Annotated in this window: 52 protein-coding genes (2 of these 52 running past the window's edge); 37 read left to right on the top strand and 15 right to left on the bottom strand. The window is 62.3% G+C overall.

From position 1 onward, the window contains the following. Positions 1–1,444, bottom strand: the 5' portion of a protein-coding gene (locus V8G57_RS20720) for a phospholipase C (protein WP_425458313.1). It extends 200 nt beyond the left edge of the window; 1,444 of the gene's 1,644 nt are visible here — the first part of the coding sequence; the start codon lies at positions 1,442–1,444; its stop codon lies beyond the left edge, outside the window. 552 nt (positions 1,445–1,996) lie between these two features. On the opposite strand from V8G57_RS20720, the gene V8G57_RS20715 reads away from it, so the two are divergent. The 31 genes from V8G57_RS20715 (at position 1,997) to V8G57_RS20565 (ending at position 37,687) form a co-directional block, all read left to right on the top strand. Then, complete coding sequence (locus tag V8G57_RS20715; protein WP_342830986.1) at positions 1,997–2,965, top strand: sulfonate ABC transporter substrate-binding protein; 969 nt, start codon at positions 1,997–1,999, stop codon at positions 2,963–2,965. Between the two features lie 614 nt (positions 2,966–3,579). Next, a complete protein-coding gene (locus V8G57_RS20710) occupies positions 3,580–3,993 on the top strand; it encodes a hypothetical protein (RefSeq protein ID WP_144737883.1) in 414 nt (137 codons plus the stop codon). Between the two features lie 90 nt (positions 3,994–4,083). Next, positions 4,084–4,461, top strand: a complete 378-nt coding sequence (locus V8G57_RS20705; protein WP_342830984.1) for a hypothetical protein — start codon at positions 4,084–4,086, stop codon at positions 4,459–4,461. 33 nt (positions 4,462–4,494) lie between these two features. Continuing rightward, the gene (locus V8G57_RS20700) at positions 4,495–5,100 is read left to right on the top strand and encodes a hypothetical protein (protein WP_342830983.1); all 606 of its coding nucleotides are present in this window, start codon (positions 4,495–4,497) and stop codon (positions 5,098–5,100) included. A 22-nt stretch (positions 5,101–5,122) separates the two neighbouring features. Further along, entirely contained in the window at positions 5,123–6,019 is an 897-nt protein-coding gene (locus tag V8G57_RS20695; protein ID WP_342830982.1) for a hypothetical protein, read from the top strand. A gap of 2 nt (positions 6,020–6,021) precedes the next feature. Continuing rightward, positions 6,022–6,633, top strand: coding sequence for a Pvc16 family protein (locus V8G57_RS20690; RefSeq protein ID WP_342830981.1), 612 nt, complete (start codon positions 6,022–6,024; stop codon positions 6,631–6,633). Continuing rightward, positions 6,630–7,205: a peptidase associated/transthyretin-like domain-containing protein gene (locus V8G57_RS20685; RefSeq protein WP_342830980.1), complete on the top strand. Its 576-nt coding sequence runs from the start codon at positions 6,630–6,632 to the stop codon at positions 7,203–7,205. The genes V8G57_RS20690 and V8G57_RS20685 overlap by 4 nt, the downstream gene beginning before the upstream one ends. 19 nt (positions 7,206–7,224) lie before the next feature. Continuing rightward, positions 7,225–8,829: a phage tail sheath family protein gene (locus V8G57_RS20680; RefSeq protein ID WP_342830979.1), complete on the top strand. Its 1,605-nt coding sequence runs from the start codon at positions 7,225–7,227 to the stop codon at positions 8,827–8,829. A 58-nt stretch (positions 8,830–8,887) separates the two neighbouring features. Further along, positions 8,888–9,334: a phage tail protein gene (locus V8G57_RS20675; protein ID WP_092392591.1), complete on the top strand. Its 447-nt coding sequence runs from the start codon at positions 8,888–8,890 to the stop codon at positions 9,332–9,334. Positions 9,335–9,349: 15 nt separating this feature from the next. Beyond that, positions 9,350–9,706 carry a hypothetical protein gene (locus V8G57_RS20670; protein WP_092392593.1) on the top strand — a complete coding sequence of 119 codons (357 nt, stop codon included), beginning with the start codon at positions 9,350–9,352 and terminating at the stop codon, positions 9,704–9,706. 11 nt (positions 9,707–9,717) lie between these two features. Further along, entirely contained in the window at positions 9,718–9,882 is a 165-nt protein-coding gene (locus tag V8G57_RS20665) for a DUF6760 family protein (RefSeq protein WP_335340328.1), read from the top strand. A 1-nt stretch (position 9,883) separates the two neighbouring features. Then, positions 9,884–10,372 carry a phage tail protein gene (locus V8G57_RS20660; protein ID WP_092392595.1) on the top strand — a complete coding sequence of 163 codons (489 nt, stop codon included), beginning with the start codon at positions 9,884–9,886 and terminating at the stop codon, positions 10,370–10,372. Positions 10,373–10,416: 44 nt separating this feature from the next. After that, positions 10,417–11,910: a hypothetical protein gene (locus V8G57_RS20655; RefSeq protein WP_342830977.1), complete on the top strand. Its 1,494-nt coding sequence runs from the start codon at positions 10,417–10,419 to the stop codon at positions 11,908–11,910. Then, positions 11,910–12,557 (top strand): CIS tube protein, encoded by a 648-nt coding sequence (locus tag V8G57_RS20650; protein ID WP_342830976.1) that lies wholly within the window; start codon positions 11,910–11,912, stop codon positions 12,555–12,557. Before V8G57_RS20655 ends, V8G57_RS20650 begins: the two co-directional genes overlap by 1 nt. Further along, the gene (locus V8G57_RS20645) at positions 12,550–13,593 is read left to right on the top strand and encodes a phage late control D family protein (RefSeq protein ID WP_342830975.1); all 1,044 of its coding nucleotides are present in this window, start codon (positions 12,550–12,552) and stop codon (positions 13,591–13,593) included. Before V8G57_RS20650 ends, V8G57_RS20645 begins: the two co-directional genes overlap by 8 nt. Beyond that, positions 13,590–14,216 (top strand): phage baseplate assembly protein V, encoded by a 627-nt coding sequence (locus tag V8G57_RS20640; protein WP_342830974.1) that lies wholly within the window; start codon positions 13,590–13,592, stop codon positions 14,214–14,216. Before V8G57_RS20645 ends, V8G57_RS20640 begins: the two co-directional genes overlap by 4 nt. A gap of 8 nt (positions 14,217–14,224) precedes the next feature. Then, positions 14,225–14,638: a PAAR domain-containing protein gene (locus V8G57_RS20635; RefSeq protein WP_092392605.1), complete on the top strand. Its 414-nt coding sequence runs from the start codon at positions 14,225–14,227 to the stop codon at positions 14,636–14,638. Further along, positions 14,635–15,030, top strand: a complete 396-nt coding sequence (locus V8G57_RS20630) for a GPW/gp25 family protein (protein ID WP_342830973.1) — start codon at positions 14,635–14,637, stop codon at positions 15,028–15,030. Before V8G57_RS20635 ends, V8G57_RS20630 begins: the two co-directional genes overlap by 4 nt. 14 nt (positions 15,031–15,044) lie before the next feature. After that, complete coding sequence (locus V8G57_RS20625; protein WP_092392609.1) at positions 15,045–15,263, top strand: hypothetical protein; 219 nt, start codon at positions 15,045–15,047, stop codon at positions 15,261–15,263. A gap of 11 nt (positions 15,264–15,274) precedes the next feature. Then, positions 15,275–18,370: a baseplate J/gp47 family protein gene (locus tag V8G57_RS20620; protein ID WP_342830972.1), complete on the top strand. Its 3,096-nt coding sequence runs from the start codon at positions 15,275–15,277 to the stop codon at positions 18,368–18,370. A 4-nt stretch (positions 18,371–18,374) separates the two neighbouring features. Continuing rightward, the gene (locus V8G57_RS20615) at positions 18,375–19,520 is read left to right on the top strand and encodes a hypothetical protein (protein ID WP_092392613.1); all 1,146 of its coding nucleotides are present in this window, start codon (positions 18,375–18,377) and stop codon (positions 19,518–19,520) included. After that, the gene (locus V8G57_RS20610) at positions 19,517–20,530 is read left to right on the top strand and encodes a phage tail protein (protein WP_342830971.1); all 1,014 of its coding nucleotides are present in this window, start codon (positions 19,517–19,519) and stop codon (positions 20,528–20,530) included. Before V8G57_RS20615 ends, V8G57_RS20610 begins: the two co-directional genes overlap by 4 nt. Next, positions 20,527–21,369 (top strand): hypothetical protein, encoded by an 843-nt coding sequence (locus V8G57_RS20605; protein ID WP_342830970.1) that lies wholly within the window; start codon positions 20,527–20,529, stop codon positions 21,367–21,369. Before V8G57_RS20610 ends, V8G57_RS20605 begins: the two co-directional genes overlap by 4 nt. Positions 21,370–21,382: 13 nt before the next feature. Next, complete coding sequence (locus V8G57_RS20600; protein WP_342830968.1) at positions 21,383–25,024, top strand: hypothetical protein; 3,642 nt, start codon at positions 21,383–21,385, stop codon at positions 25,022–25,024. Positions 25,025–25,102: 78 nt separating this feature from the next. Next, entirely contained in the window at positions 25,103–26,068 is a 966-nt protein-coding gene (locus V8G57_RS20595) for a hypothetical protein (RefSeq protein ID WP_342830967.1), read from the top strand. Between the two features lie 31 nt (positions 26,069–26,099). Next, positions 26,100–26,762, top strand: a complete 663-nt coding sequence (locus V8G57_RS20590) for a hypothetical protein (protein WP_342830966.1) — start codon at positions 26,100–26,102, stop codon at positions 26,760–26,762. A 4-nt stretch (positions 26,763–26,766) separates the two neighbouring features. Next, on the top strand, positions 26,767–27,543 hold the full coding sequence (locus V8G57_RS20585; RefSeq protein WP_342830965.1) for a hypothetical protein: 777 nt from the start codon (positions 26,767–26,769) through the stop codon (positions 27,541–27,543). A 26-nt stretch (positions 27,544–27,569) separates the two neighbouring features. Further along, on the top strand, positions 27,570–28,082 hold the full coding sequence (locus tag V8G57_RS20580; protein ID WP_342830964.1) for an aspartyl/asparaginyl beta-hydroxylase domain-containing protein: 513 nt from the start codon (positions 27,570–27,572) through the stop codon (positions 28,080–28,082). Further along, on the top strand, positions 28,069–30,297 hold the full coding sequence (locus tag V8G57_RS20575; RefSeq protein WP_342830963.1) for an ATP-binding protein: 2,229 nt from the start codon (positions 28,069–28,071) through the stop codon (positions 30,295–30,297). Before V8G57_RS20580 ends, V8G57_RS20575 begins: the two co-directional genes overlap by 14 nt. Positions 30,298–30,330: 33 nt before the next feature. Beyond that, positions 30,331–35,010, top strand: coding sequence for an eCIS core domain-containing protein (locus tag V8G57_RS20570; protein ID WP_342830962.1), 4,680 nt, complete (start codon positions 30,331–30,333; stop codon positions 35,008–35,010). Between the two features lie 103 nt (positions 35,011–35,113). After that, positions 35,114–37,687 carry an eCIS core domain-containing protein gene (locus V8G57_RS20565; RefSeq protein ID WP_342830996.1) on the top strand — a complete coding sequence of 858 codons (2,574 nt, stop codon included), beginning with the start codon at positions 35,114–35,116 and terminating at the stop codon, positions 37,685–37,687. Between the two features lie 15 nt (positions 37,688–37,702). On the opposite strand, the gene V8G57_RS20560 is transcribed toward V8G57_RS20565, so the two are convergent. Then, entirely contained in the window at positions 37,703–38,599 is an 897-nt protein-coding gene (locus tag V8G57_RS20560; protein ID WP_342830961.1) for a TauD/TfdA dioxygenase family protein, read from the bottom strand. A gap of 156 nt (positions 38,600–38,755) precedes the next feature. Next, positions 38,756–39,529 carry a VOC family protein gene (locus tag V8G57_RS20555; RefSeq protein WP_342830960.1) on the bottom strand — a complete coding sequence of 258 codons (774 nt, stop codon included), beginning with the start codon at positions 39,527–39,529 and terminating at the stop codon, positions 38,756–38,758. A 162-nt stretch (positions 39,530–39,691) separates the two neighbouring features. Here V8G57_RS20555 and V8G57_RS20550 point away from each other — a divergent pair, with 162 nt between their 5' ends. After that, positions 39,692–40,321, top strand: coding sequence for a class I SAM-dependent methyltransferase (locus V8G57_RS20550; RefSeq protein ID WP_092392633.1), 630 nt, complete (start codon positions 39,692–39,694; stop codon positions 40,319–40,321). A 195-nt stretch (positions 40,322–40,516) separates the two neighbouring features. Here V8G57_RS20550 and V8G57_RS20545 read toward each other — a convergent pair whose 3' ends face one another. After that, positions 40,517–41,125 (bottom strand): TetR/AcrR family transcriptional regulator, encoded by a 609-nt coding sequence (locus V8G57_RS20545; RefSeq protein ID WP_342830959.1) that lies wholly within the window; start codon positions 41,123–41,125, stop codon positions 40,517–40,519. Between the two features lie 58 nt (positions 41,126–41,183). Next, on the bottom strand, positions 41,184–42,185 hold the full coding sequence (locus V8G57_RS20540; protein WP_342830958.1) for a proline dehydrogenase family protein: 1,002 nt from the start codon (positions 42,183–42,185) through the stop codon (positions 41,184–41,186). 143 nt (positions 42,186–42,328) lie between these two features. Here V8G57_RS20540 and V8G57_RS20535 point away from each other — a divergent pair, with 143 nt between their 5' ends. Continuing rightward, positions 42,329–42,754, top strand: a complete 426-nt coding sequence (locus V8G57_RS20535) for a GNAT family N-acetyltransferase (protein ID WP_342830957.1) — start codon at positions 42,329–42,331, stop codon at positions 42,752–42,754. A 7-nt stretch (positions 42,755–42,761) separates the two neighbouring features. Here V8G57_RS20535 and V8G57_RS20530 read toward each other — a convergent pair whose 3' ends face one another. Beyond that, complete coding sequence (locus V8G57_RS20530; RefSeq protein WP_342830955.1) at positions 42,762–43,451, bottom strand: HD domain-containing protein; 690 nt, start codon at positions 43,449–43,451, stop codon at positions 42,762–42,764. 173 nt (positions 43,452–43,624) lie between these two features. Between V8G57_RS20530 and V8G57_RS20525 the strand changes: the two genes are divergently transcribed. Further along, a complete protein-coding gene (locus tag V8G57_RS20525) occupies positions 43,625–44,584 on the top strand; it encodes a GlxA family transcriptional regulator (RefSeq protein WP_342830953.1) in 960 nt (319 codons plus the stop codon). A 23-nt stretch (positions 44,585–44,607) separates the two neighbouring features. Here V8G57_RS20525 and V8G57_RS20520 read toward each other — a convergent pair whose 3' ends face one another. Continuing rightward, positions 44,608–46,224, bottom strand: a complete 1,617-nt coding sequence (locus tag V8G57_RS20520; RefSeq protein ID WP_342830952.1) for a rhodanese homology domain-containing protein — start codon at positions 46,222–46,224, stop codon at positions 44,608–44,610. Continuing rightward, the gene (locus tag V8G57_RS20515; protein ID WP_144737851.1) at positions 46,221–46,829 is read right to left on the bottom strand and encodes a cysteine dioxygenase; all 609 of its coding nucleotides are present in this window, start codon (positions 46,827–46,829) and stop codon (positions 46,221–46,223) included. The genes V8G57_RS20520 and V8G57_RS20515 overlap by 4 nt, the downstream gene beginning before the upstream one ends. 291 nt (positions 46,830–47,120) lie before the next feature. Here V8G57_RS20515 and V8G57_RS20510 point away from each other — a divergent pair, with 291 nt between their 5' ends. From V8G57_RS20510 to V8G57_RS20500, 3 genes are read left to right on the top strand one after another with little or no spacing between them, the layout of a single operon-like run. Then, positions 47,121–47,849, top strand: a complete 729-nt coding sequence (locus V8G57_RS20510; RefSeq protein ID WP_342830950.1) for a TonB family protein — start codon at positions 47,121–47,123, stop codon at positions 47,847–47,849. 27 nt (positions 47,850–47,876) lie between these two features. Continuing rightward, positions 47,877–48,680: a MotA/TolQ/ExbB proton channel family protein gene (locus tag V8G57_RS20505; protein ID WP_342830949.1), complete on the top strand. Its 804-nt coding sequence runs from the start codon at positions 47,877–47,879 to the stop codon at positions 48,678–48,680. Between the two features lies 1 nt (position 48,681). Next, the gene (locus V8G57_RS20500) at positions 48,682–49,107 is read left to right on the top strand and encodes an ExbD/TolR family protein (protein ID WP_342830948.1); all 426 of its coding nucleotides are present in this window, start codon (positions 48,682–48,684) and stop codon (positions 49,105–49,107) included. Between the two features lie 449 nt (positions 49,108–49,556). Here the strand turns inward: V8G57_RS20500 and V8G57_RS20495 are convergent, their stop codons facing one another. The 7 genes from V8G57_RS20495 to V8G57_RS20465 all read right to left on the bottom strand — a co-directional run. After that, a complete protein-coding gene (locus V8G57_RS20495) occupies positions 49,557–50,246 on the bottom strand; it encodes a peroxiredoxin-like family protein (protein ID WP_342830947.1) in 690 nt (229 codons plus the stop codon). 31 nt (positions 50,247–50,277) lie between these two features. After that, positions 50,278–51,609, bottom strand: a complete 1,332-nt coding sequence (locus V8G57_RS20490) for an LLM class flavin-dependent oxidoreductase (protein ID WP_342830945.1) — start codon at positions 51,607–51,609, stop codon at positions 50,278–50,280. A gap of 59 nt (positions 51,610–51,668) precedes the next feature. Next, complete coding sequence (locus tag V8G57_RS20485) at positions 51,669–52,664, bottom strand: ABC transporter substrate-binding protein (RefSeq protein WP_342830943.1); 996 nt, start codon at positions 52,662–52,664, stop codon at positions 51,669–51,671. Beyond that, positions 52,654–55,200: a TonB-dependent receptor plug domain-containing protein gene (locus V8G57_RS20480; protein WP_342830942.1), complete on the bottom strand. Its 2,547-nt coding sequence runs from the start codon at positions 55,198–55,200 to the stop codon at positions 52,654–52,656. The genes V8G57_RS20485 and V8G57_RS20480 overlap by 11 nt, the downstream gene beginning before the upstream one ends. A gap of 202 nt (positions 55,201–55,402) precedes the next feature. Then, on the bottom strand, positions 55,403–56,356 hold the full coding sequence (locus tag V8G57_RS20475; protein WP_342830941.1) for an aliphatic sulfonate ABC transporter substrate-binding protein: 954 nt from the start codon (positions 56,354–56,356) through the stop codon (positions 55,403–55,405). A gap of 47 nt (positions 56,357–56,403) precedes the next feature. Continuing rightward, a complete protein-coding gene (locus V8G57_RS20470) occupies positions 56,404–56,814 on the bottom strand; it encodes a c-type cytochrome (protein ID WP_342830940.1) in 411 nt (136 codons plus the stop codon). Positions 56,815–56,825: 11 nt separating this feature from the next. Then, positions 56,826–57,348, bottom strand: the 3' portion of a protein-coding gene (locus V8G57_RS20465) for a flavin monoamine oxidase family protein (RefSeq protein WP_342830939.1). The gene runs 1,064 nt beyond the window's last position; only the last 523 of its 1,587 coding nucleotides appear in the window; its start codon lies beyond the right edge, outside the window; it ends in the stop codon at positions 56,826–56,828.

Below are 57,348 nucleotides of genomic sequence, written 5' to 3'. Positions count from 1 at the left end.
TGGCATAAGGCGAGACCACCAGCAGCGGCAGGCGCGGACCGTAACCGCAGCGGCCTTGCACCGGCGTGCCGTTGACGCCGTTCAGCGGCACGCCGCTGCTGCAGGTGCTGGCGCCGTTCAAGGTGTCGGCAGTGGTGCTCGAGCTGTTGACTATCTTGGCGACATGGTCGTACCAGCCGTCGGAATCGTCGTAGGCCATGATCACCACGGTATTTTTCCAGTCATCCTGCTGCTGCAGGAAGTTGACAACCTTGGTGACGAACGCTTGTTCGTCCAGCGGATTCGAGTAACCTGCGTGGCCGTCCTGGTAGCCCTGGGCTTTCAGGAAACTGACCGACGGAAAGTTGCCGGCGCTGACTGCGACGAAGAAGTCGCTGGTGTCGTACTGATGGTTGGCGCCGCCGTCCTGGCTGGAGCCGATCGCCGCCACCGAGCTGGGACGCGTGTGTTTCGGATTGGCGGTGGAGGCATAGTACTGGAACGGCTGGTGATGCGGGATATAGTCGGTGGTATAGGCGCCCAGCACGGCTGAATAGGAGCTGCGGGCGCAGCCGGTGGTGCCGTTGGCGTTGGTTGCCGTGAGGTCGAAACCGCCTTCGAACCAGCCCCAGCTGATGTTCTGCGCATTCAGCAGGTCGCCGATGTTCTTGCCGCTCATGGTGGCGGTGCTGGTGGTTGACGAGCAGGTGTCGGCGGACGGGTCGATATCGCTGATCATGGTCTTGCCGCCCTGGCCGTCTGCGATCAAGGCCGAGCTGCCGCTGCCGACCACCTGGGTCACGCCGTTGGTCTGGCCGGAGATCAGGTTCAGCGCGCCTGGCGTCGACGGCCCGAACACGGTGTCGAAGGAATTGTCGTTCATGGCGAAATGCTGCGCGTAGTTCCACAGGGCGGTCACGGTATTGCCGTCGTAATAGCCCATCACCAGACCCTTGGTAAAGAACGGGCCGGTGCCGGTGCCGCTGGAAGCAGTGCCGGTATTTTTCGGGAACAGGTCCATGGCGCCGCCGTTGAAGGCGTTTTGTTCGGCGGTGTAGCCATGGTTCTGGTCGGCGGTCAGCGCTTGCGAACGGTCCAGGCGGAACGGGTTGGCGGCGCCGGTGCCGTTGGCGGTGTTGGTCGAATTCGGGTTGGCGGTCAGCAGCGCCGTCGTCAGTCCAGCCACGGCCGGCGTATTGGCGGCCGCGGTGAATGCCGGTTCGCCGCTGGGATTGGTGGCGTTAGGGTAGGTGCCGAAGTAATGGTCGAAGGAAATGTTTTCGCCAAAAATCACGACCACGTGTTTGATCGGGGTGGCGGTGGCGAGCGCATCTTGCGCACTGACGACCGGCGCCGGGGTTGTTGGCGCGGCGGTCGACGCCGGGTTGCTGCCAGAGCCGCTGCAAGCCGCCAGCCCGGCCAGCAGCAAGGCGGCGGGGATGGCTTTCATCATGTTTTTTTTCATGTCTTCCTCAGATGGACGATGCGTATTGCTACTTAACCTCGAGCGACGATAGCGCAGATATATGTCATCGCCGTGACACGGAATGGCAGCCCGGATTGCCTTCGCTTGCGATTTTGAGAGCTGTGCGATTCGAGGAAAAACCGGATTTGAATGCGAGCACTCGGCAATGCCGCGTGGCGCAATGCCGGCGTTTCCGAGGTTGCGACGGATTGTCAATCCGCTGGCCGCCGGCGGGGGATTTTCCGGCATGCCGGCGGTCACAAATTGTTACACTATTCCCGGTGGAATTTGACGAAATGAGGCGGCGCCGGGATTGCGCCGAGGTGAGGATTGGTCCAGGCAGGGAAGGGAGTGTCGAAGGCCGGCAGCTGGATAGCCACCCGGGCCAGGGTTGCCGCTATCAATGTTGATAGGCGCCAGGTTGCCGTATATATGAATTCCAACTATCTGGAGATGATTTTATTCGTTCGTTTTGTTTTGCCTTCTTATTAAGCTTGGGCTGAGCGCTGCTTGCAGCTTGACCAGGGTAATCCATTCCATCGGGAAGACAACATGAGCGACAACAATCAAAACCGGGCAAGCCGGCGCCGTCTGCTGCAGGCGAGCATGGGCATGGCAGCCGTTGCGGCCTTTACGCCGTTTGCAGTACGCGCGGCGCAACGTGAACTGCGCGTCGGCTACCAGAAAGGCCTGCTTAGCCTGCTGAAAAAGCGCGGCACGCTGGAGCAGCGTCTCGCGCCGCTGGGCGTGACGGTCAAATGGATAGAATTCAGCGCCGGGCCGGTGCAGCTGGAGGCGTTGAATGTCGGCTCCATCGATTTCGGCGACGTCGGCGAAGCGCCGCCGATTTTTGCCCAGGCCAACGGCACGCCGATTGTCTATATCGCCGCGACCGTGCCGCGGCCGGCAGTCGAAGCGGTGCTGATTCCGGCGGCATCGGCGATCAGGACGGTGGCCGACCTGAAGGGAAAAAAGATTGCCTTGAACAAGGGTTCGAACGTCCATTACTTCCTGGTCAAGCTGCTGCAGAAGAACGGCCTGAACTATAGCGACGTCAACCCGGTGTGGCTGTCGCCGGCCGACGCCCGCGCCGCCTTCGAGAAAGGCGTGGTCGATGCCTGGGTAATCTGGGAGCCGTTCCTGGCAGCCGCCGAGAAGACCTTGTCGGCGCGCATCCTGGCCGACGCCAGCGGCGTCGTCAAGAATCGCGCCTACTATTTTTCATCCAGGGATTATTCGCAAAAGAATGGCGATGTCCTGGCCATCGCTGTCGAGGAACTTAACAGGATCGATATCTGGGGCCGGGCCAACCGCAGCGACCTGGCGGCGGAACTGGCGGCGGTGTGGGGCTTGCCCAAGCCGATCGTCGATACCCTGGTTGCCCGCTCGTCCTTCGGCACCGAGCCGATCACCAGATCGATATTGGCCGAACAGCAGCTCATCGCCGACACGTTTTTCGACCTGAAGCTGATTCCCAGGCAGATCGACGTGCGCGACGCCGCGCCCGCCACGCTGGGCTGAACAGAGGGCGGCGGGCGCAGCAGTTTCTGACGGGCGCGCGATTGCTTCTCCCATGGCCGGCAAGGAAGAGTTCCTTGCCGGCTTTTCATTTGCCGAAAGCGTGCGAAAACATTTGCGCAGAAACCGGTTGCGGCAGCAGTCCGTAGCTAAAAACAACAATAGCATCGGCGCGCCACGGTTGCGCCAAAGATAAAAACGCAGGCTGCCATTTTTACAGCTTATTGAACCTTATCGGTCGCCGCGTTTCCAATTCCTGCAAAGCGCCGGCACGGATCCGTTCCGCTCTATGTGCCGCGGTTTCTTCCCAGCCGCTTCTCGCGAAATTGCATGTCCGCCGAAATCTGCGCGGTTAGCCGAATCTCCCCATCCGCAAATTTAAAAAACAAAAAAGATCAACGTACCATCAAAAATTTTGCTTAGAACCTGTCACATTTGATAGGTTGCTTTGTGGAAATAGAGTGCGTATTGTCGACAAGCAATAGAAGAAAATCCCTCACCAAAAACAGGCGCTTGCTTCGCTGGTTTGTCGTTTTTTTCCGACGGATAATCGAGGGCATGCACTTGCCCGAGGGCGGATGATGTTGACCAATTCTCTTTAGAAAGGTTTTTCAATCATGAGCGAAACTGTCTATCAACAAGTGCAACTGCAAATCACCAATGCCCAGGCTGGCCAGAATATCTGGATCGATTTGCAGAAAGTAGACCTGCCGGTGGCTTGGAGCACAGGCCCGGCTTTCGATGGTTCAGGCGGCATCAATATCACGGTGCCTGGGTCCAGCAGCGCCTTGCCGCTGAACTCCTTCATCATCACCGCCTCCTCGGTGAAAGTCTCGACTGTTTCTTCCGGTGGCGGTGGCGGCGGCGCCTTGTCCTTCAATGTCACGCTGTACCTGGTGGCGCAGGCGGGCATTCAGAATTTCAGCCTGCGCTCGCTGTCCGATCCTGGCGTGATGGTGCAGGCCCAGGTTGGCTTTGCCCAGCCGCAGATGGTCAACCAGACTTTCTCGCAATTCCCTTGGGGTAAGTAACAGCCCTGGCGTTCCCGATGGTCCGCAGCATCGCTGTGCGGCCGGATTCCGCTTGGATGCGGAGTCCGGCCGTCTTAGAGGAGATTGGCTATGGAATACACCATTGCATTCAGTTTCACCACGGAGAACGGCGCCGACACGCTGTCGGCGCAGCTCACTATCACGGACAGCAACGCGATTTCGATGGACGGCAACCAGCCGATCCAGATCGGTCCAGTATGGAGCGCCACGCCACCCTTGACGGCTGTCGGCGTCGCGCAAAAATCGCTGTCGCTGACGGCAGCGCAAAACACCACCGGCAGTCCGCAGTCGATCAAGGTCACGCTGCCGTTCAAGGCGGTGGGCACCAGCCTGTCCGGCAGGTTCGAGTCGGCCGGCATCCCTGTCAATGCCCAATACCAGTTCCTCGGCTACGCGAATTCCGGCCGCATCCCCACAGGCAATTTCACGATTCCGTTTCCAAACTGATTTCCGACCGATGTGCAACTGATGGCGGCCGCTATGGATGCTAAAGAGAAAAACAATGTCAAGGACACGGTTGCGGCGGGCGCCGGCCCGTCCAGCCCGAAGCCGGCGCCCGGGCCTGCGGTACCTGCGCCCGCGCCAGCCGTGAATGTGGCCCAGATGATCAGCAACGACCGCAAGACGCTGCCCGAGCAGGCGCGCCAGTACCTCGGCGCGCATCTGCTTGCCAATCCCAGCCATGCGCTGAATGAACAGTGCTTTCGCGACTGCCATACGTTCAGGCCGATCACACTGACCTTCACCAACCTGCGCGCCAACAGCAAGGCGTTCCTGTCGCTGCAACCGGGCCAGGACGCCATCTGGAGCGATGGCGGCGAAAGCGAAAGGCTGGTCGGCCTGAGTTTTTCCAGCCGTGTCGATCCGGTCATCTATGTCCGCAATTTCCTGATCAACGCGCGTGAAATGTATCTGCAGACATACAAGGATTGCAGTGAGATACAGGTCAACCTGTACCTGCGCACCGACCAGCACGGCGTCAAGGGCAAGGTCGACCTGCCGCCCGGCGCCAGCGTTACCCTGCAGTCGAGCAACGACCGCAGCACCGTCATTGGCCTGAGTTCCTTTGCCATCGACCTGGAATGATACTTACCTGTGAAAGGCCGTCATGATTACTGCACTGCCAGTTGAACCGATCGAGCCTGCCGCGGCCACCGTGCCCGATGCGGCAGCATCCATTCCAGAATCGCTCCCTTTGCTGCCGGTGGTATTGCAATTCCAGAATGTCGCTGCCAACTCGAACCTCAACTTCACCTTCACTACCGCCGGGGCCTACTGGTCGCTAGGCGCGATGTCGGGCGACAGCCTGGGTTTTTCGTATAACGTCACGCCGCAAAGCGCCGAAAGCGAATCGTGCATCCAGCAGATCGAATTCAACAATGCGGTGCTGTCGATACGCACCGGGGAAATAGACCAGGCCAGCAGCGGCTTTACCTTGACGCTGTTTTTGCAGGTGCGTCCGGGGGTCGACTACCTGCAAGGATATTGCACGCTCAACAACGAAGCCGTGGTCACCGCGCGGATCGGCGCCCAAAGCCCGGTGCAATGGCGTAACGGCCGCATCAGCGCGGTGCTGGTCGGTTCGGAAAACATTTACCGTAACATCAGCTTTACCGTCCGGGGCGCCTATGTCGGCAACAAGATCGATGTGATCCTGACCACCAAGAAGGGCCTGGGCAAGGTCAGCTGGTCGCTCGGGCCGCCATTTGCCGAAGCCAGCGGGGTCCAGCTGGCCAGCATGCTGGGCACGATTCCGCTGGCGTCCATGTCGTACGGCGTCAACACGCTCTCGTTCATCACCTCGATGATGGCAGACGATACAGCGAGCAGGAGCGCCGGCAATTCGCTGGAGTTTTACCTGAACGCCTATATCGTCTACGCTGCCAGCGACCTGAACTACGTTTACCTGAGGACGACCTGCAACAGCGACATCATGGTATATGCCCAGGTCGGCAACCGCCAGCCGCAGATCGTCAGCCAGTCCGACACCGTGTTTACCCTGTAGCGATGAGCCAGCCAACCAGCGATGGCGGACAGGTCCTGCGCAGCGTCAGCGAGTCTTTGCGCCGGCTGATCCGCCACCATATTCCCGAGCTGCAGGCCGAATCGGCGGTGGTGTTCGATTCGCCGGGCGAGATCGACAGCCAGGATGAAACCAGGTTGTCGCTCTACCTGTACCAGACTGAAGTCAATCCCTACCTGCGCAACCTGGCGCCCAGCCTGACCCGCCAGCCCGGGGCCGAGCGGCGGCCGACCTCGCTGACGCTGACGCCGAGTCCGCTGGTGGTGGACCTGCTGTACCTGATGGTGCCTTACGCCAGGTCGGCCGAACTGGAGCTGGTGCTGGTGGACCAGCTGGTGCGGCTGTTCCATGACGTCGCCCAGCTGTCCGGCGAATGGCTGGATCCGGTGCTGAAACGGAGCGGCAACGACAACATCGCTATCGTGCCGGATGCGGGTTCCATCGATACCTTGCGCAATATATGGGCCGGTTTTCCCAACAAGACTTACAAGCTGACCAAGCTGTACACGCTGTCGCCGGTGCGGATTCCATCTGGCCTGGACCTGCAGGCGGACATGGTGACCCAGGCCGATCCGGCCTACCTGGAACTGCCATGAAACTGAGCGCCGTGGTGCAGCTGATCGATGGCTTCAGCCAGGCGCCTGCGGTCGGGTTCCAGCCGCGCTTCCTGCTGAACCAGAAGCCGTTCATGCCGCTCGCCAAGCCACAGGCGTTTTATGCATTCAGCGACCTCGATGACGGCGATTACCGGCTTACCGCCCTGGCGCCGCAGTTCTTTGCGCAAGAGGTGGCGTTCCAGGTGCCGTTGCGCCTGCCGCTGGCCGCCGCTATCGTTCCGTGCTACCTGGCGCCCAGCCCGCTGTATCCCTACCCGCCGGGGACCACGCTGATCCGCGGCCAGGTGCTGCAGGCCGGGACCAAGTCGCCGCTGGCCGGCGTCAGCATCAGCGCCAGTTATGCCAACTGGCAGGGAAAACCGAAGAGCGCCGCCACGCTGAGTTCGGATTACGGCAAATACGACGGCCGCTATGCGCTGGCCCTGGGCGGCAAGCTGGCCCCGGACACGCAGGTAGTGCTGAGTTTTAGCAAGGCTGGTTATGCAAGCGTAGAAAAGCAGTTGCTGCTGCAACCCGCAACCACGCAGTTTGTGGATATTGAAATGCGTTAATTGTTAAGAAGGAATCATCTTGGCAACCACCTATCGTCACCCCGGCATTTACATCGAAGAAGTGCCGAGCGCCCGCAACATCCAGGGTGCATCGACCTCGACCGCAGCCTTCGTCGGCGTCACCGAGTTCAGCCCGTCCGCGCAGCCGGTCCTGATCACCAGCTGGAACGCCTACCAGCGCCAGTTCGGCGGACTGGTCTGGTACGGCATGGTGTCGTGGGCCGTATTCGAATTCTTCAACGAGGGCGGCACCGCCTGCTACGTGGTGCGAGCCGTGGACAGCAAAGGCACCGGCAAGGCCGCCACCGGATCGGCCAGCGGCATCAAGATGACCGCGGTCACGCCCGGCACCTGGGCCAATATCCTGAATTTTGCGGTCAGCAACGCCAGCGGCCCCGACAGCGCGGTTTCGCTGGTATTCAACCTGAGCGTGGTGGTCGATCCCAAAGCGCTCAAGGCCCTGCCTGCAGGATCGTCCGGCGCCACCTTGCAAGCCTATGTGGCGCAGAACAACCTGCAGCCAACCACGATCGGCGGCACGCCGTATTACGTGCTGGAGTCTTTCAACGGCTACACCGCGGCCAGCATGGCCCCGGGCGGCGCACTGGCGAACGCGGTCAACACTACCTCGATGTTTGTGCGGGTGGAGACCAGCGGCACCACGCGCCCGCCCAACAGCGGCAAGAGCGCGACGCCGCTGGCAGGGGGCGCAGCCGCCACCTGGGATTTCGAGAGCGCCACCAAGACGCTCAGCACTGTGCAGGGCATCAGCCTGCTGGCCATCCCAGACACGGTCAACGCTGCCGACGCCAGCGGCAGTCCGAGCCAGGCCTCGCAAGCTACCGCCATCAACGGCGGGCTGCTGTTCTGCGAAGGTGCGCAGAACCTTTTCTATGTCAGCGATCCGCCGTTCGGCCTGGATGTCCAGGGCATCGGCAATTTCAAGTCGGGCAGCGCCACCTCGCCGGCGCTCAATTCCAGCTACGGCGCCATCTACTATCCATGGGTATGGATCTACAACCCGATCGCCGGCGCCAATGTGCCGATGCCGCCGTCCGGTCCCTCGCTTGGCCGTTACGCCTATACCGATAACAATGTCGGTGTCTGGAAATCGCCGGCCGGGGTCAACGACGGCGCGCTGCTGAGCGTGGTGCAGGTGCAGACCCAGCTCACCGATTCGGACCAGGACATCCTGAATCCGAACGGCATCAATGCGGTCCGCAATTTCCTCAATTACGGCAACGTGATCTGGGGCGCCCGCACGCTGGCGGCGACCGGCAGCGAATGGACTTATGTCAGCGTCAGGCGCCTGTTCATCTATGTCGAGCAAAGCCTGAAGCAGAGCTTGCAATGGGTCGTGTTCGAACCCAACGACCAGCAGACCTGGGCATCGGTGACGCGCGACATCAGCGCCTTCCTGACCACCCTGTGGCAGTCGGGCGGCCTGTTCGGCGCCAGCGCGGCGGAGGCGTTCTTCGTGACTTGCGACGCGTCGAACAATCCGCCCGAGACACGCTCGCTGGGCCAGCTGTATATCGACGTCGGCCTGGCTCCGGTGTTTCCTGCCGAGTTCGTCATCATCCGCATGACGCAGAAAATCGCTGGCCCGGATTCCGGCTCATAACGGAAACAGGGAAACGGACCTGCCTCTTTCCAAACCAATTTGACTGCGGAGAATCACGATGGCCACACAACTCACCAATCCCTACCGCGGTTTCCGCTTCCAGGTGGAGATCTCGGGCATCCAGGTCGCGGCGTTTTCGGAAGCCACGATCCCGGACAGCACGGTCGAAACGGTCGAGTACCGGGAAGGCACCGATCCGGTCTACAAGCGCTCGTTTTCCGGCCTGACCACTTACGGCAAGCTGAGCCTGAAAAAGGGCCTGACCGATTCGATGGAACTGTACAACTGGCACCAGCTGGTGGCCTTGCAGGGGTCGACGGCCAAAGGCGCGCAGAAAAACATCTCGCTGATACTGCTCGACGCCGGCGGCGCGGCCAAGGCGCGCTGGAACGTCATCAATGCCTGGCCCAGCAAATACGAGAGCACCGGCCTGAACGCCTCCAGCAGCGACGTGATGGTGGAAACCTTCGAACTGACCATCGAATACATGACCAGAGTGTCTTAACCGGGAGCAGCCAGCATGAACGCAATCAGCACCGAAATCGAATTTACCCTGCCGCTCGGCTACCGCGACGGCGACGGCAACCTGCACAAGAACGGCGTGATGCGGCTGGCTACCGCCGGCGACGAAATCCTGCCGCTGAAAGACCACCGGGTGCAGAGCAACCCGGCCTACCTGACCATCATCGTCCTGTCGCGGGTGATTGTGCGGCTGGGCAACCTGGACATGATCAACACCAAGGTCATCGAAGACCTGTTCGCCGCCGATTTCTCTTACCTGCAGAACCTGTACAACCGCATCAACCTGGTCGACGGCGAAGACAAGGTGGTGCAGATCGAGAGTTTCGAAGCCGCGGGAAAGCGCGCTTCCCTGTAGCGCCCGACCAGCTGTATGCGGAAATTGCTTTTCTGGCATACCACTTTCACTGGTCGTACGGGGAAATCCTGGCAATGGAACACGCAGAGCGCCGCCGCTGGTGCGGGGAGATCAGCAAGATCAACCAGACCATGAACAGCGACGATCGGCACAAAAGCCTAAATTTGGGAGCATGACATGGCTACCGGCCGCAATCCATCCGGCGCAGCATCGCAGCGCAAATCCGGCCCGCCGGCGAACCCTTTCAAGTCGTACAATTTTTACGTGGAAGTAGGCGGCATCGTGGTCGGCGGCTTCACCACGGTCGAGGGCCTGCAGTCAAAGATCGAAGTCAAGAGCGTGCGCCAGGGCGGGGTCAACGATCTCGAATACAAGCTTGGCGGGCAGGTGACGTATGTCGACCTGGTGCTCAAGGCAGGCATCACCGCGCTGGATCCGATGTGGCTGTGGTACCAGGCCGCCTTGAACGGCAAGATCAAACGCCAGAACGGTTCGATCTACCTGCTGGATGATGAAGGCAATCCTACCGTCAGCTGGAATTTCTACAATGCCTGGCCGATCGAGTGGCAGGGGCCGAGCCTGGACGCGGGCCAGAACCTGGTGGCCAGCCAGAGTTTTACGCTGGCGCATGAGGGGATCAAGAAAAACAGCGGGAGCGGCGGCTGATGACCAGGCCGACGCCAGTTTCCCATGTAAGCCGGGGGCATGCCATGCGCCTGGCGTGCGCCGGCGCGGCCAGGGATTTCCAGGCCGGCATCGCCGGCCGCGGCCTGGCATGGCCGGAACACTATCCGGGATTGGACCTGGCGTTCCTGCAAATGCCGCGGCCGGCGCCGCCAGGCAAGATCGCGCACTATATCTCGCAGCACCATCATTGGCTGCGGCTGGTGCAGCAACACCTCCATTCCGCCGTTTCGCAGGAAATCCGCCAACAGATATGGCAAGAAACGCAGCGGCTGGTAGAGAGCCGTTTCGAAAAACATGACATGCAACGCCTGCAGCAGATATCGCGGTTGCTGCTTGCCGTTCCTGCAATCGGGCGCATTGGCAACATCGTGCTGCAGCGGCAGGCGCTGCTCCGTTCCGTGACGGTGCCGGCTGAGGATGCAGGTGCGCAACGATCCGGAAAAAATGGGCGTGTTCAGCAACGGCCACAGCGCCTGGCATCGCCTAGCCGGGCCTATCATTTTCAACGAACTGGCGCCGAGCCCATGTCCGGCCAGGCAGACCGTTCAGCCGCATCTCCACTGATACTGCTGATGCCGCACACGCCGGCTGCGCAGGCAAAGCATCCGGTAACCACGCTGGTGCAGCGCCTGGCCGGCATCATCAGGCAAACAGCGCTGCAAGCGCCGCAACGACTGTTCCGGTCCGTATCGCCTCAGCGCAATGCAGCACAAGCCGTAAACCGGGCAGCAGCTGCTGCCAGCCGCCGCCCGGGTTCGCCGCAACCTGTCCATGCGGCAGGCAAGCTGCGGGAGCTTGGGTCCGGTACAGGCCCAGCACAACCCACGGCGCCAGAAATGCGCTTGGCGTTGCGGTATTCCCGTTATCTGGACAGGCATGATTTCATAGCCAGGCAAGAACAGCGTTTCTACATGTGGAAAAACCAGAGCCTGCGCCGTCAGGAAGTCGCTCGTCGCGGCGATGTCCTGTTGCCGCAGCTGGTCGCCAGGAACCGCATGCATGCCCGGTCCGGCAGCCAGGCGCGGCAGATTGCTGGAAGCGCCGGCCGCGTCGGACGTGACGGCGGGGCGCAAGGCTTTATCTATAAATCCATCATGCCGCGATTGCCGGCAACCGGCGCAAGGACGGTCCGCATGCAATTGCAAGCCGTGGCGGCGCCTGGCTCATCGCCGTCGTCGACGGCGGCTATTACCTTGCTTGCGCCGATGAACAGTCCGGCTGCGGGCGACCAAGTCTCCCTCCAGCCCTACCAGGCCGGATTCACCGCCGCACTGGCTTACCGGCGCCAGGCGCAAGTCAGGCAGGCGGAGGTGCAGCGGCAGATCGAACGCATCGAGCATACGGTGCATACCAAAGTGGTGCGCGAGATCATGCATGACCGCCACAACCAGCAGCATATCCGCAGCGTGGTGACGGCGGCGATGCTGTCGCCGCAAATGGTGCAGGCGCTGGCGCGGCAGGTGCACGCCAGCATAGAGCAGCGCGCCGGCATTGACCGTTACCGCAGGGGGCGCTGATGCTGGAAATGGCCAAAATCGTGGTGCAGCAGACCCAGGAAGAAATTCCCGTCATGTACAACCCGACCGAACTGTCCCTCAACAAGACGGTGGTGCTGCTGGGACAAGGTTCGAATATCCAGTTCCAGCGGGTCGACGACGACGACCTGACGGTTTCCCTGTTTTTCGATACCTACGAACAGCAGACCGACGTCCGCGCCAAGACCAACAAGATCGTGGCGCTGACCCAGCCGACGGTCGGCAACGCCGAACGGCGCGAGCCGCCGGTCGTCGTGTTCACCTGGGCCGGCCCGCTGTTCGTCGGCATGATCAGCAAGCTTGACCAGAAGTTCACGATGTTCCTCAGCTCCGGCGTGCCGGTGCGGGCGGAACTGTCGGTCACCTTCAAATCGGTGCTGACCAAGGAAGAGGACCAGCGCGCGCAAGGAAAATTCAATTGCCGCCAGCTGTGGCGCGTCAAGGAAAACGACCGCCTGTACCTGATCGCGCAGCAGGCCCTGGGCGACGCCAGCCAGTGGCGCCTGATCGCGGAAGGCAACAATATCTACGATCCGCTGAATTTCCCCGGCCGCCATGACATCGGACGCATGCTGGTGATCATCGATGTCCACGGCGAGACATACAACGGCGGAGGCAGCAATGCCTAGCGTCCAGACCGGCGGGTTCCGCATACTGAAAAATCGGAGCGCCTTGCCGACCTCGGTGATCGCGGCGATCCAGAGCGTGCGCGTGGAAGACGAGATAAACATTCCCACCATGTTCAGCTTTACCCTGAACATCGTCTCGTCCGGCGGCGCCTGGCAGGACGTCAACCTGGATATCTTCAAGCCGGGCGACGAAATCACGGTATTCCTCGGCCTCGACAGCCTGCAGCAGATGGTCAGCGCACAAATCACGGCGATCGAGCCGCATTTCAGCGACTATTCCACCGCCACCATCCGCGGTTTCGACCGCATGTACTGGCTGAAATTCGGCACCCGCACCAGGACCTACCTGAACCTGGACGACAATGAAATCGTTTCCCAGGTGGCGCGCGCGGCCGGCCTGACGGTGAAGTTGCCGGGCAGTCCGGCCATGGTCAACGACTATGTGCTGCAAAACAATTCCTCCGACTACGATTTCCTGATGGGCCGTTGCGCGCAGCTCAACTACGAGTTGCTGATGGACGGCGCCACCCTGGTATTCCGGCCTTCGGCAGAGGGCGGCAGCCCGGTCAAGACCATGAACTATCCAACGGATATCAGCGACCTCAGGCTCAGCCTGAAATTGCCGACCATGGGCAAGCAGGTCACGGTGAAGGGATATGACGTCGCATCGAACAAGGTGCTGACGGCGGTGGCGTCCTCCGGCAGTTCGCAGGACAAGATGGGCGGCAAGGAAACCGGCTACCAGCTGGCGCAGGCCTTTCCGGATTCGGACATCCAGCTGGAGCGGCCCGACCTCAGCACTCCGGAAGCCCTGCAGGCAATCGCCAACGCGCAATACAAGCGCAACCTGAACCAGTTCATCGAAGGCAGCACCAGCGTGCTGGGCGACCCGGACATGGTGGCCGGCGTCAACGTCAAACTGAGCGGCCTGAGCCAGCGCTTCAACGGCATCTATTACATCACTTCCAGCGTCCACAGCTACGACGTCAGCGAAGGCTACCAGACAGAATTCAAACTGAGAAGGACGGGCGTATGAGTATGAATGCGGACGAAGGATTTTCTTCGGGCAGCATGACGCTGGGCGTGACCTTGGGCACGGTCAGCAATACCAAGGACGACAAGGGACTGGGCCGGGTCAAGGTCAATTTCATCCTGAAGGGACAGGAAATCGAATCCGGCTGGCTGCAAGTCATGAGTTTTTTCGCCGGTCCGGGCTACGGCGCGTTTTTCCTGCCGCAGCCGGGCGATTCGGCGCTGCTGGCGTTTGCCGACGGCGACGCCAGCCAGGCCTATGTACTGGGCTTCATGTGGAACGGCGTGCAGAAGCCGCCGCTGGAAGCCGCGCAGCAGCAGGACGTCCGCGTGATCAAGACCAAGGGCGGGAAAACCATCACGCTGGACGACTCCGAAAAGGAAAACATCACCATTACCGACAGCAAGAACAACCGCATCGTGATCGATACCGCCAACAACAAGATATCGATCAGCAGCGAAGGCGATTTCGCCATCAGCGCCAAGGGCAAGCTGACCATCAGCGGGGCGCAGGTAGTGGTGCAGAACACGGCCGGCAGCGTCAAGGCGGATTTGTCGAGTTCCGCCATGCAATTGCAGGGCGGGCAGAGCATCAAGCTGTCGGCCGCCATGATCGACTTGAACTAGGAGCAAGCATGGCACAAGGCGCCGCCAAGCAGGGCGACAGCATCGTCAACGCCGCCGATATCCATATCGTGCTGGTGCCGAGCCCGGGCGGGCCGGTGCCGACGCCGCAGCCGTTTCCGTTCAACGGCAAGATTACGCTCAACACCAGCCTGAATGTGCGCATCAACAGCCGGCCGGCGGCGACCGTGGGTTCGATGGCGCAAAACATGCCGCCGCACATACCCGCCAGCGGCGCCTTCCAGATCCCGCCCACCAACCTGGGCCAGGTAGTGATGGGCAGCATGACGGTGCGTATCAACGGCAAGGCGGCGGCGCGCGCCGGCGACTTCTGCGAAACCTGCCACGATGTGCCGCCGGCCGGACCGCAGGCGCCGCCGCCGACGGTGCAGGTGCTGGGCCTGAGCACGGTGAACATAGGATGAACGGCCCGGCGGACAGCGATTTCCTCGGCCAGGGCTGGGCCTTCCCGGTGACAGCCAGCGGCGGCAAGGTGCAGCTGGCGGCCGGCGCCGAGGACATCCGGCAGGCGCTGCTGATCATCCTGCAAACCGCGCCCGGCGAGCGGGTGATGCTGCCGGCCTTCGGCTGCCGCATCAATGAACTGGTGTTCGCGGCCGGCAACGCCACCGCCGTCAGCCTGGCGCAGCTGTATGTGAAGCAGGCGCTGGACCGCTGGGAACCACGCATCCAGACCTTGCAGGTGAACGTGACGATTACGCAGCAGCAGCCGAACTGCCTGCAGATCGCGGTCGACTACATGATCCGCGACCGCAACCATCCGGCCAACCTGGTGTTTCCTTTTTATCTTAAATAAAACCGGAGTCAAGCATGAACCACGAAGTGATCGAAGCCAGAATCAAAGAGCTGAAAGACAATTACCAGGCCGGGCAAGCGCAACTGCGCTCCCTCGAAGCGCAGCAAAAAGACTTGCAGCAAACCCTGCTCAGGATCAGCGGTGCGATCCAGGTGCTGCAAGAGCTGATAGACCAGCCGCTGCAGGCCGCGGGGCCGGATGCCCAGCCTAACGTCATGCATTTGGCCAGGTAATCCGGTACGCCATGGCTGACCCGATCCTGGACTTTCGCACCGCTGAGCAGTTTTATCAGCAGGCGCTGAAGCTGGCCCAGACCTACGCTCCCGAATGGAGCGCCTACTGGCCGGCGGCCTTGACCGCGGCCACGCCGGATCCGGTCGGCGCGGCGCAGGCGGTCAACCAGGATCCGGGCCTGGTCTTGCTGAACCTGTTCGCCCAGCTGGCGGCCTATACGGCAGGGATCGAAAACCAGATGCCGAACCAAAGGCGGCAGGCCTTTTTCCAGTGCATGGGCATGCAGCTGCGGCCGCCGCTGGCAGCGCAGGCGCCGCTGCAATTCACGCTCAAGCCGGAGCAGCCGGCGAAGACGGTGCCGGCGCAGACGGCGGTGCTCGACGCCGATGCCCAGGCCATCCGCTTTCAGACCAACCAGGACTTGCTGGTGGTGCCGGCCAGCCTGTGCGCCGCCATGACCATCATGCCGGCGCAAGACCAGTACATCGACGCCATGCCGGCCTTGGCTTCGAGCGCCGCCGGTACAGAGGGAGTGCCGCTGTTCGTCGCCGACGAAACCGCGGATCCGGCCGAGCAGGCGCTGGGCCACTGGTTCATCATGGGCGACAGCCAGCTGTTCAAGCCCGATCCGGCCCTGCAAAGCATCACCATCACGCTGTACGGCAAGCAGCTCTACAGCGATTATTTCGGACAGTGGTTCGACGGCGCGCTGACGCCGCTGAGCGCGCAGCTGACGCAATCGGCCGACGCCGGGCAGCTGGACATCCAGCTCAGCCAGAAGCCGCAGGCGGCAGCGCGGACAATTGCCCAAGTGCAGCAGGAAATCTATCGGCAGGAAGACCCGGGCGCCGGTTTCACCGACGACGTCCTGCTGACCGAACCGGACCAGCAGCTGGAATACTGGCTGCTGGTCAAGCCCCGCCCGCAGGTCAAGGTGCTGGCGTCGCTGGCGCAGCAGCTGCCGGTCGTCACCGGCATCCAGTGCACCTTCAAGGGCGACGCGATCCAGCCGCAGCAAGCCGCATTCAACGTGGTGCTGCTCGACATCTCGAACGGCGCCTATCCTTTCGGCCAGTCGCCGCAAGCCGGCGACGCTTTTTACATCCGCAGCGACAGCGTCTTTTCGCGCAAGGGCGCGCTGGTCAACATTTCCTTCCAGCTGACCGCGGTCGCCGTCGAGTATCCGGTCACCCTGTACTGGCAATTCTGGGACGGCAAGCAATGGCAGTCGTTCAACCAGACCTTGGCCCAGGCCAGCCAGTACCAGTTTGTCGACACCACCAGCAACCTGCAGCACGACAATCCCGACGGCCCGACCCTGATCCAGTTCCAGTGCCCGGTGCTGGGTGAAACCACGGTCGCCGGCGGCACCGGCTTGTGGATACGCGCGGTGATCGCCGCCGGCGGTTATGGCGAGGCCGGCGGTTTCACCACCACCAGCGTGGCCGATACGATAGACAGCATTCCCGCCGCAATCCTGACGCCGGAGCAGAAAAACAGCGTGATCGCCTACCTGAACGATGTCGAGGGCATCAATTTTTCCTACCAGTTCAACCAGTCGCAGTTTTATCCGCCGTATATCCAGTCGCTGCAGATCGGCTACAGCTATGCGGCGCCGCCGACCCGCTACTGGAGCTACAACGCCTTCACCATGAGCCGCTTCCTGTTCAGCCCTTTCAAGCCGGTGGAAGAGATGCTGACCGGGTTTTATTTTGCTTTCAGTACAGTCGATTTCGGCAATTTCACCTTGGGCAACAAGCTGACCCTGTATTTCTACCTGCAGCAGGAAAGCGCCGCGCCAGGCAGCAAGCTGCAGTGGGACTATTACGACGGCCAGGCATGGCAGGCGCTGTCGGTGGACGACAGCAGCTACGGCCTGAGCCGTTCCGGCATCGTCGGTTTCACCGTGCCGGCAGGCATGCCTGCGTCCTACCTGTATTCGCAGACAGCGTACTGGTTCCGCATCAACAATCCGCATGTCAGCCGCACCATCCGGGTCTACGGCATCTATCCGAATACGGTCATGGCCAGCAACATCACCGGCGTCGACGATGAGGTGCTGGGCTCAAGCAACGAGCAGCCGTCGCAGACTTTCGCGCTGGACTACACGCCGGTGCTGCCGAACCTGGACCTGCAGGTGATCGAAGCGCGCGGGCTCGACACCGCCGCCCAGGACGACGCCGTGCAAGACAGCGCAGGAGCTGCCACTGCCGCCACTGCCGGCAGCGAAATCAGCCGGCAATGGCGGCAGGTCGACAATTTTACGTTCTGCGGCCCCACCGACCGCGTCTACACGCTGGATTGCCAGAACGGCCTGGTGACTTTCGGCGACGGCTACAACGGCATGGTCCCGCCACGCGGCTACAACAACATCGTCGCCGCCCATTACGACTATACGCAGGGACTGGCGGGCAATGCCGGCGCGCATCGCCTGACCATGCTGCGGCCCGGCATCAGCAACATCGACGGCGTAGACAATCCGGCGCCGGCCGCGGGCGGCGTCAACGGCGATACAGTGGCCGATATCGCCGCGAACAGCCCGGCGCTGGTGAAGGCAGGCGGTTATGCGGTCGAGCTGAGCGAGCTGAGCGCGCTGGCCGCGCAGTCTTGCCAGCAGGTGGCGCAGGCGCGCGCGCTGGAAACGCCGCAACAAGACATCAGCATCGTCTTGCTGGCGCTCAGCAGCGCGCCGGCGCCTTACACCAGCCCGGAAATCCTGAACCAGGTAGCGGCCGCCATCAAGCAGGCCTGCCTGGCGCCGCTGGCGCCGCGCATCAGTACCCGGGCGCCGGATTTCGTGGCGATCAATGTCAGCGCACAGCTGGCGGTCAGCTGTGCGCCAGACCAGAAGAACGCCCTGCAGCAAAACATCGGGCGCCAGCTGCAGGCTTTTTTCCAGCCGGTGTTCGGCGGCCCCGGGCAGCAAGGCTGGCGCTTCGGGGAAACCGTGCAGGCTTCCGCGGTCAGCCGTTTCCTGCGCACGCTGCCGCAGGTCGAAACCGTGCTCGGCCTGAACCTGAACGGCCACCAGAACGGCAACATTGCGCTGTTGCCGGCGCAGCTGCCGGTGGCCGGCCAGATGACGCTGTTACTTTACCTGGAGTAGGGCGATGAGCTTCGAATTGCCCGACCTCGACCTGAAGACCTACCAGCAGCTGGTGGTCGAGCTGGTGCGCAAGATTCCCCAATACACCAAGCTGTGGACCGACTATAACGACAGCGATCCCGGCATCACCTTGCTGCAGCTGCTGGCCTGGCTGGACGAATCGCTGCTGTACCAGGCCAACCAGATCCCGACCCTGACCGACGAAAATTTCCTGCGCTGGGTGCTGGGGCTGGCCTTCAGCAGCAACCAGACCGAATACAGCAAGGCTGCCCAGACCTACTACGATTTCGACTTCCTGGCCCTGCAGGCGGCGCTGGCGCAAATCGAGCAAGGACAGGCGGCCAGCAAGGCGACGCTGCAAAAAGAAATATTGCTTTACCTGCAAAGCCCATACCTGGCGCTGACCTTGCCGAATATCGAGGTGGTGGCGATGCAGAGCAACCGCATGATCGAATTGCTGTATGACCAAGCCGTGGCGCAGCAAAAGAAAATCCACTCCAGCATCCCGGTGCCGGTTCCGCTGTATGTGCAGCAAGCCTACGCGCAGGCTGCGGAGCAGGCCAGCACCGCCTATCTCCTGAGCGACGCCGCCTGGAACTATGTCTATCCGCTGTATCCCAACAAGCAGCAATATGCCTATTCCAGCACGACCATGCGCCGGCTGCTGCTGTTGCAGGGAAAAGACGAGCGCGCGCGGGAACAGACTTTGCTGAACCAGGTGAACTACTATCTGCAGCCGCGCGTGATTGCGGGCAGTGCGGTGCGGGTGCAGATGGCGCAGCTGACGGCGATCGACCTGACCCTGTCGATCCGCTGCAGCGCGGCCACGGTCATGTCGGTCACGCTGGATGCGCTGGTGAACCTGCTGTTCGGCTACCTGCTGCCGGGCGGCGGTCCCGATGGCCGCGGCTGGCCTTACGGCCAGGCGCCGCAGGCCGACGACCTGCTGCACCTGATCCTGAGCGTGCCGGGCGTGGCTGCGCTGGAAAGCATGGACTACAACTTCATCCCCACCATCGTCCTCAACCAGATGGCGCAGCTCGGCGCCAACACCACGCTGGCCGACTTGCCATCGGGACGCAGCGCCATGCTGTACCAGGGCTTGCCGCGCTTGCGCTGCCTTGACATCACCGCGAGCAGCCAGCCATGAGCAAGCAGCCATCCAGCTATCAGCGCTACCTGCCGGCGATCTACAGCGGCAAGGATTCGGCGTTTGTCGGCGACTATCTCAAGATATTCGAGAAGCTGCTGACCGGTATCGGCGACGGCACCCTGGACGGGCGCCGCGGCATCCAGGAACTGCTGAACGCGGACGTCGCCGGCAACCTGTTTTATCCGCGCCTCAGTTTCCTGTTCGACCCGGCCAGCACGGATTTCATACCGCCGATTTCGGCTGCAAAGCCGAACCAGCAGCAGGCCATCCTGGCCAACCTCGACAGTTACATCGGCGTGCCGCCAGTCACCAATCCGCTGGCAGCCTACGTCGCCGGGCAGCCAGCCGCGGGTTCGGCCCAAAGCGGGATCGAAGCCTGGCTCAACAGCTTCCTGAACTGGCTGGGCGGATGGGTCGACCTGACGCTGGACAACAGCTGGAACATTGACAAGAAACGCATGGTGACGGCGCAGATCCTGGCGCTGTACCGGTTGCGCGGCACGCCGCAGGGGCTGGGCTTCATGCTCGATTTGCTGCTGGACCTGCCAATGACCATCCAAGGCGTGCAGTACCAGATGCCGGTAGACGGATTCCCGGCCAAGGCTGTGCCGGTCAAGGGGCCGGTCACGCTGACGGTCAGCAACCCGGTCCCGCCCTGCATCCGTGTCGCCGGCCAGGCGCAGGGAGCGTTTATCCTGCAAGAGCGCTACCACGCCGGCAGCCAGGTGGTGTCGGGCTATTTTCCGTGGCTGTTCAATGTGCAGATCACGCTGCCCAATGCGCTCAACAGCGGCTTCGTCCTCACCAGCCAGAACACGCAGCAGATCCTGCGCCTGCAGCAGCAATTGCAGCAGCTGCTGGCCGCCATCAAGCCGGCCGCCAGCCGTTTCACCATCACCATTTTTCCCAGCATGCAGTTGCAGGCGGTCACGCCGGAGACGCAAATATGCAATGCCGCAACGCTGGGCATCAACACTTTGCTGGGCCTTCAAGGAAAAAATAAATGAGCGCGTTCATTCCACCCATTCCATCCGATGTCGCGGTGCGTCTTAACTATCATGACGGCATGTTCCTCACCGCGCAAAACATGACGCTGGAGCAGAATTATTTCTCCAACTGGATCAAGCTGCAGAACCAGTGCCTGTACACCCCGGGCGTGCTGAACGGCTTCGACGTCGTGCTGCAGAACAATACCCTGGTGGTGGCGCCCGGCGTCGGCTTCGATTCCAGCGGCGATTTCCTGGTGTTCCCCGGCACCAGCGGCAACATGGTGCCGGCAGCGACCAACCTGGGCGACAGCTACGGGCTGTATGCGGTATATCCGCCCACGCCCAACGTTTCCACCGACACCCTGGACCAGGCCGCGGTGCTGCAAAGCGCTTCATTGACCTATCCGCCTAGTTATTCAATCATCCTCGTCACGGTAACGATGGACAGCGCCAACCCCGGCATCATCAAAAGCATTGCCGACAGCCGGAAAGCGGTCACCAGCCGCCTGCCGGCCGTGCTGGGCCAGCCGGCGGCAATCCAGTCGAACCTGGCGCAGGGCCTGGACGGCGCGCGCCACGGCAGCGTCACGTTCGATACCCGCACGCTGCTGAAAGTCGGCGACCGGTCGTCGCGGCCGGTGTTTTACGCGGCCGGGCAGGGGCCTGCCTTCAATGTGCCGCCCAATGTCAACGCCACCGTGGTCGGCACCGTCCCCTATGCGGTCAGCGTCAGCAATGTCGGCACTTCGCAGTTCACCCTGGACCTGGTGGCGATAGAAACCCGCGCCGGCAGCGAGCCGTCGGCGCAGGTGAACTGGCTGGCCTTGTCCAACTCTTCCACGCTTGAGAACGCCTGACAGGAATCGCACCATGAGCAGTCCATTGATTCAACGTCCAAATTATTTCGCCGGCGAAGCCTTGCTGACCGCCGATTTCGCTTGCGAGCAGCAGTACCACATGGATATCCAGAGCTTCAACAACCAAAGCCTGTACATCTGCGGCATTGCCAGCGGGCTCGAGGTGTTCTGGGACGCCGAGAGCAGCGCCAGCCAGGTGGAGGTCAGCCCAGGCATGGCGATCGACGGCCTGGGCCGCCAGATCATCCTGCTGCAGCCGCAGGTAGTCAGGCTGGCCGATGTGGTAGCGGGAGCGACCTATTTCCTCAGCATCAGCTACAACCAGGTGTATGCCGATTACAGCAACGAGACCGGCGTTGCCGGCTACAAGCGGATCGTGGAGCAGCCGCTGATCCAGTATGTGCGCAACCTGCAGCAGCCGGCCATGAACATCCTGCTGGCCGTGATCAGCTTCACCACCCAGGGCGCGATCAACCAGCTGACCTATCGCTCGGGCAACATCGAGCGGCGCTACGTCGGCTCGACCCTGGGCGCGTTGAATTTTGTGACTGAAGGCGCCGGCGTTCACCGCATCAACCTGCCGGACGCGCTCGCCGGTTTCCTCGGCAACGCGGACAGCGACGGTTATCCCAGCATCTGCGCAAAAAAGGAAAGCAGCGGCGACCAGGCTTACCTGGAAGTGGATGCGCCGCGCAGCCAGTTCATGGGGCTGCTGACCACCCGCAATAACCTTGGCGTCGGCAGCGACCAGCCGCTGGCCAACCTGCAGGTCGACGCCATTACCTTCAAGGGGCCTGGGACACTGTCTTCAGACGGCCCGCTGGTGACTTTATCGAAGACGCTGGCGCCGTATTTCCAGGTCGGCGACCTGCTGGTCTCGGATCCGCCGGTGATCACCATGAGCAACGGCCAGACCAGCTTCGGCCTGGCCCAGCGGCGCACTATCGTCGCCATTAACCCGGGCAGCCTGCAAGTCACGGTAGACGCGGCATTCAATCCGGTCCTGCAAAGCATCAGCTACACCTATGTGCGTTCGACGCTGGTGCGCTTCGCCGCCGGCAGCGACAGCAACCTGCTGCGCATCAATGTCGACGGCACGGTCGGCCTCGGCATGCAGGCCGGCATCAGCTCCGGCCTGGCCGGCGCCGGCCCTAATGCGCTGGTGATCACTGCCGACCGCAAGGTCGGCATCGCCTTGACCGACCGCAGCCCGGCGGCGGCGCTCGACGTCAACGGCAAGATCCAGGCTGACGACCTGAGCGTGCGGGGGCAGATCCAGACCGGCTCGATGATATCCAGCGGCCCGATCCAGGCTCAGAGTTTCGAGGGCAACGGTTCCAAGCTGCAAGGGTTGCCTATCCTCAGCTACTGGACCCGGGAAACCATCGGCACCCCGACCAGCAACCTGTACTACACCGAAGGCAACGTCGGCATCCGCGACAAGACCCCGCTGGCCTCGCTCAGCGTCGGCGGCGGCCAGTCGTTCATCGGCAAGGGACAAATCACTGCCATCAGCGACAATGTCTTGCAGGGATACCAGACGGCGTTCCAGGATGAAATCACGGTCGGCGACACGATCACCGTCGGCATGCTGGTCGAGCAGGCCGGCGTCATCGCCGAAATCCTCAGCGACACCCAGCTGCGGCTGCAGGAACAGCTGCCGCTTGCGGTGCAGGATTGGGCCTACAGCTACCAGGCGCCGGGCACCGACAGGAAGCCCGGGCAAGGACAGATCAGCAGCAATGGCAGCATCATCACCGGCAAGGGCAGCAGTTTCAAGAGCACCGCCGCTGTCGGCGGCAAAATCATCATCGGCCGTTTCGATCCAAAAACCAGCATCAGCCAGAGCAGCGCCGTGGTTACCGTCGCCAGCGCGACCGCGCTGACCTTGGCGACGCCGTTTGCGATCGACGTCAGCGGCTCGCCATACAAATATCAGTCGGGCAGCGGTCCAGCCACGGACGGCGTCGGCACGATCACTACCAAGGGCGCGCAGGTGACCGGCGACAAAACCGATTTCAGCGGATACAAGGCCGGCGATCTCCTGATCATTCCGCCGTCCATCTCGCTGCCGCAGACCATGTTCGTGCAGTCGGTCATCAGCCAGACTGAATTGAAGCTGACCCTGCTGGACGGAAAGGGCAAGCTCACAGGAAACTTTCCGGCCGCGGTGTCGGCTTATGTGGTGACGCCTTCGCTGCTGGGCTATTTCGCCGCCAATAACGCCAACGGCGTGCTGCCGTCCAGCGGCCCGGGAATTCCGCCGGCGATGATCGTCGCTACCAACAACATCGCCGCCACGCCCAACACGGTGGCGATCAATTGCCGGCCGGAAGAAATCCAGAGCAAGTACGCCTTGCAGGTCAATGGCGACGTCAACTTCAGCGGCAGCAGCGTGGATGTCAAGGATCTGTATGTAGAGACCCTGACCGCTAGCAAAAGCATCACGGTGAAAAGCGACGGCACCATCGACAAGCTGCTGGATGTGGGCGTAAGCGGTTCGTCGCTGCTGACGGTAAGCAAGACCAACGTCACGGTGGGCGCGAGCAGTGCGCCGTACCAGCTCGAAACGGCCGGCAACATCCACGCCAGCGGCAATATCGTCAGCGCCAAGACGGTGAGCGGCGCCAGCCTGGAGGGAATGGCGCTGAAGGCGGCCGGGACCAGCATCAACAGCGACGGCAGCGTGCAGATCATCGGCACCCGGGTAGCCTATGACCAGTCAGCCCTGACCAACGGCGGCACATTCTTCCAGCAGGTGGCGGTCACTGACGGCTATGTCGTGGCTACGGTCGGGCAGCCGGCCTGGGCGGTCAATTATTGCGGCAGCCTGTCCGGCGCTACCAGCGACAGCCAAGGCAACCAGACCAGCTTCATGTATGCGACCGGACTGGCTTATCAATATGTCGTGAATGAAGGTAAAAAGGCGGCGGCGGTATATTTCATTCCGGTGCCGGGCTCTTTCACGATGCCGGTAAAACAGGGCGAGACCTGGACCTTGACCTTGACCTGGAATGCCGATTTAGGCGGTGCGCCGCAGGTCGAGTTCTACTGGGTGCCGCTGGGACCGGCGCCCAGTACCCTGGCAGAAGCTGCGCAACCGGCGCCGGCCACGCTGGCCGGGGGCGGCATGGCGGCCTCTTTGCAGCGCTTGCGCGACGACCTGGTCGCGGGCCGTATCGGCAGCAGCGTGCGCGCCACCGTGCAGGAAGCCATCCAGCGCCGGATCGACGACCTGACCCAGGTATTCGGCGATGCAACCCGCATGAGCAGCAAGCCGGAACAGCGGGAGCAATTCATCCGTGATCTGCAAAAGATCGTCTGCGGACCGGGCTCGACCGTGCAGGCATCGATGCAGCCCGGTTTTGAACAGGATGTACAGGCCTTGATTGACACCTTCGGCAGTGTCACCACGCATGTTTTCAACCCGTCGCAGCGCGGCCTGCTGGCTGCCGGAGTGATAGCGCTGGTGCAGATCAACGACAGCCCGGCCAACCGCCACGACCTGAACCTGATCAAGAACAACATCAACCTGTTCCTCGACAACGTGCAGCAGGTGCTGCAGCTCCAGTTCGGCGCCAACGAGCGCCGGCTGCTGACGCGGGCGCTGGTGCGCCTGGTCGGCGACGGATCGGGAGACGCCGATGGCAGTTAGGACGGGGCCGCTGTCCGCATTTTTTTACAGTCGCAACCAGCCGCAATTCTTATCGATGTTCACCCATGAGGAATGATCATGAATACCATTACAAACGGCAGTTTCGGAACCCGCACCGCGTATAACCAGTCCGACCTGGTCGACGGCGGCACCAGCTTTACCCAGGTCGCCACCAGCGACGGCTTTGTCATGGCGACAGTCGGCCAGCCGACCTTCAGCGCCAATTACCTCGGCACCCTGGAAGGCTTCACCGTAGACAGCAGCGGCAGCAACACCAGCTTTGTCTACGCCACCGGGCTGGCATACAGTTACAACATGCAGAACGGAAAAAAGGGCGTGAACACAATCCTTATCCCCATGCCAGGCTCGTTTACCTTGCCGGTGCGCAAAGGCGAGACCTGGAACCTGCGGTTGACCTGGAACACAGAAATCGGCCAGGCGCCGCAAGTCGAGTTTTACTGGATTCCCGACCTGGATAGCGCCCAGGGGCAGACAGGGGTGCCGGCCGGCCAGCAAGCCAGCATCATGAAACAGGCCATGAACACGCTGCGCGACGAACTGCAATCGGGCAAGGTGCAAGGTAGCATGCTGCTGTCGGCGCAACAGGCGATCGATGGCCGGGTACTTGACCTGGCGCATATCCTCGGCGACAGCGTCAACCAAGGCAGCAGCGAGCAGGACCGCCAGCAGTTCCTCGGACGCTTGCAAAAGATCGTCTGCTCGGCGGCGCCGCAAGGACAGAAAACGGACAACGTCGTCGATCCGCGAGCCCTGCAAGAATTGATCGCCAGCTTCGGCAAACTCAGTGGCCACACCTTCAGCACCCAGCAAAACAGCCTGATGGAAGCCGGCGTGCGGGCGCTGGTGCAGATCAACGACAACGACGCCAACCGGCGCGACCTGTCGCTGATCAACCGCAACATCGGCCTGTTCCTCGACAACCTGCAGCAGGTGCTGGACAAACAGTTCAGCAACAATGAGCGACGGCTGCTGACGCGGGCGCTGGTGCGCATCGTCGGCGACGGCAACCGCGGCGACCTGTGAACCACCGCTGGCCAGCTTCGGCGGACAAGCCATGCTAGCGGCCGCCGGCCACGCCCAGCTGGTTACCTTCGACTTGCTGGACGAAGCCGAATGCGAGGACTGGGTGCTGCGCACGCTGCTGCTGCGGCGCCATTGGCGCCCGCGGCATGCCGCGGCGCCGTTCTTTACGCTGGGCCTGGCGGCGTACCTGGATTGCGGCGCAGGCAACGTTTATCGCGACCTGGCGCTGCGCAGCCGCAACAACCGCATGCTGGAAAACCATTTCGGCCCGCTGCTGCAATCGCTGGCGACGCTGCTGGGCGATTATTTCGGCGCGCCGGCCGGCATGACGGACGCCGCGGCATGGCCCGGTTTCCATATCTACCTGCCGCATCCAGCCTTCGGCCTGCCGGTCGCCAGCGTGCACCGCGACCTGCAGTACCGGGATGTGTTTCCGGGACATGCGCTTGGCGAGGACGACATGTTCAGCTTCACCTTGCCGCTCAGCACGCCTGAGCGCAGCGGATTGAATCTCTGGCGCGACGGCGCCGCGGCTGCCGAGCCGGATTTCCATCCTTACCGCAGCGGGCAGCTGGTGGTACACAGCGGCCTGGCGACGCACCAGGCCGTGCTCAAGTGCGACGGCGATCTCGAACGCATCACGCTGCAAGGCCATGGCGTACGGCTCGGGCAGCGTATTTTGCTGTACTGGTAAGCCCATGCCGACCTCGACCATCCGTCCGGAATTCCAGCTGCAGCTGTTCAGCCAGGCCGCATCCGCCGACATCGTCCAGCGCCTGCTCGACCTTGATGCTTTCTGGCTGCCGCGCCATCCGTACTTGCCGTTCTATACATTGGGCGCGACCAACTACTACGACATCACCGGCAATCCGGCCAAGCCGTACTTGCGCCTGGCGCAGCAATACAACCCGTTCCTGCGCGAAAACTTCGGCGAAGTCTATGCGGCCCTGCTGTCCAGCCTGCGGGAACGGCTAGGACAGCCGGTCGGTTTCCTGCCGGAGGCGGCGCTGCCCGGTTTCCATATTTTCGGCGGCCATGCCGATTTCACTGCAGGCAACCAGCACGATATCCTGCATGGCGCATGGTTCCAGCGGCGCGACGGCCATGGTTTTCCCGGCAATCCGATCCATGTCGATACGGCGCACCTGGCGCTCGGACTGCCAGCCGCGGTGGCCGGTGCGCCGCTGCCCACCTTGTCGTTTACCCTGGCGCTGTCTCTGCCGCAGGAGGGTGCGGGCATGAAGATCTGGCCGCTGCGCATGGCCGATATCGGCGACCTGGACGGCCAGGAACAGATGCAGCTGCTGCAACGCTGCGCCAGCCGCCTGGTCGCCTACCAGGCCGGCGGCCTGTTCGTGCATTCCGGCGACTGCTATCACCAGGCGCGCGGCCTGCCGGTACAGGACGGTCAATACCGCATCACGCTGCAAGGCCACGGCGCCTGGCTCGACGGCCAGTGGCGCCTGTTCTGGTAACGCCTGCCAACGAAAGGAACCATGCCATGTTTTTCGCCCCAAGCCAATTTTCCTTTGCCCAAGTGCTGACCCGGCACTGGGAAGCGATCCTGGCCGAATGCCTGGCTTTGCCCGGGCAGGAATTCGATGCCTGGCCGGAACGGAACCTCTACAGCCACGGCTGGGATGTGTACGGGCTCTATGTGGGCCAGCAGCCGCTGCTGGAAAACTGCATCTTCTGCCCGCACACCGCCGGCCTGCTGCAACTGGTGCCTGGCCTGTCGGCGGCGGGTTTTTCACGGCTGGCGCCCGGCGCCGAGATCCGGCCGCACGTCGGCTACAGCGACCAGGTGCTGCGCCTGCACCTTGCGCTGCGCGCCAGCGGCGATTGCGGCATCCGCGTCGGCCGGCAGGTGCGGCGCTGGATTCCCGGCCAGTGCCTGGTGTTCGACGATACCGTGGAACACCAGGCCTGGAACCGCGGCGACGCCGAGCGCCTGGTGCTGCTGCTCGATTTTGACAAGCCGCTGCAAGGCCTGGACGCCGATGAGCAGCATTGACAGCAGCGCCTATGGCGATAACCAGGATTTGCTGCAGGCGCTGAAGCAGCTGGGCGACGGCATGATAGAGCGCGGCCTGCTGCTGCGCCAGCTGGCCGAGATTCCGGCCGCGAATCCGGCGGAGACGGACGACAGGATCGCCGCCTTATACCGCCAGGCCAGCCGCCGCCAGCTGCCTTCGCTGCAATTGCAGCAACAGCTGGTCCAGCTCGGCGCCAGCCTGCAGCGGCAGTGGGAACGGCTGGCGCAACGCAGCGCCGCCAGCGTCCAGGCCCAGGTATTCCTGCCCTGGGTGCACCTGGCGCTGTTGTTCCAGCTCGGCCGGCGCGACCAGGAGTTGCTGCTGTGTGCCTTCCTGGGCGAGCTGGACCAGCGCTATTGCACCATCCTGCAAGCGTTCGGCGATGCGGATGCGACCAGCGCCGACGATGGTTTTACCTCCCTGGCCAGCGCCGCCACGATGCTCGGCGGCAGCCTGGCCGACCGCATCGACATGCAGAAGTGCCTGATGAGCGACGCCGCCTTGCGCCACTGGGACCTGGTCGAGCTGGCGGCCGGCAGCCGCCTCGGCGCCATGAGCGGCGGCTATCGCCTCAATCCTGCCATCGTCTCTTATCTGCTGGCGCGCGCCGCGCCGCAGCTGCGGCTAGAGCAGCCCCTGGTGGAAATCGGCAGCCGGCTGGAACTGGATGATCACCTGGTCGATGAAAAGGTGAAGCAGCAGCTGTCGCATTTCATAGACCATGCGAGCAGGGAAGACACGCACCTGTCCAGTTACCTGCTGCACCTGCAAGGACCTGACCTGCCGTTGCAGCAGAGCCTGTGCGCCGCCACCTTCAGGAAAATCGGCATGCATTGCGTCCTGCTCGACGGCAAGGCGGTCTGGCAAACCTACCTGAGCGAACGGAAGAACCGCGCCGCGGTGCTGGCGCGCCTGCGCCTGCTGTGCCGCGACGCCTTGCTGTGCAACCGGGTGCTGGTGCTGCTCCATTGCCAATGGATCTGCAGCCAGGACAGCGCCGACGACCTGCTGGAAGATATCTGCGGCACGCTGCTCGACAGCCAGCGCTACCTGGCGGTGCTGAACGGCCCGGCGCGGCGCCTGAGCGATATTGCCCACCAATACAGCGCCCACCAGGCGCTGCCGATCCTGATCAAGAGCACGGCGCCGGATACGCAGCTGCGGCGGCAAGTCTGGCTGCGCCACCTGCCGGCCTCCGGCTTCGCCCCGGACCAGGCGGCGCTGACGCAGCTGGTCAACAACTACCTGTTTACAGAACAGCAGATCCTGCTGGCGATCAAGGACGCCGCCAGCCGCAGCGTGCTCAATCCCGATGCCGAAAGCATGACCGAACTGCTGCTCGACGCCTGCCGCGAGCAAAGCAACCGCGAGCAGCTGAGCGTGGCGCAGGAAGTCAAGACTGCTTACCGTTTCAGCGACATCGTGCTGCCGGCCGACACCAGGCGCTGGTTGCAAGAGGTGCTGCAGTATGCGCAAAACCGCCACCAGGTAATAGAAAGCTGGGGATTCGACAGCAAGAACCAGAACAGCAGGAACCTGTGCGTGCTGTTTTACGGGCCATCGGGCACCGGCAAGACCATGGCAGCTTCGATCATCGCCAATGAGCTCAACCTGGGCCTGTACAAGATCGACCTCGCCAGCATCGTCAGCAAATACATAGGTGAAACCGAAAAACACCTGGCACAGCTGTTCGACCAGGCCGAAGCGATGAATATCGTCCTGTTTTTCGATGAAGCCGAAAGCCTGTTTTCCAAGCGCACCGAAACCAAGGATGCGCACGACCGCTACGCCAACCTGCAGACCGGCTATCTGCTGCAGCGCATAGAAAGTTATCCCGGCATCGTCATCCTGTCGACCAATCTGCTGAAGAACATGGACAAGGCGTTTACCCGCCGCTTCAAGTTCATGATCGAGTACCCGTTCCCGGGCCGGGAGCAGCGCCTGCAGCTGTGGCGCAATGCGTTTCCGGCGGCAACGCCGCTGGCCGCCGACCTGGACCTGCCGCTGCTGGCGGAGAAAGCGCCGCTCAGCGGCGGCAACATCAACAATATCGCGCTCAGCGCCGCCTTCCTGGCCGCGGCGCAGCAGCAGGCAGTGACGCAGCAGCATATCCTGCAAGCCACCGAGCGGGAATACCACAAGCTGGGCAAGGTGTTCAGCGCTGCCGATTTCAGCTGGAACGACGATGACTAGCCATCGCCGCAGCGCCGCCGTTGGACGGGAACCATGCAGAAACTGAGCGCGCAAACGGCCCCGCAAGCGCCGCAAGCGGATACGCAAGAAAACTTGCAGCCGCACTATGAGCCGCCAATGGAGGGCGGAGAACTGAGTGAAATGGGAGATTTTCACTACGCCGGCAGTCCATTCCGGCGCCGCGACAGAAGCATGGCGCGGCTTCCGCCTGCGCCGCTCACCCCACCCAACAAGACCGGCTTGCCGGATAAACTGAAGAACGGCATCGAAGCCTTGTCTGGCATCAGCCTGGACCGGGTCAAAGTACATTACAACTCGCCGCGACCGGCGCAATTGCAAGCGCTGGCCTATGCCCAGGGCAGCGAAATTCATCTCGCTCCCGGGCAGGAACGTCATCTGCCGCACGAAGCCTGGCACGTGGTGCAACAAGCGAGCGGGAGAGTGCGTCCGACCCTGCAGCTGAAAAGCGGAGTTGCGCTCAATGACGATGGCGGGCTGGAGCATGAGGCAGACTTGATGGGGCAAGCGGCCGTACGATACCGGGGAAACAGCTTGGCTGGCGGCGCGCGCGAGCACGGCGGCAACTGGAATATGCCGGCGGTGGCGCAGCGTTTGCCTGAAGACGCCTTTACCTATGTCGAGGAATTGACCGCGGAGGAGATGGAAGAAAGCGAGGTCGCGAGAAATGTTGCCGTGCTGAAGCGGACCCTGGCGAACGCTCGCAACATAAACCGGACTTTTCCGCTGATTACGCAGAACACGGAAACATTCAAGGCGATAAAAGCTGCGCTCTATCGAAAAATTGCGACTTTGGCGATAAGCCTTGGCCGTGGACAGGGAGCCGAGTTCATTAAACGATGGAATGCGGGGCAGGGAAATAGGCTGGCCCTGGAATATTATGCCGCCACCGGCGTCTTTGGAAAAAAATACGTCCCGGTAGAATCGAAACCTTTTTTTGCCGGCGATGCGGCCACTCTCGACTATTTGAAAAACTGGCTAAAGAAAAAAAGCAAAGACAAAAGCATGAATCCGGATATCAAACTGGCCAGGATGATTCCCCTGATCTTGTCGGAGCCGGCTTTGCCCGAGAATGTCATCGTCGCTCTGAAGCTGTTCTTCGGGCACACCGCCAATTTCGTGCCGCAGGATAATCTGGGTCGAGATTTCCGTTCAGTCGAACACGGCGATTACTACCGTTCCAGCCTGGATCCTGTGCGAGAGGGAAATACCGCCTTGCTGCGCGAGCACGCCGAGGAACGCTACAAGGCACGGGGCGAGACGCTGCCGGACCAGCAGACTTTCCAGGTCATCAACCAGCCTCTGCATGCAGCGGTTAAAGAACTCGGCAGCATGTATGCCAATATCGATGGCATGGAGTTCATCGCCGACGAGACCGACAGCGACCTTAGCTATGCGAGATATTCCAGCAGCATCGGCAGCCATACCGGGGCGCTTGGACTGGTCCAGAACGTCTACAAGACTTTGCAGACCGGGACCAGGTTCAGCGGCGTTGCCGGCGATGAAAATTGGGACAGGCAGCTCGCCGCCGGACGATTTACGCCACTGATTCCTGAAGACATGCTGGCTCTCGACGGCGAGCAGAATTACCACGATCTTCTGCTTGCCGACCGCAGCCGGCTGGTGGCCGAGGTTGCGGCGGAGATCCGCAGGAAATACGATGATAAAAAAACCGGCTTGCGAGTTGTCCCGATACAGTCGGGGGAGCATGCCAGCCTGATTCTGGAAGTGATTTATCCTCCCGGCACCGAAGAAACCGCCAAGCTGACCGAGATGGAATGGCGCGAACTGTTCATCGCTACCTTCAATCAGGTTGCTGCCGGCAGCGGCCTGCAGACGCGCGTCACCCATCGCGGCAGTTTCGGGTTTTTGTATCCCAGTGCGTCTTCGGTCGGCGGCCCGGTGCGGATATGGCCCGGATTGACCCCGCCCGAGGTGTTCAAGAACCTGGTTTTTTCTACGCTGGACCGGCTGGAGTCTCCCAAGGGCGCGTTTCAAACACCGGATCAGTCAGTTGTGCCGCAGCCGTCGGCCGATAGTGTGGCTCTGCATGTGGAAGCGTTGAAGACCGCCGTACGTTATGCACAAGACGCCATGCGCGATACGATCAGCGTGAAGGGTCCGGAAGCCCTGGTCAACTGGATCGCAGTGCGTCTGCAACGGAACCTGGCGAAAGCATTCGAGTTGTTGGCTGGCAGCAAGGATGGCAAGCCGCAACAGCAGGAGAACGCTTTCCTGAAATCGTCCTCGACGATTGAAAGCCTGATGGAGTACAGCTATCTGCTTGAAGCCTTGCGCGCCGATGCGCTGCCGGCACACGACCCGTATCCTGAGTACCTGCGCAAGAAACTGGCTGTGTCGTCCGACAAGGACGACCCTGGATACAGGGACACTCATACTTTTTACCTGGACAGCGGCATGCAGGCAATTGCCAGCGCACATCTTCTGGCGCGTAAGTGGGCCGCAAAGAAACATGGCGCCGATGTGCAGGGAGAACTCGATACCATCGACCTTTACAGCTATTTTGAATACGGCATGATCGACAAGGTCAACCTGCGTCTGCTGGCGCGCAATCGCTCAAGCCAAGGGTACCTGGACAAAGGCAGCTTCGATAAAATGCTGGACGAAATATTCAAGGATGGCGAGCCTGCTGTCATCGCCGCGGACCTGAATCCGGTGCTGACTACCCTGGCGGCGAAAACGGACCAGCTTCCGTACGGACCGGTATTCGAGCATTTTGCAAAGACCGGAGATGAAAAATCCAGCGTCATTCCCATCGTCGACGTCACCAACGCATCGCTGGACAAGGCGGCCGAGCTGGACCTGGGCCACGGCTACCAGCATTTCATCGTGGTCGAAAGCTTGTCCAAGCATCAGCAGCTTGGCGCCGACAAGTTCACCATGGGACGCCTGACCGCGATAGGCAGCGAGGAGTTTGTCCAGCTGGCGAAAACGCTGCTGCAGCCGATAGAAAACGCGGCCTATCACCGCCTGCCTGCGGCCTATCGTTTGCGGATGGACAAGGTGTTTTACGGCGACGCTGCGCAAACACAGCCGACTTTAGCGGCCTCGGTTCTGGATACCTCGGCGCAATACGACGATTTCATGGACCTGATCGGCATGGGTCAGAAGTGGCGGCGCGCCATGGACAAGGGTTCAGGTGACGGAGCTGACCAGGTGCAGCAACGCTACATGGCCATGAAAGTGCTGTTGAATGAGGGATTCGAGCGATACATGGCTGAACTGAAAGCGACCATCAACAGCCAGTTTGATTTGCAAAAGGCGTTCAATGCCTTGCCGCCCGCCGATCAGCGCAATCTGCAACGGCGGCTGGCGTGGCAGCTAGGCGCCGCGGAAACTGAAGAGGTGGTAACGGAAAACCCGTTCTTGCTGGGGCAACCCAGCGATACCGGCATCGTCAATGTCGGCAATACCTGTTACCTCGCGGCAGCGTTGAACACGATGGCGTTTACGCCGCAGGCGGCATTGTTCCAGCCGCGCCCGGACGATCCGAAGGCCGGCCTGCGCGCGGACATCCTGGTCATCCTGAACAAGATCCGGAACGGGCAAAAGGTGGAGTACGTGGAAATCGCAGCGCTGCTGAGCGCACTGGATCATGCGCGGCTGCTGGAAGGACCCAATGCATTTGCGATGGAAACCCCGCTCAACGCGCAGCGCGATCCGGCGGAAGTCATGGAATACGTGCTGGACTATTTCGGTATTGGAGAAGATCCGCGATACCTGCTGGGACAGACTGTTAACAAACGAATCAACCTGGAAAATGCACCTGTATTCGGTGAGATTGATCCAGGCGGATATTCGGAGGTCGACGCCGCCGGTTCTTATGCGCCGAAAGCATCTTCCGACTGGATGATCAAATTGCCGCTGGGGCAGGCCGCCAACCTGATTCAGCTATTGAACAATTACCTTGCCATGGAAAATATCCAGCAATTGACCGGGGTGCTTGATCACCAGGTACGCAGGGGACCCGGTATCAGCCAGACCTTCCTGGGGCCGGAGACACCGAACGCAATTTCGTTCCAGCTGGTCCGCTGGGAGTTCCGGCAAGGACAGGTGAGGAAAGACCGCACAGCAATCGACATGCCGACCGGCTTCACGTTTAACGGCGCCGAGTATCGGCTGAAGGCCGTCATATACCATCAGGGAAATTATGCGGACGGCGGTCATTACACCACCAGCACATTACACGACGAGCAAGGCTGGCAATATCGCAACGACAGCCGGGTATCTGCGGATCCTAAGTTTGAGGAAAGAAAAAACTTCGGATATATCTATACCTACGCCAAGACAGAGGAATTGCCGGAGCAGCAACAACAGGGCGGGCTGCCGGCCGGCATGGATAATTTCCATGATTTAGACGATTTAGATGGTTCTGGCGGTCTCGACGAGGGAGCTCAGCTAGACCAGCCCGATGCCCCGCAGCTTGGCAGGAAGCGTTCGTTTGAGATGGCTTTGGACAAGCCTCGGCAGCCGTCGGATGCATCGCAAGCTACGAGCAGCGGGCAGCCGTCGGAACAGGCGCAAAAGAAACCGAAATTCGCCGAGCTGGACGACCCAGCCGATCATCAGTTCGAGCCTTCGGAACCTATGCAGGAGCAGCAGCCCGCAGATAATGTCCAGCAACAGCTTGATAATGAATCCCCGATAATCATGGAGGACCATGACGGATTCTGACGGGATGGCGAATTCTTTCCGTTTTTTAATCCATGACTTCCCGGCGTCGGCCGGAACATTCGGCTGGACGGACCAGGCTAAAGGATAGGCGAACGTGCAAAAAATGATGCCGCAATCGTCGCCGCAACCAGCGCCGGCCAATGTTCGCGAGGGCTTGCCGGAGCGAACCGGCCGCATGGCATATGGCGTCAACCATCTCCTCCCGATGGGTGCATACCATTACGCCGGCAGCCCGTTGCAGCGGGGCGAAGCCGCCGCTGTCAGCCGAAGCGGCTTACCGGATGATTTGAAGGCAGGAATCGAAGGTTTGTCGGGGTTAGCCCTTGATCAGGTCAAGGTGCACTACAACTCGGCCAGGCCGGCGCAGCTGCAGGCGCATGCCTATGCCCAAGGCAGCGACATCCACCTGGCGCCGGGACAGGAGCGGCGCCTGCCGCACGAAGCCTGGCACCTGGTGCAGCAGGCGCAGGGCCGGGTGGCGGCCAGCATGCAGGACAAGGGAGTCGCGCTCAACGACGACTGCCGGCTGGAACAGGAAGCCGATGTCATGGGCGCAAGGGCCACGCGCTTGGCGGCGCCGGCACAGCGGCGGCAGCATGCCGCGCCTGCAGCTGCTGCGGACGCCACGCCGGTGACCCAGTTGTACCGGATAGAGCGCGAACCCGTCACGCAGCAGGTCTATTCCGTTTCAAACGACAATTCGATGGTGACTGGCATGACCACGCCGAACCACGAATTCTATGTGGAAAGAGCGCCCCAGATCGGCGCCATGAACAATGCCGTCACCGCCTCGCCGCTGCAGTTTTATTCCGCCGGCACGGCCAGCCTGTTCGGACGCGACTATTACCGGGTCGGCTTGAGTTTCGACACCGGCAGGGTGCGCGGCGGTGCGCCGGACGATCGGCGTGCGCCGCGCCAGGACAACTTGCAGGCGCAGTACCGGGACCAGGTGTTGCCCGAGATACGCGCGTTTCGCGAAAGGCGCCGCGCCGGAAAAGTCGCCGAAATAAACGCCGCCGCGGCAGTGTCCGACGGACAGGTCAATCCGGCTTTCATCAATCCTGCATTGGCGGCCTCGGTGCGCAGGCTTGAACTGTTCAAGAAACTCATCCTCAGCCAGCTGACGCTGGATTCTTACCGCGACGATGAAACCGGCGCGATAGCCGATGCCGGCCGCATCGTCGCTACGCTGGAGAGCGTGCTGTATTCCACCGACATCACCAGGGGCGCCGTCACGGCACGGCTGGAACAGCTGGCTCCTTATTTCAGGGAAGAAGAAAATCCGGCGCGCTTCGCTCGCACGCCGATTCTGCGCGCCACCTTGCTTGAATTGCGGGCCGCCGTCGTGGCGCTGGCGGCGGCATTGCCCGTGGACCTGCCGGTCGACCTGATGTCGTTCCACAACGCCAGCTTCCAGGCTCGCCAGATCGAGGCCGTCGACGGTCCGGACAACGTGCTCCTGTATCGCGCCTGCGACGTCACCGCCTCCACCTTGCTGGGCAACAAGATCACGGAGCAGAATGCGCAGCGGCTCAAGACCTATGTCGCAGGTTCCGGCGGTGCTTTCCATTACGCCACCAAGATCCTGCAAGTGGGCGGCGACTGGGTCACGCTGGAAGGTTTCGCGGCCAGCGACCGCGAGCGCGGCATTATTGGCATCGAGGACGACGATTCGGCAAAAAATATCGACGATACCTGGCAGTACATCATGTACGGCGCACTGGCCGGCGACGGCGGCCCGCTGCTGTCGGACGAAGACCGTTATTTTGCGCTGTACACGAAACTGCGCTATTACCTGAAAGGCATCACGGCGCCAGGTGTTTTCGGGCCGGAACAACGCGATAAACTGATACCCAAGCCGGTTGGCGCCTGGCGGCTGCAGCCGCTGTTTCCGGTTTCGGTTGCCAAGGGCATTGGCGGCTATTTATCGCGGTTGGCGACAGATGCGCCACAGAAAAAGGCGGAGGCGCTGCTGAAGCAATTGCAGGAAGTCGGTTTGCTGGACAAGCAGGGATGCGTAGCCAACCGCGAGACGTTGACGCTGCAACTGGTGCGCAAGCTGTTGCCGAACCTGCCGGAAGGCACCACGGCGAAGGTTTTCCGCATCCTGCGAGATTCGCTCCAGTCGCAGCATATCCAGATCGGCTTGACCAGCGATCTTGCCAATGCCATAGCCTGGCGCGCCTACCTTGGCGCAGGCGGCGACGAGCGGGCGGCGCTGCTGACGCAGCAAGCCGACGCCATCATGGAGCAGCGCATTGATCCCCGGGCGCAGTCGGGAGCCACGTGGGACGATCTGGCGCAGACCGTTGCCGGCCTGCCGCCAAGGCCGGTCGTTGAGCCGGAGCCGCCGGTCTTGGGGCCGCAGCCCAAAACACCGTTGACCAGCGAGCCGCTCAAAGCGAGCAAACCGGTAAAAGATGAAAACGCGCGAAAAGGCAAACAGCCACCCGCACGCCATGAACTGGTTGGGTCAGGGTTGCGCGAACTGGATCGTCTCCGCGATCTGTGGCGCAGCCGGCAACCGCAGCCGGCCTTGGGCAGCCCGCCGAATTACCTTGACTGGCGCGCCGCGATACAGTCGATTCCGCTGGCGCCCGAAGACATGCCGATCGGCGCCATCCAGGAAGACCTGATGCAATGGCTGTCGCATGCCCGCGAGAAATGGGGAGTATAAGCAGCGGCGAAAGGTTCAGGCCGGCACATCGCCTTCGACGGTCGTGCGGTACAGCGTGCGGCGCAGATGCTGCGGCGTGATCGGCGCATAGTGTACGGTGCTGCGGTTGTCCCAGAACACCATGTCGTGCGCGCGCCATTGGTGGCGGTAGACGTTTTCGGGACGTATGGTGTGCTCATGCAGGTAGCGCAGCAGGGCGTCGCTCTCGTCCTTGGACAGGCCGACGATGTGCGAGGTGAATCCTTCGCTGACGAACAGCGCCTTGCGGCCGCTTTCGGGATGCACGCGGATCACCGGATGTTCCACTTCTGGCACTTCGTCGATCTGCTTCTGGGTCAGGTCGGCGCGCCAGGGAGACAGTTTCTGCAAGCGCCGGTAGCGGTACACATAAGAATGCACGGCGCGCCGTCCTTCCAGCGTGCGCTTGACGTCGGCAGGCAGGGTTTCGTAGGCCAGGAACATGTTGGCGAAGGAGGTGTCGCCTTGTTCCGCCGGCAGTTCCTGCGCATGCAGCAGCGAGCCCAGGCTCGGCTTGGGCATGTAGGACAGGTCGGAATGCCAGTCGGCGCCGGCATCCACCAGGCCGATCGGCTGGCCGTCCTGGACCACGTTGGAGACGATCAGGATTTCCGGGTAGCCCTGCAGGTGGAAGCGGTTCAGCACGTGGACTTGCAGCGGGCCGAAGCGGCGGCTGAACGCCACGTGCTGCTGCGGCGTGATGCGCTGCTCGCGGAATACCAGCAAGCCGTGCTTGACCAGCGCCGCGCGGATGCGGGCCAGGTCCTGGTCGGATACCGGCAGCTGCAGGTCGAGGCCGGTGATTTCCGCGCCCAGCGGTGCCTCGATCGGACGGATTTCAAACAGCTGGGCGGCGGTTGCGGTGAATGGCGGCAAAGTGCTGGCGATAGTCATGATAAGGCTCGGAAAGCGGAACAGCCTTGCTCGCCGCGGCATCATCCGGCAGGCAAGGCGATCCTGAAAACAGCATTACACCCGCTTAAGCACAGGCGCCGCAAATAATCGCTTGTCATATCCTTATGCGGTTTGCGGCGCATCGCCGCCGCGGTCTCAGCGGTGCGCCGACACCAGGGCGAACATCGCGCCTTGCGGATCCAGGCCCTGCACGATCCAGCTGCCGCCCGGGACCTGGTGCGGGCCCATGAGGACCTTGCCGCCGCCGTGGCCGATGCGGGCAACGGCGGCGTCGACCGATTCGACATTGACGTAATACAGCCAGCAGGTGGCCGGCATGTCCTCGGTCTTGGTCATCATGCCGCCGATCGCCGCGCCGCCGGTGGCGAACGTCTGGTAGATGCCAAGCGGGCCCATGTCGAGCGCTTCGTCCTTGGTCCAGCCGAACAGGTCGGCATAAAAGGTAAACGCTTTTTCGCCGTCGCCGGCATGCAGTTCATGCCAGCCGACATGGCCCGGCGTGCCGGCCGCTACCGGCGCCGGCTGTTCGTCGCTGTTGCCTTTGAACAGGATGAACGCCGCGCCGTACGGATCGGTCGCCACGGCAAAGCGGCCGATGCCGGGGATGTCGTCGGGCGGCCGCCGGATCGCGCCGCCGGCCGCCGCGACCCGGGCTGCATAGGCATCGACGTCGCTGACACCGATGTAGCCGTTCCAGCCAGGTTTCACGCCCATGGCGCGCGCATCTTCCGGGATCGGCATCAGGCCGCCGACCATGGTCGGCCCGGCTGACAATATGACGTAGGAACGGTCGCCCATGCCGGCATCCTGCATGTTCCAGCCGACTACGCTTTGATAGAAAGACTCGGCGGCCTTGGCGTCGCTGGTCATCAGGTCGTACCACACGAATTTCGCTTGTTCGGTAGACATTTGGCGTGACTCCTTTGCTTGATTTTGGGAAGGCCGCGGCTGTGGCGGGCGGCGCTTGGAAAGCCATTATCCGCCGGATACCCGGGGAGAGGAAGGCTTGAGGTTTCGGCAACGCAGGCGAAGTGTATTGGATATTCTTCCCCGGTGCGCTACAGTAGCTGCATGATACTACCGCCTTCCGATCTCGAAAAAATTGCCGCTCTTACCCTGGAGCATTACAACCAGCACGCCGACGATTTCCGCGACGGCACCCGCGACCACGACGTCAGCCAGAATATCGCGGCGCTGCTGCGCCATATCCAGGGTGAGCCGCCGTTCACCATCCTGGACGTCGGCTGCGGTCCTGGGCGCGACCTGCGCACATTCAGCAAGCTCGGCCATGTCGCCATCGGCGTCGAAGGCGCGGCGCGCTTCGTCGAGATGGCGCGCGCCGACAGCGGCTGCGAAGTCTGGCACCAGGATTTCCTCAAGCTCGATTTTCCCGACAGCCGTTTCGACGGCATCTTCGCCAACGCCGCATTGTTCCATATCCCCAGCCAGGAACTGCCGCGCGTGCTGCGCCAGTTCCATGCCACGCTGAAACCCGGCGGCGTGCTGTTCAGTTCCAATCCTCGCGGCGGCAACGAAGAGGGCTGGAACCGCGGACGCTACGGCGCCTATCACGACCTCGCTGCGTGGCGCAGTTTCATGGCGGACGCCGGTTTTGCCGAACTCGAGCATTACTATCGCCCCGAAGGGTTGCCGCGCGACCAGCAGCCATGGCTGGCCAGCGTCTGGCGCAAACTGCCGTGATTTTTCCAGGTCAATAGAAGATGAAGTCGTCGTTGCAGGCGGGCAGGGCTTGTGCTGTCAGCCAAACCAGGCGCCATAGAGCCAAGGCGGCTGCGAGAAGGACGAATCCGGCGATAACCAGCATAATTTTTCCTTTATCGCACACTCGTGCGAAAATTGCGTGTTAAAAATCGATGAACCGTGCTGCCGAAGGCGTCATCCGTGGTAGTTGAAGCTGCGGTAGGTCGAGGTCAGGCGTTCGTAGGCGTTGCGCACCCGGTCGGGCGCCTTCGGATCGCGCAGAAAACGCGCGTCGTGCATCAGGCCGACCATCAGGCTGTAGATCTCGAACGCCAGCTGCTCGGGATCGGTGTCAGGCCGCAGGTGGCCGGCGTCCAGCGCCTGGATGATGGCGCGCCGCAAGACACCGCGCCAGCGCAGCACGTTGCGCTGCAGCCGTTCGCGCATGGGCGTGTCGACATCGTCGTACTCGAAGGCGCCGGCGACATAGATGCAGCCGGTAACGTTGCAGGTGCGCGTGATCCAGTTCATCACCAGCGCATTGAGGCGCGGCAGGCCGCGCGCCTGCGCCATCGCCGGCTCGAACACGTCGGCCGAAAAACGGCGGTCGAATTCGTCCAGCACCGCTTCATGCAGCGCTTCGCGCGAACCGACCCGGGAAAACACGCCGCTCTTGCTGATGCCAAGCCGTTTCGCTACCTCGCCCAGAGACAGGCTCTCCAGGCCCTGGGTGGCGACCATGTCCAGTGCCGTATTGACAATGGCTGCCAGGGTGAACTCGCTTTTTTCGGTATGGGTATCCATGCGCTGCAGTTTAGCACTACCGTGCGAAATGTCTATCTTATTTTGCGCAAAGGATTATTCAAGCCGTCGGCCCTGGCTGCGTGAGGTCGAGCAGCGCCTGGTAGAGCCGCACCGGCTCTTCCGCGATCCGGTTAAGCACGTAGAGGAAATATTCTTCGCCATAGACCGCGTATTCGCGCGTGCGGAAGCCGCGTTTTTGCAGGCTGTCAATCTGTTCTGTGCCGAGGCCGATCAGCGATTCAAATTCATAGTGTTGCTGGCCTTGCAAGCCGTGCTGGACGACCAAGTCCGCCAGTTGATCCTGTATGGCGCGGTCATGGGTGGCAATCGAGCACTTGTGCCCGCTGGTCAGCAACCCGGCCGCGAAGCGCCGGTAGTTCGCCGCCAGTTCGGGGCTGTTGCGGCTGCAGGCAAGCTGTTCCGGCTCAAGGAAGGCGCCTTTCACCAGGCGGATGCGGCCCGGATACTGCATCAGCCTCGGCAAATCGCCGGCGCTGCGGTGCAGCCTGGCAGGAACCGTGATGCCGACATTCGCGAGTCCGGCATCGGCATGCAAGCGGCCATACGTGGCGTAGATATTATCGGCGCGCTCCGAACCTTCCATCGAAATCATGACTTCGCGGCCGCTGGAGGCGGCTGCCTGCGCTATTTTTCTGGCGTTCAGGAAACCCAGTTCAGGGTCGACCACGGAACCGATGTGGGACAGGTCAAGCGAGACCGAACAATCCAGGTTCTCGCCATCGATGGCGCCGAGCAGCGCAAGGAACAGGCCGGTTTCTGCATTGGCCCTGGCTTCGTCGCGGCAGCTCTCGCCCATGTATTCCGCCGATGCGGCATGTCCGCGCGCATTGATCTGGCCGATCCGTTGCAGCACATCCGGGATGGTCTGGCCGGCGACATAGCGCCTGGCGACACGGTGCATGAACGGGCGCAGCGCCGGGTCGCTGCAAAACCTGGCCTTGGCCTCTTCATCCAGCGCCAGTTTGCGCAGCGTATCGGCAGCCTGGTCAACCAGCGCTTGCCACTCCGTCGGAAATGCCGGCCGTTTTTCATCTTGCATATCGCATATCTTCCCAGGTTAGCGGTTCTTGTTCATGTGAAATCATTCTAAACAAGCGATAAGCCCGGGCAAAACCAGTAATTTTCCGTGCAACTGCCAATTTTCCTCACATAATGGCAAACCGCTGATCTGGTGGAGCAACAATGGACTGGGTTTTCGAGCAGGAAAACATGGACTGGGCGGCGCTTTCCCATCTTTACAAGATAGCGCCGCTGGGCGACAAGCATCCGGACGACCTGAAAACGGCGTTTACCAACAGCATGTTCACGTGCTTCGTATTCGATGGCGGCATCCTGGCCGGCGCCGGCCGGGCGCTGGCGGACGGCATCGATTGTTCCTATATCTGCGACGTCGCGATACACCCGGATTTCCAAGGGCAGGGCCTGGGCAAGGCCATCATCGGCAAATTGAGGGACCTGTCCGCCGGCCACAAGAAAATCATCCTCTATGCAGTCCCGGGCAAGGAAGGTTTTTACAAGAAGCTGGGCTTCAAGCGCATGAGCACGGCCATGGCGATTTTCAAGGACCAGGAGCGGGCGCTTGCCGCCGGCCTGGTTAACGACGCTTGAGCAGCGCTTATCCGTGCCGGTGTTCCGGGTTCCGGCAGTGGGCGGCATGCTGCTTGCCATCGCTCCAGGAAGAGCCCAGGATCAGGCTGCAAAAATCGATCCGCTTGTAGCCGGGATCTTTCAGCGCCAGCACGTCGGCCTTGACGTTGCCGAAGGTGGTTTGCGGCTTGTGCATGGTTCCCTGGGCGAAGGCGTCGATGATGCCTTGCTTGAAACCGGGGCCGCGCGGATGCGCCTGCACTACCTGGTTGCGCTGTTCTTCGCTGAATTCGTCGTAAGCCATGCCCAGGACATCCATTTCGACTCCAGCCGTCACCAGCGCCACCACCGGTTTTTTGTATTGCGGGATGCCGGGTGTGGTATGCAGCGCGATGGCGTCCCATACCTGTTCGATATCGTATTCGGCGATGCCATAGCCGCGCAGGAAATCGCGCGCGGCGTTTGCGCCGTCCACTTCGAAACGGTCGTGCTTGCTGCTGTAGCTGCCGACCAGCCCCATGTCATGGAACATGGCGCCGACGTACAGCAGTTCGGGATTGTAGTGCAGCCCTTTGCGGGCGCCGGCCAGCGCGCCGAACAGGAACACGCGGGTGGAATGGTGGAACAGCAGGTCCGATTCGGTGTCGCGCACCAGCTGGGTGGCGGCGCGCGCCATGGCGCTGTCGGGAATGGTGATGCCGGCGATAGTGTTGCTCATTGCATGCTCCTGGTAAAGGGTTGGCTGTCAAATGACGATGCAGTCCACTGTAAATCCAGGCCGGCTCCGCTACAATGCCAGGCATGCGCTGAACGCGGCCAAGCGTACGGTTTTTCCTGCCAGCGCCGCTCAAGGCGGGCACGATTTTTCAGAGGCGGTCAAAGGCGTTTTGAATGCGTACTGTTGCGATTGCGATTTTCCCGGGTGTCCAGGCGCTCGATGTGGCGGGGCCGCTGGACGTGTTTGCAGAAGCCAACGGCTTTCTTGCCGCCGGCGCCGGCTACGCGCTGACCCTGGTGGGCGCCAGCCACGAGCCGGTGCGGGCTTCGAACGGCATGCGCTTGCTGCCGGACCGCACATTCGCGGAATCGAGCGGCGGCTACGATATCGCCCTGGTCGCCGGCGGCCCGTCCTTGCCGGACGACGCACCAGACCAAGGCATGACCGCGTGGCTGCTGAAGGCGGCCGTGCACAGCCAACGCTACGGCGCGATATGCACCGGCGCTTTTGCCTTGGGCCATGCCGGATTGCTGGACGAGCGCCACGTCACCACCCATTGGCAGAATGCATCACACCTGGCGCAGCGTTTTCCACGCGCCCGGGTCGAACTCGATCGCATCTACATCCGCGACGGCAACCTGGTGACGTCGGCTGGCGTGACGGCCGGCATCGACGTTTCTTTAGCGCTGGTGGCGGAAGACCACGGGCCGCGCCTGGCGCTCGCGGTTGCCAAACGGCTGGTGGTGGTGGCGCAGCGGCGCGGCGGCCAGTCGCAGTTCAGCCCTTTCCTCAGCGCGCCGGCGGATGAAAATTCGCCGGTAGCCAAGGTCCAGGCTTATGTCATGGAACACATCGGCGAGAATTTCACGGTGGCGAAACTTGCCGCCGTGGCTGGCATGAGCGCGCGCAATTTCGCTCGCGTGTTTGTCGAGGTGAGCCAGCTTACCCCGCATGAATTTGTCGAGCGCGCGCGGGTTGACGCGGCCCGCAGCCTGCTGGAGAGCAGCGATGCGGCGCTGAAGGCGATTGCCTACGACTGCGGCTTCGGCAACGCCGACCGCATGCGCATCGTGTTCAACCGGCGGCTGGGCGTGTCGCCCAATGAGTACCGCACCAGCTTCCGCAAAACATAAACTCTTGCCGCGGTTTCAGATCGTCAGATGACAAAAAATCCGTGGCTGCCGTCGGCCGCCAGCTGCGCCACCAGGCCGTATTCCCAATCCAGGTATGCCTGCATCGCCGCGACCGGGTTGTCGGTGCCTTCATATGGCCGCCGGTAACGGTCGATGCGAGGAGATGCCAGCGCGGTTTCCCCCGGCTCCAGCGGCAAGCCGGCGGCGATCCACGCAGCCGTGCCGCCTTTCAGCACAAACACCGGCTTGCTGCTCAGCCGTTGCACGTCGCCGGCCGCGTAACCTGCCAGCAGGCTGCTGCCGCAGGTCAGCACATAACGCTCGGCGCCTGGCGTCTGCTGCAATACTTGCGCCAATTGCGAGCGCAGCGCGAAGCGCGCGCCGGGGATGTGCTGCTTGACGTAGTTGGCGCTGCTGGTGAAATCGAGCAGCACGGTGCCCGGCCCGTCTTGCAGCCAGTGCGCCAGCTGCTGCGGGGCGACCGGTTCGTGCGGCGGCGCCGGCGGCAAGACCTGCGCCGGATGGCCGCTTTCGCTGAAATGCGCCGGCTGCAAGCCGTCCAGCACGTAGACTTCCCATCCCATCTGCGCCAGCCAGGAGGCGGTCATGTTGGCGCGCACGCCATCGTCGTCCGCCAGCACGATACGGGCGCCGCGCACCGGCGCCGCGTGGTCGGTTTCCTGCACCAGCTGGCCGCCCGGAGCGGAACTGAAGCCGGGCAGGTGGCCGGCGGCATATTCTTCCGGCGTGCGGACGTCGAAACGGTAGGTGGTGCGGCCGGTTTCATCGTTCCATTGCGCCAGCGCCGCCAGGCCGGCGCGGCCGACCCGGGCGCGGTCCGCCACTTGCCGGCTCGACCTGGCTGCCTGCAGGTGGTGGCCGCTGCCGGCGGGATCCGTGGGACGCTCGGCAAAACGCTGCGTCTTGCCGTGTTCCAGCTGCTGCCCGGCCAGGGTCCAGCCGATGGTGCCGTTACGCAAGGCGCTGACCGGATTCGGGATGCCGGCGTTGATCAGCGACTGGCTGCCGATGATGCTGCGCGTGCGTCCGGCGCAATTGACGATGACCCGGGTTTCCGGACGCGGCGCCAGCGCGCGCACGCGCAACACCAGTTCGGCGCCGGGCACGCTGACGCTGCCGGGGATGCTCATGGTGTTGTATTCGTCGAAACGGCGCGCATCGAGCAGCACCACGTCGGCATCGGCATCCAGCAGGGCCTTGACTTCGGGCGCCGACAGCGATGGCGTGTGGCGTTGCGATTCCACCAGTTCGCCAAACGCCTTGCTGGGCGCATTGACGTCGCGGAAGATTTCGCCGCCGGCGTCGCGCCAGCCCTGCAAGCCGCCGTCCAGCTGATGCACGGCGCTGTAGCCGAGCTGCAGCAGGCGTTGCGCGGCTGGTCCGGCCAGCCCTTCGCCGTCGTCGTAGACCACGATGACAGTGTCGCGGCGCGGTATGCGCGCATAGGCTTCCAGTTCGATACGTCCCAGCGGCAGGTTGGCGGCGAACAGCGGGTGCGCTTCAGCGAACGGCGCTTCTTCGCGTACGTCGAGCAGCGCGATTTCCTGGCGCGCCAGCAGTGCGGCATGGACTTGCTGGAACGAAAGCGTGGCAAAAGTGGCTTGGCGGAGATTGGTCATGTTTTTTTCAATTCGCTGGAACGGTCCCAGATATTCGGCAAATGGGTGTTGGAATAGCCCGAGATGAAGGTTTTGCTGCTGCCGTCTTCGGCATATACGGAACGCTGTACCGCGCCGATGTTGGCGCCGTAGACATGGATGCTGATCGAGACGCTGTCGGCATAGGCATTGCGCACCTGGTGGATATCGCCGGCGCTGGGCGACAGCGTTTCGACCGTGCCCGGCGTCAGCTTGAGCGCCGCGCCGTCTGCTTGCAGGCCGCCGCCGGCGTTGCGCTTGTAGGCTTGCGCGTACTCGGCGCCGCGCAGCATGCCGATCAAGCCCCATACCGTATGGTCGTGGATCGGCGTTGTCTGCCCCGGCCCCCAGACAAAACTGACTATCGAAAACCGCTCGGCCGAATCGGCATGCAGCAGGTATTGCTGGTAGCGCTCCGGCTGCGGCTGGGCGTAGGCGTCCGGCAGCCAGTCGTCGACCGCGATCAGTGCATGCAGCAGGGCGCCGCCGTCGCGCAGGATCTGCGCTTCCGGCGGCCGGTTGTCGAGCAGGGCGGCAAATGCGGTGACAAAGTCGCGCAGCCGGCCGGGATTGTGTGGATGAGGCATCTTTCCCTTTTCTTTTTCGATAAGCACAAGGCGTGCAGGTTAATGTCGCGCCACCTTGGATTAAACGAATTATTTACTATTTTCTTATGCGCTGGCTGCACTTGGCAACGCCTGCGCCGGTGAACCGGCCAGCGCCGCGGATACAGAATATATTATGTAATTTTTTTATACTTGCATATAAAAAATAATTCTTTTATTCATATTGTTGCTGAGATTAGTATCGCTATTGCTGTCTCGCACCGGCGCTTTTTTGCCGACCGCATCGGAGTATCTAATCGCAAAGCATCCGCCATGAGCATTATTACCTTATCCCACCCGAACGACGTGTTCGCGGCGTCGCTGGAAAGCAGCCGGTCATGGTGGAAAAAGCCCGGCGCGCTGACCTCGCTCTGCCTGCATGTGGCTGCAATTGCCGCCATATGGGGTTTTTCGCAGCGCGTGTTGCCGCCGGCAGCGCCGGAACGGGTGATTGAACTGGTGCTGGCGCCCAAGCAGCTGGTGCAGCCCGAGCCTCCGCGACCGCCCAAGGTAGAGCCGCAAAAACCGCAGCCGAAAGCCAGCAGCGCCAGGCCGTTGCCGACGCCGGCGCCGCGCAGTACGCCGGTTGCAGCGGAACAGGCGGAAATGGCAGCGCTGCCTGCCACCCCGGCCGTTCCGGCTGCCGCGGAACCGGTCAAGGCCGCTGCGCCTGAAGCGCCGCCGGCCCCGCCCAAGCCGCGGGTAATCAGCAACGACGGCATTCTCAGCGACTATGTGAACCAGGTCTATAGCCGTATCAGCCGCCACACCAGCTATCCGCGCGCGGCAAAGATGCGCAGGGAGGAAGGCCGCGTAGCTTACAAGTTGACACTGAGCCCGCAAGGCGAACTGCTCAAATACGATATCCAGACTTCCGGCAGCGATACGCTGGACGATGCAGCCGTGGAAGCCATCAAGGGCGCGGCGCCATTCCCGAAACTGCCCGACCTCGGCGGCAGCTCCTACCTGCTGGCGGGCGCCATCGTTTTCAAAGTTAACTAAACACGCATCTTTTTCCAGGAGTACACCATGCATCCAACCGAACTATCCGCGCATCTGTCGCCGTTGCAGCTGTTCTTGCAGGCCGACGCCACCGTCAAGGCGATCATGCTGTTGCTGGCGCTGGCTTCGGTCGCCAGCTGGGGCGTCGCCATCGAAAAACTGTTCCGCTTCCGCAGCCTGCAGCAGCGGGCTCGCGCCTGGATCGATGCGCTGGCCGGCCAGCGTTCGCTCACCAAGCTTGGCCTGGCGCTGAAAAACCGGCCGGCCGATCCGTTTGCCCGGATCTACCGCGCCATCGTCGGCGAATGGCAGGAAAGCCACCAGCAAGGCTTGCACCAGAGCGAAGCCGAGCGCGACAGCCTGAAGGAAAGAATCAACCGCGTGGCGCAGATCGCCAGCGGCATCGAGATCGAAAAGCTGCAGCGCGGCTTGCCGGTGCTGGCCACGGTCGGTTCGGTGGCGCCGTTCGTCGGCTTGTTCGGTACGGTGTGGGGCATCATGAACGCCTTCCAGGGAATTGCGGCGTCCAACAACACCAGTTTGTCGGTGGTGGCGCCGGGTATCGCCGAGGCGTTGTTTGCGACGGCGCTGGGGCTGGTGGCGGCGATTCCTGCCGTGATCGCTTATAACCGTGCCTCGGGTGAATTGAACAGCTACGCTAACCGGCTCAATACCTTGATCGGCATCACCGAGGTGCAGCTGTCGCGGCAGCTGGAGTCGGGGGAGCCGCTGGTGGATACCGAGGGCGGGCATGAGCTGCATGGCAAGGCGATCAGCCTGGAGCAGCATGCGCACAAGGGTGGCGCGAAACTGGTTGCGCAGGGGGCTTGAGATGGCGGTCAAATTGTCGAACAATGTAGCGGGGCAGCTGGGCGGGCCGGTGAGCGATATCAACGTTACGCCGCTGGTGGATGTCATGCTGGTGCTGCTGATTGTGTTCATGGTGGCGGCGCCGTTGATGGCGTCGGGGGTGAAGGTGGATTTGCCTGCTTCCAATGCCAAGCCTTTGAAGGAGGAGAAGTTGCCGATTGCTGTCAGCCTGGATGGGGAGGGCAAGATCTACGTTGACAAGAATGAAGTGAGCAAGGCGTCGTTGGTGGCTGTCTTGAAGCAGGCGTCGGAGGGAGACCTGGAGCGGCGCATCAACATCCGTGGCGACAAGGCGCTGGCATATGGCAAGGTGATCGAGACGATGGGTGAGATCAACGACGCCGGATACTCAAAGATTGCCTTGGTGTCGGAACCGTCAAAACAGTAGTCAAATGGGGTCAGAGTTTTTTTTCGCGCCCTTTGCGAAAATTACTCTGACCCCATTTAACGGCCCACGGAGCACGTTCGGTGGCATGCGAGAGACGTTTATCGTTACTTAAAACGGTAGCTACTCCGTGGGTACAAGCCGGGGGCGGCCCGGCAGCCGCTCACTTTCTTTGCTTCGCCCCTAGCCGGGCGCCAAAAAGTAAGCAAAGAAAGGCGACCGCAAAGCCGTTGCCCTCCCTCCGGTCGGGTCCCCAAATCCGGCGCGTGCCAGCCGGGTGGGGAAAACAACTCGCCTTCGGCTCAAACATCTTTCCCCACAATTCCCGGCTGACACGCGCCGGATTTGGCAACGTCCCAATACGGAATTCAAAAGCAACGGCAACCCCAACGTCAAAACCAACTTCAACGGCAACTTCAAAAGCAACCCCAACGTCAAAACCAACAGCGATGCTATACCGACAGTTCCTGCTCAGCGACGATTTCCTTGACTGCATCGAGGATGGGTTCTGCTTCTGTCCTTACCAGCCAGTCAGGTGCGACGTCGATGAAGCGTATTGTGCGTTCGCGGTCGATGGCCAGTATGGTGGGCATCGGCAGTTCCCAGGTGCCGGTGCCGGTGACTTCGCCGATTGGCTTGCCGCTGGCTATTCCGGCTTGTTGCGAAGGCTGGTCGAAGGTGTACAGGATGCCTAGCTGGCGGGCCAGTTTGTTGTCGATGTCTGAAGCTACCTGGAAATCGAAATTGTGGCGCAGCTTGATATCGACCAGGCGTTCTGGAACTTGCGGACTGACGGCTACCAGGGTAGCGCCCAGTTTCTTCAGGCTGGGGGCTAGCTGGCGCTGGTAATAGGGGAGTGCGATGTTGCAGGCGGGGCAGCCGGCGAAGCGGAAGAAGACGAGTACTGCCGGACCCTGTTCCAGCAGGCTGTCCAGGGTGAGTGTGCCGGTGTTGACTTCCTGCAGGCTGAAAGATGTTAGCGTGTCGCCGGCCTTGGCGAAACGCTTGCGGTCTGCAGTATCGACCAGCAGCTGGCGCTGGTCGATATTGATTTTCAATGCCTTCGGGTCCATCGTGGCGACGCGTTCGGCGTGCAGGTCGGCCAGCAGCTGGCGTACGGATTCCTTGTGGTGGTTTGGCATGGCTTGCTCCAGTCAGGTAAAGGAAGGGCGGCTACGCTGCAAGGCGGCGCGCGCTGGTGTAGCGGTTTTCCGGCACATCCAGGCCGAGATGGCCGCGCAAGGTCTCGTGGCTGTAGTCGTGGCGGAAGATGCCGCGCGCCTGCAGCAACGGCACTACCAGCTCGACGAAGGCGTCCAGCTGGCGCGGCAGGGTCTCCACCAGGATAAAACCGTCGGCGGCGGCGCCGTCGAACCAGCGCTGGATGGAATCGGCCACGTGTTCCGCGGTGCCGACGAATTCGCGGCGCGGGCTGACGAAGCGCAGGGCGACCTGGCGCAGGCTCAGGTTTTCGTCCTGCGCCAGCTTGACGATACGCTCGGCGGTGCTGCGGTTGCTGTCATGGCCGAAGGCGGCGACATCGGGGAACGGCGCATCCAGCGGATAAGCCGTGAAGTCGTGGTCGTTGAAAGCCCGTCCCAGCATCGGCAAGGCATCTTCGATGCGGATCAGCGCCAGCGCTTCCTGGTATTTGCGTTCCGCTTCTTCCTCGGTGGCGCCGACAATGCTGCGCAGCCCGGGAAACACGCCGATGCGGCCGGCGTCGCGGCCGAAGCTGACGGCGCGCGCCTTGATATCCTTGTAATAAGCCCGGCTCGATTCGAACGACTCGCTGGCGGTAAAGAAAGCGTCGGCATGGCGCGCCGAAAAATTGCGTCCTTCTTCCGATGCGCCGGCCTGGAAGATCACCGGCTGTCCCTGCTGCGAACGGCTGATGTTGAGCGGCCCGCGTACGGAAAAGTAGGCGCCCTGGTGATTCAGCGCATGCAGCTTGCCGGGATCGAAAAACTGGCCGCCGGCCTTGTCATGGGTCAGCGCATCGTCTTCCCAGGAATCCCACAGGCCCTGCACGGCCTGCAGGTGTTCGGCGGCGATCCGGTAGCGCACCTCGTGCGGCGGATGCTGCGGCTTGCCGTAGTTGGCGGCGCTGCCGGACAGCCAGGAAGTCACCACGTTCCAGCCGGCGCGGCCGCGGCTGATGTGGTCGAGCGAAGCGAACTGGCGCGCTACCGTGTAGGGTTCACTGTAGCTGACAGTCAGCGTGCCGACCAGGCCGATGCGGGAAGTCGCCACCGCCAGCGCCGACAGGATGGTCAGCGGCTCGAAGCGGTTCAGGTAATGCGGGCTGGATTTCTCGGTGATGTGCACGCTGTCGGCGACGAACAGGAAGTCGAATTTACCGGCTTCGGCCAGGCGCGCCTGGCGGGTGTAGAAATCGATATCGATGCTGGCGCCCGGATGCGCATCGGCATGGCGCCAGTCGCCCCAGCCGGGGCCGACGCCATGCAGCATGAAACCGAGTTTGAGTTGTCGTGGTGTGGTCATGATGCCTCGCTTAGTTGGATGGACAGACAGGAAATGCCGCTGCGGTTCAGGATCAAGGTTCAAGGCGGCGGGAAAATCCGGGTATCGGCCAATTTGGCGGCGTCGACCCGGATCGGGAACAGCTTGGCTTCATAAAAGGTGTCGGCGATCTTTTGCAGCTGCGCGGTGATCTGCGCATCGACCGGCACCAGTTTCGGATGCTCGCGCTTGAGCACCAGCGCCACCACGTCGTCCGGCAGGCCGGTCAGCTTGGCGAACACCTTGGCGTATTCGGCGGGATGGTCTATCACCCATTCGTTGGCGCGCGCCAGCCGTTGCAATACATCGGCCAGCGCCGCGCGTTTTCCGGGATCGGCCAGCGCCTTGTCGGACGCGGCGATGAGGCCGGTGCCGCTGTAGATGCCGACGCCGTCGCGCAGCACGCGGGCGCCGTGCAGTTCGGCCGACGCCTGGTAAGTGCCGAAGGTGGCCCAGGCTTCGATCTTGCCGGACGAGAAAGCCACCGAGGCGTCGCCGGGCAGCATGAAACCGATGGTCAGGTCATGCTCCGTCAGGCCGGCCTCGCGCAGTGCGCCGAACAAGACGTATTGCGCTACGCTGCCGCGCGCGGAGGAGACGATGACCGAACGGCCCTTGAGGTCCGCCACATTCTTGATCGGCGATCCCGCCGGCACCAGTATGGCTACTCCGGCGGGCGCGGTCGGCGACACCGCAGCCGCCACCAGCTTGATCGGCGCACCGCCGGCAGCCGCCGCCAGCACCGGCGTATCGGCCGCCGGCGCGGTATCGACATCGCCCGAACGTACCGCCTCGAACAGCGGCGCCGCGCCCTGGAAACTGGCCCATTTGATCTTGTAAGGCACGCCTTCCAGCACACCGGCGGCTTCGGCCTTGGTGCGCGTGAAGTTCACCTGGTCGCCAAGCACCAGCGTGACCTTGCTGAGATCGGGCGGGCCGGACTCGGCTGCCGGTGCCGGCTGCTGCCTGCCGCAGCCGGCACCGGCCAGGGCGGCCAGCAGAAGCAGGCCGGCGAGCGATGCGTGTCTAGAATTCATAAGTAGCCTTGGCATAGTAGAAACCGCCGGTCGGCGCAAACGGCGACGGACCGTAATAGAAGCTGGAAGCCCCGGTGCTGGCGTCGCCCGGGCCGTTCTTGTCAGGCCTGACGTCGAACAGGTTGGCAGCGCCCACGGTCAGCTTGATGGATTTGGTCAGCGCATAGGTGACGTCAAGGTCGGTGATCCATTTAGCGCCGAACTTGTAGGACAGGGTTGGCGTGGTGCGCCACAGGTAGGAGTCGTAGCGGGTGGCCTGCAGGTTGACGTCGAAATCGCGCACCAGCCAGCGTCCGCCCAGGATCAGCTTGGTGCGCGGCTGGGACGAGGTCAGTTCGCCGATGCCGCCGCCGGCCGAATAGCCGAACCAGGTCAGGCTGCCGCCCGGATTGGCGCCGAGCCCGTTCAGCTGGGCCGGAGTCGCCTTGATGCTGGTGATGTCGGTGCGGTTCCAGTTGAGCGCGGCGTTCCAGCGCACTACGCCGAGGCGGCCGAAATCGGTGGCGGTGTCGGCTACCAGGTCGAGGCCGCGGGTGCGGGTGTCGACGCCGTTAGCGAAATACTGCACCCATTCGCTGCCTGTCAATCCATGCGATTGCAGCAGCGGCGACAAGGCCGGGCCGAACAGGTAGCCGGTGCGGATGATCCGGTCCTTGATCGTGACCTGGTAGGCGTCCAGCGTGATGTTGAGGTTGTCAGCCGGTTTCAGGACCACGCCGAGGCCGAAATTGACCGATTTCTCCGGCTTCAGGTCTTGCGCGCCGAGCGCGCGCGCCAGCGGCGAATCGTTGAGCAGCAGCTTCGACAGGCTGGGGCCGACCGCGCCGGTGACCGGGTTGATGTTGGTGCGGTTGTCGGTCTGGGCATAACCGATCTGGGTCAGCGACGGCGCGCGGAAACCGGAGCCGACGGTGCCGCGCACGGCGATCTGCGGCGTCAGGTCATAGCGCGAATTGAGCTTGCCGCTGATGGTGTTGCCGGCGCTGTCGTCGTAATGCTCGCCGCGCACGGCAAGGTCGACAAACCATTTGTCGGTCGGGTAAAAGCCGGCGTCGGCATAGGCCGCCTGGACGTTGCGGCGGATATTGGCGGCGTCTTGCGGCGCCAGCGCGATCGCGCCTTGTGCGCCTACCGAAGCCGGGCTGCCGACATTCGGATTGCCGGCCTGGTCGCCCGGCTTGAAGATGTAACCGCCGTTGATGTAACCGAGCGGATCGCCGGCATAGGTGGAGAAACGTTCGCTGCGCTGCTCCAGGCCCCAGGACAGCTGCACCGGCTTGGCCAGGCCGAGGCTGAAGGCTTTGGTGAAATCGGCATTGGTGGTCCATTGCTCGAACTGGAACGTGGCCAGTTCATCGAAGCTGGTTGGCGAGGCCGGCCCCAGCGAGGGATTGATGGTCAGGTTGCTGTACTGGCGCACATGGTTCTTGCCGTAGCCGCTGCTCAGGTCCCAGTTCCAGCCGTCGGACTTGCCCTTGGCGCCGGCGGTCACCTGGAAATCGTAAGAGCTGGCGTTGTTCAGAGCGAAATAGCCGTCCGGGTAGATCTGCGAGATGGTGGCCAGGCCGTTCGGGCGGCGGAAGTTGTTGCCGGAGACGACATTGCTGGTGCCCGCAGTGGCGAATGAATACAGGGTGATGCCTTTCTTCAGCGGCAATTCGGCGTTGTAGGCGATGTTATAGGCTTCCACGCCGGGATCGCCGTTGTGCGCGCCGTCGCGGTTCCAGTTGGCGTTCTTGGGGTTGCTGGCGGGCGAATAGACGTTGGTGTTGGTGGCCGGCAGGTTCCACCAGGACTGGCCGCGCTTGCGGGCGTCGGCGCTGAAATGGATGAAGCCGTCGTTGGACAGCTCGAAACCGATGTCGCCGGCCACCTTGCGGTTTTCCAGGTTGCCGTTGCCGCCGTACAGGCTGCCGTAATCGACGCTGAAGCTGCCGCCGTGGCTGGCGGTTTTCAAGACCACGTTGACCACGCCGGCTACCGCATCGGATCCGTACTGTGCTGCCGCGCTGTCTTTCAGCACTTCGATATGGTCGACGGCGGACAATGGAATGGTATCGAGGTCGACGGCGTTGACGCCGCTGCTGTCGCCGCCGCCGTTGGTCAGCAGCGCCGAATTGTGGCGCCGCTTGCCGTTCACCAGCACCAGCGTGTAGGCCGGGCCCAGGCCGCGGTTGCTGACCGGGCGGATCACCGAATTGACGCCGGCGATGTTGGTGCCGAAATTGAATGAAGGCAGCAGGCGCGCCAGCGCTTCGCTCAGCTCGGCGCGGCCGGTATGCTGCAGCTGCTCGCCATTGATGACATCGATCGGGGCCGGACTGTCGGCCACCGTGCGCTGTTCGCCGCGCACGCCGGTGGTGACCACCACGTCTTGCACCTGGCCGATACTGGTGGCAGCCTTTTTCCCGCCGTCGTTGCCTTGCTCCTGTTGCGCATGAGCCAGGCTGTAGCTGCCGGCCAGGCCTGCCGACAGCAGTGTGGCGAAGGATAGGCTGCGTACCCGCCGGCGCTTGTGTTGATGCAATGACCGCATGAAACTCCCCTGTGTGGTTGATATGGCGATGCGATGTCTTCTGGAGTGCGCCCTGTGTCCGGGCTTGTGCTTGAAGGCAGCGCCGGCGCGATGCCGGCTGCTATCGTGAAGTGATGATAGGGGGAGTCTGATTATTACAAAACGAATTATTTATAATAATAAAATATGAAAATTGAGCATAATAAAAATGGCAGGGGATAAGTTATTTCAGGGTGAAACTGGTATCGAAGCTGGGCCTGACGTCAAGATGGCGCGGGATGACGCCGGCGCTTTCGTAGACGTCGGCAGTATGCTGCTGGGCCCGCATCACCGCGGCGTCGATCGGCACCGGATGCAGCTTGGCGCGGGCATAGACATAGGTCAGGACTTCTTGCGGCAAGCCGGTGATGCGCGCCTGCGCTGCCGCGACCTGTTGCGGATGAGCCAGCGCCCAGCGCTGGCCGTCGGCCACGCGCTGCAGGAAATCCGCCAGAATGGCGCGCTTGTTGCGGATGGCGTCGTCGGTGGCGGCCTGGTAAGTATACGAATCGCGCAGGCCGACGGCGTTGACGACGACCTTGGCGTGGTCATGCAATTCCTCGATGGCGACATAGGGATCCCAGGTCGACCACGCATCGACCGCGCCGGCCGCCAGCGCTGCCTTGGCGTCGGAAGGATTGAGGAACAGCAGGTTGATGTCGCTGACCTTGAGTCCCGCTTTCTGCAGGGCGACGATCACCAGGAAGTGGCCGATCGAGCCGCGCGTGGTGGCAACGCGCCGGCCTTTCAGGCTGGCGACGTCGGTCACCGTCGAATTGGCGCCGGCGACAATCGCCAGGCCGTCCGACTGCAGTTTCGAAACGCTCACCGCGCGCGCCCGGGCGCCGGCGGCGAGGGCGAAGATCAGCGGCGCATCGCCCAGCGCGCCGGTATCGATGACGCCGGCGTTGAGGGCTTCGCCCAACGGTTGCGCCGCGGGGAAATCCGACCACTCGATGCGGTACGGCAGATCCTTCAGCAGGCCGGACGCTTCCAGGATGCCACGCGTCCCCTGGCGCTGGTCGCCGACCCGCAATACCGGGGCGTCGGCAGCATGCAACGTTGTGTGGCAGCCAAGCGCGACGGCTGCGGCCAACATCCAGCGCATCAGCGCCGGCTGGGTAAATGCAATTTTCATGTTCTCTTTCAGGCTGATAAGAAAAATGGCGAGCGAGGCGCCGCGGCTCATCGCAGTTTGCGGACATCCTCCGCCGTCACCGGGTCGGGATAGTGGTTGCCCAGGTGGGTGCGGGTAAAGTTGACCACCGCGGCGACCTGGTCGTCGCTCATGTACTTGCCGAAGCTGGGCATGCCATGCAAGCCGTGCAGCACGTTATAGACCGGATAGGCGGCGCTTGCCAGGCGCGGATTGTCGGCCAGCGCCGGGAACCGGCCGGCGCCTGCCGCGCCTTCGCCCTTGGCCATGTGGCAGCCCTGGCAACTGGCGCGGTACAGGCTTTCGCCGTCTTGCTCGGCGAAGCGCCAGCCGTCCGACAGCGGAACGTCGCTGGCGTCGCTGGCGGCCAGCGCCGCGCTGCCGAGGCTGCAAAGAAATGCGGCTTGCGCCAGCCGCCATGCGATTCTGCTGTTTTTCATGGTTTTCCGATTCATGCCTTGGATTTGATGCGCGCGTGCAAGCGGCTGATGGCGTCCAGCGAAGACAGGACGGCGCCTTCCTGCCAGGCCGGGATGTAGGACGCATGTTCGCCGGCCAGCGCGATGCGGCCGTCGATCTGGCACAGGTTGCTGTAGTGCTGCGCCCGCAACTCGTCGGTCCAGGCGCCGAAGCAGCCGTTGATGAAAGGCACCCGGTTCCAGCTGACCGCAATCCCGTTCTCGAATTCCGCCGGATATTGCGGATGCAGCTGCGCCCCTTGCCGCAGCGCCAGCTGCACCCGCTGCTGCGGCGCCAGGGCGCCGAACTCGTAGGCGTTCGGCCCCCATATGTAGGCGCCCAGCAAGACGCCTTTGCCGGGATGGCCGAAACCTGTCGAGGGATAGCCGATGGTGGAGATGGCCTGGTCGGTATAGCTGATGCCGCCGTAGATATGCTCATCCTGTTCCCAGAAGCGGCGCTTGAACTGCAGGCCGATCTTCACCGAATTTTCATAGGGCACGGCGCGTATCGCA

This window comes from Collimonas rhizosphaerae, from assembly GCF_038896935.1.
In the GTDB taxonomy this organism is placed as follows: domain Bacteria; phylum Pseudomonadota; class Gammaproteobacteria; order Burkholderiales; family Burkholderiaceae_D; genus Collimonas; species Collimonas rhizosphaerae.
The sequence above is the reverse complement of the archived record's forward strand: the minus strand, read 5'-3'. Positions and strand labels throughout refer to the sequence as shown.

Bases quoted from the DNA above. Each gene is read 5' to 3' on its own strand.
- V8G57_RS20480 (WP_342830942.1), bottom strand. From the start codon at position 55,200: ATGCGGTCATTGCATCAACACAAGCGCCGGCGGGTACGCAGCCTATCC.
- V8G57_RS20540 (WP_342830958.1), bottom strand. From the start codon at position 42,185: ATGCAAGATGAAAAACGGCCGGCATTTCCGACGGAGTGGCAAGCGCTG.
- V8G57_RS20590 (WP_342830966.1), top strand. From the start codon at position 26,100: ATGCTAGCGGCCGCCGGCCACGCCCAGCTGGTTACCTTCGACTTGCTG.
- V8G57_RS20520 (WP_342830952.1), bottom strand. From the start codon at position 46,224: ATGACCAATCTCCGCCAAGCCACTTTTGCCACGCTTTCGTTCCAGCAA.
- V8G57_RS20595 (WP_342830967.1), top strand. From the start codon at position 25,103: ATGAATACCATTACAAACGGCAGTTTCGGAACCCGCACCGCGTATAAC.
- V8G57_RS20475 (WP_342830941.1), bottom strand. From the start codon at position 56,356: ATGAAAATTGCATTTACCCAGCCGGCGCTGATGCGCTGGATGTTGGCC.
- V8G57_RS20620 (WP_342830972.1), top strand. From the start codon at position 15,275: ATGGCTGACCCGATCCTGGACTTTCGCACCGCTGAGCAGTTTTATCAG.
- V8G57_RS20650 (WP_342830976.1), top strand. From the start codon at position 11,910: ATGCTGGAAATGGCCAAAATCGTGGTGCAGCAGACCCAGGAAGAAATT.
- V8G57_RS20615 (WP_092392613.1), top strand. From the start codon at position 18,375: ATGAGCTTCGAATTGCCCGACCTCGACCTGAAGACCTACCAGCAGCTG.
- V8G57_RS20610 (WP_342830971.1), top strand. From the start codon at position 19,517: ATGAGCAAGCAGCCATCCAGCTATCAGCGCTACCTGCCGGCGATCTAC.
- V8G57_RS20675 (WP_092392591.1), top strand. From the start codon at position 8,888: ATGGCCACACAACTCACCAATCCCTACCGCGGTTTCCGCTTCCAGGTG.
- V8G57_RS20550 (WP_092392633.1), top strand. From the start codon at position 39,692: ATGATACTACCGCCTTCCGATCTCGAAAAAATTGCCGCTCTTACCCTG.
- V8G57_RS20560 (WP_342830961.1), bottom strand. From the start codon at position 38,599: ATGACTATCGCCAGCACTTTGCCGCCATTCACCGCAACCGCCGCCCAG.
- V8G57_RS20530 (WP_342830955.1), bottom strand. From the start codon at position 43,451: ATGAGCAACACTATCGCCGGCATCACCATTCCCGACAGCGCCATGGCG.
- V8G57_RS20625 (WP_092392609.1), top strand. From the start codon at position 15,045: ATGAACCACGAAGTGATCGAAGCCAGAATCAAAGAGCTGAAAGACAAT.
- V8G57_RS20655 (WP_342830977.1), top strand. From the start codon at position 10,417: ATGCGCCTGGCGTGCGCCGGCGCGGCCAGGGATTTCCAGGCCGGCATC.
- V8G57_RS20585 (WP_342830965.1), top strand. From the start codon at position 26,767: ATGCCGACCTCGACCATCCGTCCGGAATTCCAGCTGCAGCTGTTCAGC.
- V8G57_RS20640 (WP_342830974.1), top strand. From the start codon at position 13,590: ATGAGTATGAATGCGGACGAAGGATTTTCTTCGGGCAGCATGACGCTG.
- V8G57_RS20645 (WP_342830975.1), top strand. From the start codon at position 12,550: ATGCCTAGCGTCCAGACCGGCGGGTTCCGCATACTGAAAAATCGGAGC.
- V8G57_RS20710 (WP_144737883.1), top strand. From the start codon at position 3,580: ATGAGCGAAACTGTCTATCAACAAGTGCAACTGCAAATCACCAATGCC.
- V8G57_RS20705 (WP_342830984.1), top strand. From the start codon at position 4,084: ATGGAATACACCATTGCATTCAGTTTCACCACGGAGAACGGCGCCGAC.
- V8G57_RS20700 (WP_342830983.1), top strand. From the start codon at position 4,495: ATGGATGCTAAAGAGAAAAACAATGTCAAGGACACGGTTGCGGCGGGC.
- V8G57_RS20485 (WP_342830943.1), bottom strand. From the start codon at position 52,664: ATGAATTCTAGACACGCATCGCTCGCCGGCCTGCTTCTGCTGGCCGCC.
- V8G57_RS20635 (WP_092392605.1), top strand. From the start codon at position 14,225: ATGGCACAAGGCGCCGCCAAGCAGGGCGACAGCATCGTCAACGCCGCC.
- V8G57_RS20500 (WP_342830948.1), top strand. From the start codon at position 48,682: ATGGCGGTCAAATTGTCGAACAATGTAGCGGGGCAGCTGGGCGGGCCG.
- V8G57_RS20575 (WP_342830963.1), top strand. From the start codon at position 28,069: ATGAGCAGCATTGACAGCAGCGCCTATGGCGATAACCAGGATTTGCTG.
- V8G57_RS20690 (WP_342830981.1), top strand. From the start codon at position 6,022: ATGAGCCAGCCAACCAGCGATGGCGGACAGGTCCTGCGCAGCGTCAGC.
- V8G57_RS20660 (WP_092392595.1), top strand. From the start codon at position 9,884: ATGGCTACCGGCCGCAATCCATCCGGCGCAGCATCGCAGCGCAAATCC.
- V8G57_RS20715 (WP_342830986.1), top strand. From the start codon at position 1,997: ATGAGCGACAACAATCAAAACCGGGCAAGCCGGCGCCGTCTGCTGCAG.
- V8G57_RS20605 (WP_342830970.1), top strand. From the start codon at position 20,527: ATGAGCGCGTTCATTCCACCCATTCCATCCGATGTCGCGGTGCGTCTT.
- V8G57_RS20490 (WP_342830945.1), bottom strand. From the start codon at position 51,609: ATGACCACACCACGACAACTCAAACTCGGTTTCATGCTGCATGGCGTC.
- V8G57_RS20515 (WP_144737851.1), bottom strand. From the start codon at position 46,829: ATGCCTCATCCACACAATCCCGGCCGGCTGCGCGACTTTGTCACCGCA.
- V8G57_RS20565 (WP_342830996.1), top strand. From the start codon at position 35,114: ATGATGCCGCAATCGTCGCCGCAACCAGCGCCGGCCAATGTTCGCGAG.
- V8G57_RS20470 (WP_342830940.1), bottom strand. From the start codon at position 56,814: ATGAAAAACAGCAGAATCGCATGGCGGCTGGCGCAAGCCGCATTTCTT.
- V8G57_RS20570 (WP_342830962.1), top strand. From the start codon at position 30,331: ATGCAGAAACTGAGCGCGCAAACGGCCCCGCAAGCGCCGCAAGCGGAT.
- V8G57_RS20630 (WP_342830973.1), top strand. From the start codon at position 14,635: ATGAACGGCCCGGCGGACAGCGATTTCCTCGGCCAGGGCTGGGCCTTC.
- V8G57_RS20670 (WP_092392593.1), top strand. From the start codon at position 9,350: ATGAACGCAATCAGCACCGAAATCGAATTTACCCTGCCGCTCGGCTAC.
- V8G57_RS20495 (WP_342830947.1), bottom strand. From the start codon at position 50,246: ATGCCAAACCACCACAAGGAATCCGTACGCCAGCTGCTGGCCGACCTG.
- V8G57_RS20535 (WP_342830957.1), top strand. From the start codon at position 42,329: ATGGACTGGGTTTTCGAGCAGGAAAACATGGACTGGGCGGCGCTTTCC.
- V8G57_RS20555 (WP_342830960.1), bottom strand. From the start codon at position 39,529: ATGTCTACCGAACAAGCGAAATTCGTGTGGTACGACCTGATGACCAGC.
- V8G57_RS20505 (WP_342830949.1), top strand. From the start codon at position 47,877: ATGCATCCAACCGAACTATCCGCGCATCTGTCGCCGTTGCAGCTGTTC.
- V8G57_RS20600 (WP_342830968.1), top strand. From the start codon at position 21,383: ATGAGCAGTCCATTGATTCAACGTCCAAATTATTTCGCCGGCGAAGCC.
- V8G57_RS20580 (WP_342830964.1), top strand. From the start codon at position 27,570: ATGTTTTTCGCCCCAAGCCAATTTTCCTTTGCCCAAGTGCTGACCCGG.
- V8G57_RS20685 (WP_342830980.1), top strand. From the start codon at position 6,630: ATGAAACTGAGCGCCGTGGTGCAGCTGATCGATGGCTTCAGCCAGGCG.
- V8G57_RS20545 (WP_342830959.1), bottom strand. From the start codon at position 41,125: ATGGATACCCATACCGAAAAAAGCGAGTTCACCCTGGCAGCCATTGTC.
- V8G57_RS20510 (WP_342830950.1), top strand. From the start codon at position 47,121: ATGAGCATTATTACCTTATCCCACCCGAACGACGTGTTCGCGGCGTCG.
- V8G57_RS20695 (WP_342830982.1), top strand. From the start codon at position 5,123: ATGATTACTGCACTGCCAGTTGAACCGATCGAGCCTGCCGCGGCCACC.
- V8G57_RS20525 (WP_342830953.1), top strand. From the start codon at position 43,625: ATGCGTACTGTTGCGATTGCGATTTTCCCGGGTGTCCAGGCGCTCGAT.